38 protein-coding genes (1 of these 38 only partly in view) are annotated in these 46441 nt (G+C 59.7%); 16 read left to right on the top strand and 22 right to left on the bottom strand.

All coding sequences use genetic code 11. From position 1 onward, the window contains the following. Positions 1-507 precede the first annotated feature (507 nt). Both MA884_RS21570 and MA884_RS21565 read right to left on the bottom strand, forming a co-directional pair. Positions 508-1269: a slipin family protein gene (locus MA884_RS21570; protein WP_256232415.1), complete on the bottom strand. Its 762-nt coding sequence runs from the start codon at positions 1267-1269 to the stop codon at positions 508-510. A gap of 1 nt (position 1270) precedes the next feature. Then, a complete protein-coding gene (locus MA884_RS21565; protein WP_256232414.1) occupies positions 1271-1795 on the bottom strand; it encodes an NfeD family protein in 525 nt (174 codons plus the stop codon). Positions 1796-1939: 144 nt separating this feature from the next. Between MA884_RS21565 and MA884_RS21560 the strand changes: the two genes are divergently transcribed. The 6 genes from MA884_RS21560 to MA884_RS21535 all read left to right on the top strand — a co-directional run bounded on the left by MA884_RS21560 (position 1940) and on the right by MA884_RS21535 (position 10886). Further along, positions 1940-2188 (top strand): DUF2789 domain-containing protein, encoded by a 249-nt coding sequence (locus MA884_RS21560; RefSeq protein WP_256232413.1) that lies wholly within the window; start codon positions 1940-1942, stop codon positions 2186-2188. 206 nt (positions 2189-2394) lie between these two features. Beyond that, complete coding sequence (locus MA884_RS21555) at positions 2395-2976, top strand: alpha/beta hydrolase (protein WP_256232412.1); 582 nt, start codon at positions 2395-2397, stop codon at positions 2974-2976. Positions 2977-3022: 46 nt separating this feature from the next. Next, entirely contained in the window at positions 3023-3946 is a 924-nt protein-coding gene (locus MA884_RS21550) for a sigma 54-interacting transcriptional regulator (protein ID WP_256232411.1), read from the top strand. A gap of 258 nt (positions 3947-4204) precedes the next feature. Then, on the top strand, positions 4205-5152 hold the full coding sequence (locus tag MA884_RS21545; RefSeq protein ID WP_256232410.1) for a hypothetical protein: 948 nt from the start codon (positions 4205-4207) through the stop codon (positions 5150-5152). A 37-nt stretch (positions 5153-5189) separates the two neighbouring features. Further along, positions 5190-9920: an RHS repeat-associated core domain-containing protein gene (locus tag MA884_RS21540; protein WP_256232409.1), complete on the top strand. Its 4731-nt coding sequence runs from the start codon at positions 5190-5192 to the stop codon at positions 9918-9920. 183 nt (positions 9921-10103) lie between these two features. Continuing rightward, positions 10104-10886: a MetQ/NlpA family ABC transporter substrate-binding protein gene (locus tag MA884_RS21535; protein WP_047226803.1), complete on the top strand. Its 783-nt coding sequence runs from the start codon at positions 10104-10106 to the stop codon at positions 10884-10886. 328 nt (positions 10887-11214) lie between these two features. Here MA884_RS21535 and MA884_RS21530 read toward each other — a convergent pair whose 3' ends face one another. Further along, the gene (locus MA884_RS21530) at positions 11215-12375 is read right to left on the bottom strand and encodes an AAA family ATPase (RefSeq protein ID WP_256232408.1); all 1161 of its coding nucleotides are present in this window, start codon (positions 12373-12375) and stop codon (positions 11215-11217) included. A gap of 253 nt (positions 12376-12628) precedes the next feature. Between MA884_RS21530 and MA884_RS21525 the strand changes: the two genes are divergently transcribed. The 3 genes from MA884_RS21525 to MA884_RS21515 are packed head-to-tail and all read left to right on the top strand — an operon-like array spanning position 12629 to position 17837. Then, complete coding sequence (locus MA884_RS21525) at positions 12629-13732, top strand: efflux RND transporter periplasmic adaptor subunit (protein ID WP_256232407.1); 1104 nt, start codon at positions 12629-12631, stop codon at positions 13730-13732. Continuing rightward, complete coding sequence (locus tag MA884_RS21520; RefSeq protein ID WP_256232406.1) at positions 13729-14793, top strand: efflux RND transporter periplasmic adaptor subunit; 1065 nt, start codon at positions 13729-13731, stop codon at positions 14791-14793. Before MA884_RS21525 ends, MA884_RS21520 begins: the two co-directional genes overlap by 4 nt. Beyond that, complete coding sequence (locus MA884_RS21515; protein WP_256232405.1) at positions 14790-17837, top strand: efflux RND transporter permease subunit; 3048 nt, start codon at positions 14790-14792, stop codon at positions 17835-17837. The genes MA884_RS21520 and MA884_RS21515 overlap by 4 nt, the downstream gene beginning before the upstream one ends. 205 nt (positions 17838-18042) lie before the next feature. Here the strand turns inward: MA884_RS21515 and MA884_RS21510 are convergent, their stop codons facing one another. Continuing rightward, entirely contained in the window at positions 18043-20262 is a 2220-nt protein-coding gene (locus tag MA884_RS21510; protein WP_256232404.1) for a heavy metal translocating P-type ATPase, read from the bottom strand. 86 nt (positions 20263-20348) lie between these two features. Here MA884_RS21510 and cadR point away from each other — a divergent pair, with 86 nt between their 5' ends. Then, a complete protein-coding gene (cadR, locus tag MA884_RS21505; RefSeq protein WP_256232403.1) occupies positions 20349-20795 on the top strand; it encodes a Cd(II)/Pb(II)-responsive transcriptional regulator in 447 nt (148 codons plus the stop codon). A gap of 243 nt (positions 20796-21038) precedes the next feature. Here the strand turns inward: cadR and MA884_RS21500 are convergent, their stop codons facing one another. The 3 genes from MA884_RS21500 to MA884_RS21490 form a co-directional block, all read right to left on the bottom strand. Further along, the gene (locus MA884_RS21500) at positions 21039-22010 is read right to left on the bottom strand and encodes a thymidylate synthase (protein ID WP_092455981.1); all 972 of its coding nucleotides are present in this window, start codon (positions 22008-22010) and stop codon (positions 21039-21041) included. 48 nt (positions 22011-22058) lie between these two features. Continuing rightward, positions 22059-22868, bottom strand: a complete 810-nt coding sequence (gene lgt, locus MA884_RS21495) for a prolipoprotein diacylglyceryl transferase (RefSeq protein WP_256232402.1) — start codon at positions 22866-22868, stop codon at positions 22059-22061. A gap of 68 nt (positions 22869-22936) precedes the next feature. Further along, the gene (locus tag MA884_RS21490; protein WP_256232401.1) at positions 22937-23719 is read right to left on the bottom strand and encodes a sulfite exporter TauE/SafE family protein; all 783 of its coding nucleotides are present in this window, start codon (positions 23717-23719) and stop codon (positions 22937-22939) included. A 152-nt stretch (positions 23720-23871) separates the two neighbouring features. On the opposite strand from MA884_RS21490, the gene MA884_RS21485 reads away from it, so the two are divergent. Further along, entirely contained in the window at positions 23872-24618 is a 747-nt protein-coding gene (locus MA884_RS21485; protein ID WP_256232400.1) for an NRDE family protein, read from the top strand. Between the two features lie 132 nt (positions 24619-24750). Here MA884_RS21485 and ptsP read toward each other — a convergent pair whose 3' ends face one another. Both ptsP and MA884_RS21475 read right to left on the bottom strand, forming a co-directional pair. Next, positions 24751-27030, bottom strand: a complete 2280-nt coding sequence (ptsP, locus tag MA884_RS21480; RefSeq protein ID WP_047226814.1) for a phosphoenolpyruvate--protein phosphotransferase — start codon at positions 27028-27030, stop codon at positions 24751-24753. 22 nt (positions 27031-27052) lie between these two features. After that, positions 27053-27532, bottom strand: coding sequence for an RNA pyrophosphohydrolase (locus MA884_RS21475; protein WP_003186867.1), 480 nt, complete (start codon positions 27530-27532; stop codon positions 27053-27055). 143 nt (positions 27533-27675) lie between these two features. Here MA884_RS21475 and MA884_RS21470 point away from each other — a divergent pair, with 143 nt between their 5' ends. Beyond that, positions 27676-28332 carry an HAD family phosphatase gene (locus tag MA884_RS21470; protein WP_256232399.1) on the top strand — a complete coding sequence of 219 codons (657 nt, stop codon included), beginning with the start codon at positions 27676-27678 and terminating at the stop codon, positions 28330-28332. Between the two features lie 148 nt (positions 28333-28480). Here the strand turns inward: MA884_RS21470 and MA884_RS21465 are convergent, their stop codons facing one another. Both MA884_RS21465 and ilvA read right to left on the bottom strand, forming a co-directional pair. Next, a complete protein-coding gene (locus tag MA884_RS21465; protein ID WP_256232398.1) occupies positions 28481-28909 on the bottom strand; it encodes a DUF2269 family protein in 429 nt (142 codons plus the stop codon). 42 nt (positions 28910-28951) lie between these two features. After that, positions 28952-30466 (bottom strand): threonine ammonia-lyase, encoded by a 1515-nt coding sequence (gene ilvA / locus MA884_RS21460; RefSeq protein WP_256232397.1) that lies wholly within the window; start codon positions 30464-30466, stop codon positions 28952-28954. A 137-nt stretch (positions 30467-30603) separates the two neighbouring features. On the opposite strand from ilvA, the gene rpiA reads away from it, so the two are divergent. Then, positions 30604-31275: a ribose-5-phosphate isomerase RpiA gene (rpiA, locus tag MA884_RS21455; protein WP_256232396.1), complete on the top strand. Its 672-nt coding sequence runs from the start codon at positions 30604-30606 to the stop codon at positions 31273-31275. A gap of 173 nt (positions 31276-31448) precedes the next feature. Here rpiA and MA884_RS21450 read toward each other — a convergent pair whose 3' ends face one another. The 4 genes from MA884_RS21450 to MA884_RS21435 form a co-directional block, all read right to left on the bottom strand. Next, positions 31449-32366, bottom strand: coding sequence for an SdiA-regulated domain-containing protein (locus MA884_RS21450; protein WP_256232395.1), 918 nt, complete (start codon positions 32364-32366; stop codon positions 31449-31451). A 118-nt stretch (positions 32367-32484) separates the two neighbouring features. After that, positions 32485-33417, bottom strand: coding sequence for an SdiA-regulated domain-containing protein (locus MA884_RS21445; protein WP_256232394.1), 933 nt, complete (start codon positions 33415-33417; stop codon positions 32485-32487). Between the two features lie 161 nt (positions 33418-33578). Further along, on the bottom strand, positions 33579-34244 hold the full coding sequence (locus MA884_RS21440) for a fumarylacetoacetate hydrolase family protein (RefSeq protein WP_256232393.1): 666 nt from the start codon (positions 34242-34244) through the stop codon (positions 33579-33581). A gap of 42 nt (positions 34245-34286) precedes the next feature. Further along, on the bottom strand, positions 34287-35681 hold the full coding sequence (locus MA884_RS21435; protein WP_256232392.1) for an FAD-binding oxidoreductase: 1395 nt from the start codon (positions 35679-35681) through the stop codon (positions 34287-34289). A gap of 205 nt (positions 35682-35886) precedes the next feature. On the opposite strand from MA884_RS21435, the gene serA reads away from it, so the two are divergent. Then, the gene (gene serA, locus MA884_RS21430) at positions 35887-37116 is read left to right on the top strand and encodes a phosphoglycerate dehydrogenase (protein WP_256232391.1); all 1230 of its coding nucleotides are present in this window, start codon (positions 35887-35889) and stop codon (positions 37114-37116) included. 168 nt (positions 37117-37284) lie between these two features. Here the strand turns inward: serA and MA884_RS21425 are convergent, their stop codons facing one another. Continuing rightward, positions 37285-37713: a DUF4399 domain-containing protein gene (locus tag MA884_RS21425; RefSeq protein ID WP_256232418.1), complete on the bottom strand. Its 429-nt coding sequence runs from the start codon at positions 37711-37713 to the stop codon at positions 37285-37287. A 132-nt stretch (positions 37714-37845) separates the two neighbouring features. On the opposite strand from MA884_RS21425, the gene MA884_RS21420 reads away from it, so the two are divergent. Continuing rightward, a complete protein-coding gene (locus tag MA884_RS21420) occupies positions 37846-38412 on the top strand; it encodes a transporter substrate-binding domain-containing protein (RefSeq protein ID WP_256232390.1) in 567 nt (188 codons plus the stop codon). Between the two features lie 153 nt (positions 38413-38565). Here the strand turns inward: MA884_RS21420 and MA884_RS21415 are convergent, their stop codons facing one another. The 6 genes from MA884_RS21415 to MA884_RS21390 form a co-directional block, all read right to left on the bottom strand. Beyond that, positions 38566-39192: a bifunctional 2-polyprenyl-6-hydroxyphenol methylase/3-demethylubiquinol 3-O-methyltransferase UbiG gene (locus MA884_RS21415; protein ID WP_256232389.1), complete on the bottom strand. Its 627-nt coding sequence runs from the start codon at positions 39190-39192 to the stop codon at positions 38566-38568. A 99-nt stretch (positions 39193-39291) separates the two neighbouring features. Continuing rightward, positions 39292-40062, bottom strand: a complete 771-nt coding sequence (locus MA884_RS21410; protein WP_256232388.1) for a hypothetical protein — start codon at positions 40060-40062, stop codon at positions 39292-39294. A 471-nt stretch (positions 40063-40533) separates the two neighbouring features. Further along, positions 40534-41292: an L-cystine ABC transporter ATP-binding protein TcyN gene (tcyN, locus tag MA884_RS21405; protein ID WP_256232387.1), complete on the bottom strand. Its 759-nt coding sequence runs from the start codon at positions 41290-41292 to the stop codon at positions 40534-40536. A gap of 3 nt (positions 41293-41295) precedes the next feature. Further along, positions 41296-41961 (bottom strand): cystine ABC transporter permease, encoded by a 666-nt coding sequence (gene tcyL, locus MA884_RS21400; protein WP_047226833.1) that lies wholly within the window; start codon positions 41959-41961, stop codon positions 41296-41298. Continuing rightward, the gene (tcyJ, locus tag MA884_RS21395) at positions 41961-42755 is read right to left on the bottom strand and encodes a cystine ABC transporter substrate-binding protein (protein ID WP_256232386.1); all 795 of its coding nucleotides are present in this window, start codon (positions 42753-42755) and stop codon (positions 41961-41963) included. Before tcyJ ends, tcyL begins: the two co-directional genes overlap by 1 nt. Before the next feature lie 303 nt (positions 42756-43058). After that, positions 43059-44057, bottom strand: coding sequence for a D-cysteine desulfhydrase (locus MA884_RS21390; protein ID WP_256232385.1), 999 nt, complete (start codon positions 44055-44057; stop codon positions 43059-43061). A gap of 492 nt (positions 44058-44549) precedes the next feature. On the opposite strand from MA884_RS21390, the gene betT reads away from it, so the two are divergent. After that, a protein-coding gene (betT, locus tag MA884_RS21385) for a choline transporter BetT (RefSeq protein WP_256232417.1) crosses the window boundary here: on the top strand, positions 44550-46441 show its 5' portion. The gene runs 70 nt beyond the window's last position; only the first 1892 of its 1962 coding nucleotides appear in the window; its start codon is at positions 44550-44552; the stop codon falls past the right edge of the window.

The following is a 46441-nucleotide window of genomic DNA, read 5'->3' as shown; positions in this document are numbered from 1 at the left end:
GCTTTTTTTCTTCCTGCGCTTGGACGCGGGATTTGTGGCCGCTTTGCGGCGGATTCGGTGTTGCTTTGAACATAATGATTTCCCTGGAGGTGGAGCCGACACCCTTCGATTGCACTTCGAAAAAGGTGGCAGCTGTACGTAGGTGTGCAAGACCGGTCCAGGAACCCGGCAGACCCGAAAGTCTCCCACGCGCAGCCGCCATAACAATCGGCGAGCATAGAAAAATGCTCGGCGAATAGCCATAACGAATGCGTTCCTAGATCGGACTTGCACGTCCGTGTCACCGTTTTTTGCGATGACGGGCTAAGGTTAGCGGCGCTCGAAATCGCTGCCTAGTTCATGAACAACGCTGCGTATTGAAGGAAATGTCCGAGGGTTTGGCGGGGGAAAAGATCAAAAGATCGCAGCCTTCGGCAGCTCCTACACCCACTTCTGTAGGAGCTGCCGAAGGCTGCGATCTTTTGATCTTTTGATCTTTCGCCTGGATTCCTTGCCCTGCGCAACGGATCAAGACTTGTTGGGCGACAACTCCGCCATCCCCTTGAGCAACTCGATCGGCAGCGGAAAAACGATGGTGGAGGTCTTGTCGCCGGCAATGGAGCCTAGCGTCTGCATGTAGCGCAGTTGCATGGCGCCAGGTTGGCGACCGAGCATTTCGGCGGCTTGCATGAGTTTTTCCGAGGCTTGCAACTCGCCTTCGGCGTGGATCACCTTGGCCCGTCGTTCCCGCTCGGCTTCGGCTTGCCGGGCGATGGCGCGGATCATCGATTCATTGAGGTCCACGTGCTTGATTTCCACGTTGGCCACTTTGATACCCCAGGCGTCGGTCTGGGCGTCCAGCACTTGCTGGATGTCGCTGTTCAATTGCTCGCGCTCGGCCAGCAATTGGTCCAGGTCATGTTTGCCGAGAACGGCGCGCAACGTAGTCTGGGCCAGTTGGCTGGTCGCCATGAGGAAGTTTTCGACCTGGATGATCGCCTTCTGTGGATCGAGCACGCGAAAGTACAGCACCGCGTTGACCTTCACCGAGACGTTGTCGCGAGTGATCACGTCCTGCGACGGTACGTCGAGGACAATGGTGCGCAAGTCGACGCGGATCATCTGCTGCACCACGGGAATCAGCAGGATAAGCCCCGGTCCTTTAACCTGCCAGAACCGGCCAAGCTGAAAAACCACCCCGCGTTCGTATTCGCGCAGGATCCGGAACGTTGAAGCCGCCAGTGCTATCAACAGCAACAACAGCATCGTAAAACCGATTTGCATACCCATCTCAGGCTCCTTGTGAATCAGCGGCGGCCACTTCCAGCAGCAAACCCTTGCGTGCGATGACCCGCACGGCCTGGCCAGGCCGCAGCGGCGTCGCGCTTGCTACCTGCCAGCGTTCGCCTTCCAGCTGGATCCAGCCATGATGATTATTGCCGGTCTTTAACGCTGTCACCGCCGTGACACTGCCCAACAGCGCGGCATCGCCGCTGACGGGTTTGCGCGGTCGGGTTTTCAACGCGCGGATCAGCAGGACGATCAGCAAAAAGCCGCTGATCAGGCCCAGGACGATCATCAGGGGGACCGGTACATCGGCGTTGGTCAGGATAACCGCGCCTATGACGCACAGAATGATGCCGCCCAACCCGGCGATTCCGTAGTTAGGCAAGGCGGCCTCGGCGATCAGCAAGGCCACGCCCACTGCAATCAGCCAGAAACCCAAGGGATTGGCCGCCAGTAGCGCGAGTCCATCGGCCGCCAATGCCGGCCCGCTCATAGCCAGCAATGCGACCGTCAAACAGCGAATGTTCACTGGATCCTCCGCAATGTGATTGGGAACTCTATCTAGAGTCTAGTTCACGCGTGGGTTGATCGAATTTTGATCAGTCTGGCGGTCGTCAAGAGGCTAGACTGCGGGGAGTAACCCAGCCATCCGACCTATGCTCAGGAGTCCCGCATGGAATCCCCGATCCACAGCCTGCCCGCGCTGTTCAAACAATTGGGCCTGTCTGACGACCCTGTTGAGATCGACAAATTCATCACCACCCATTCGCCCCTCAAGCCTGAACTGCACTTGGCTGACGCGTTTTTCTGGAGCACAAGCCAGCAGCAGTTACTGCGTGAAGAAATCCTCGAGGATGCGGACTGGGCAGAAGTGATAGACCAGTTGAATGTGTTGCTGCGCAAGGGGCGCGACGACACGTAAGCAGTACCTGTGGGACGGGCTTGCTCGCGAATGTCTCGCATCAGCCAGCATCACCGACAACTGGCCCGGCGCTTTCGCGAGCAAGCCCGCTCCCACAGATAAAAGATGTTTATTCCTTTTGATTGTTAATAAATATCTTTTTATTCCTTAATCAATATAACTCGCCTCCCTATACTCGCCTGCAACAGACACGCGGGAGAGTACCCATGCACAACGAATCGATTCGCTACCTGATTGTGCCGGGCTGGCAAGGATCGCCGCAAAACCACTGGCAAACCCATTGGCAGGACAGCCTGCCCAATAGCGCCCGGGTCGAACAGACCGACTGGTTGACCCCTCGGCGTGAAGACTGGGTCGCGGCGCTGGCCGAAGCCATTGCCGCCGACAGCAGGCCGGTGATCCTCATTGCCCATAGCCTGGGTTGCATCACGGTTGCCCATTGGGCAGCCAGTGCGCCGATGCAGTTTCTGCGGCAGGTTCGCGGAGCGTTACTGGTGGCGCCGGCGGATGTCGAACGGCCGGCCTGCGCGCCTGCGTTGCGCAATTTCGCGCCGATTCCCACTGATCTGCTGCCATTCCCAAGCCAGGTGGTCAGTTCCGACAATGACCCAGCCGTAAGCATTGAGCGCGCGCTTGAGCTGGCGCGCCATTGGGGCGCTGACGCCGGGATTCTGGCCGGGGCCGGGCATATCAATGTGAAGTCTGGCCATCAGCGTTGGGAGCAGGGTTTCGCCTATCTCTATCGTCTGCAAAACCGCATGGAGCATCACGCCTTGCGTCGCGCCTGAATTTTGTTGCCCTCCCGTCTCCCGGCGGTTGGGGCGGGAGTCTGCCATGAGCTTGCATGAAACCTTGGGTCAGCCACTGCTGACGTTTCCCGACGCACAAAAAAGCCCCCTGAGCATCCGCGCCAAGGCGTTGGTGTTCGTCGACCCGCGTTCGCGGCAACTACGCCACGCATTGGAGCAACTGGCGCCGCGCTCGATCGCAGTACTGATTCGCGGCCAAACCGGTACTGGCAAGGAGTTGCTTGCCCGTCACCTTCATCGTGAAAGCGCTCGCGGCGGGCTGTTCGTTTCGGTCAATTGCGCGGCTATCAGCCCGACTTACGCCGACGCCGAACTGTTCGGTTATGCCGTCGGCAGCCACAGCGGCTCGGCCAGTAGCCGCGCCGGCTGGTTCGGCTCGGCCAATGGCGGCACCCTTTATCTGGATGAGATCGGCGATTTACCCCTGCCGATCCAGATCAAATTGCTGGCGGCCCTGGAAAACCACGAAGTCACTCGTGTCGGCGCCCACCAGCCCAGCCCCGTGGATGTGCGCCTGGTCGCGGCCACCAGTATCGATCTGGCGCAAGCGGTGGCCGTTGGAAAGTTTCACGAACGGCTCTATCACTACCTTCGCGAAGGTCAACTCGAGCTGCCGGCGTTGCACGAGCGGGTGGGCGATATTCTGCCCCTGGCTGAATATTTTCTGGGTATCTACAGCCAGCGCCTCGGTCTGAGCGTGCCTCTGATCAGCGAAACGGCGCAGCACGCGCTGGAACGGCACGACTGGCCGGGCAATACCCGCGAGTTGGAGAATGTCATTCATTTCGCTTTGCTGGTGAGTAATGGCAATTACATATTGCCGGAGCATCTCAATTTGCCACATCCCACGGAGCCTGCGGAATTAGTCAAGCACCTGGTGCTTACGTTGGTCAGGCAGGGCAAGCGCCAGCAACTTGAACAATTAAAGCAATGGTTCGCTGGCCTCTGATTCGTACACCAATTTTGCCGGATTACTTGACCCTGATGATCTTTATGTCGTTGGGGTTTTTGTTGTGTGAGTATTAAGCGTGTTCTTGAGGTGTGCGGTTTTTCATAAAATTTGTAAGTTGTTCCTGCAAATAATTTGTGTGGCTTTCGAACTTGATTGCCAACTCGGTAATCGTCATTAATTGAATGGCAAAAGCAAGGTGATCAACCGAACAGGAAGACGGTCACCACTCAATTAATAAATACCGAGGATTGGAAAATGGACGACAAAAATAACAAGCCTGTCATGTTGCGCGAATCGACATGGACGGATTTAAAGCATTTTGGAATTGTTTCCGTAACGGGGGGTAATCAACTATACCGAAACGGCTATCAACAATTGCAGGTCAAAGTATTCATCGAGGTGACGGATTGGTGGGGCTACAGCGTCCCTCTGACCCAGCTTGAATTTGATTCTATTGTGTTGATTGATGGCATCACCGGGGCGGCGTTAACTAAAGACAGGAATCGGGGTGACGTCGGTGTCTGGAAATACACTGAACAGCAAGACAGCCGTTTTCGCCAACTGCCTCCTAATGGTCCTGTCCAAGGCCCGGTGCCGTCGGGGGAGTTTGTCTACACAAAGGATTTTTATGTCACGTCCAGCTCCGACAGGCCGATTGACTTGCAGTTACGTATAGCGCGAGCAGACGGCGTAACGTTTCTGTCCGATAAGCAGAAAGATTTTGGCGCTCTTGCACTGGTTCCACTCGCTCCGGCTACTTATCGACCTGAGCAGTATTCGGTTCGTCGCACCTCGGCCCCCTATAGCAGCCACGGTGATATCGAGAAGGTCGAGATTTTCAATCTGGAGCTGATCATTGATCAGCAGCGAATGGAGTTCGTAACGGATTTCAGTATGGGGACTCATCTTCGGATAGGCAGCGCGGACAGCCGATATACAGGTTACTACGTTGTCGGGTATGGGAATGGACGATCCATACGAACGGGAATGCCGGTGTATTGGGATCTGCCGGATGCGCTGGGAAGGGGCCGGAGCGAAAACCGGCGTGTTGCATGGGTGCTCGCCTATGGGAAGCACGGTGGACGCGTGTGGGTCCGAGACCCTGTGGCGAGAACCTCTTTCGAGTTGCGCGATATGTATGGAAATCTCCATCAGTTGCACCTGGAACTAACCGATAACCCGCTGACGGTTCGGATTTATTGATAAAAACAAAAAAACAAGTTTTTCAAGGAAGAATCCCATGACTCTCTCGTCTTCTGCCGCCGGGCAATTAACTTCGGCTGCCTTCAAGTTTGACAGTTTCGTCCGCTCGGGCGTGGATCCCCGTACCGGCAGCTACAGTTGCAGCGTGGCGTTGGACGCGGCGCCGGATGACGCAACCGGTGGGCCGAAGGTCTCAATGACCCTCTCATACGATTCCTTTAATGATCAGAATCTTGGTCTAGGAGCCGGGTGGTCCCTTCGCACCTGCAGCTACGATCAGCGCCGCCGGAAATTGACGCTGACAAACGGTGAAACTTATCAACTTTTTATGAGTGGCAGTCGGGTTGCTTTCCAGGATAAGAAACTCGATAACTTGAGGGTCACGGTACAAGGTGACGAACTTGTCATTGAGCATATCGATGGCCGGGCCGAGATTCTGTCACGTCCGAGTACGGCTTATAACGAGTGGCTGCTGGCGCGTGAGTATTGCCCCGATGGCAAGGAAACACGTTATGAATATCGTCTTTTATCCGGACGACGACAGCTGGTGGCCGTCTATCATCAGCATCGCCGCGTCATGCATATCGACTACGCCCAGAACAGCCCGACACCGCCCACGATTACCGTGTGGCCGGATATTCCTGCCAAGAGGCTCCAGTACCTGTTTGCCCTGCAGAACGGAGTGCTTGAACGAATCAGGCTGGTCACCGCACAAAATAGTGCATCGGTCTGGTCCTTTGGTTATGCGCGAGGTCATGGTTATCTGGTGCTGAACGAAGTTCGTCAGCCAAACGGTGCTCAGGAAAGACTTACCTACAAAGCTGAGGGCCATAAGCTCCCCACGGGGGCGCCGGCAACCTACTTGCCCGTTGTCGTCCAATCGGTTGTGTCTCCTGGCGGGGGGCAGCCGCCGATTATTAACGTTTACGAGTATTCGGGCAGAAATTTCCTTGGGTATGGTTCAAGGGTTCGTTGGTCCGCTGAGCGTGATGTGCTTTATGACGAGCGCGGCAACTATGAATACTCCTCTACTCAAGTCCAGATGGACTCCGGCACTCGCGGCGTACGTGAGGCCTCTCGAATCATTCGCACCTACAATCGCTTTCATTCGATGATTTCGCAAAGGACCATCCGCGGCGGCACGATGCACCTGCGGGAAATCGAATATTACGATGAGCCCCATCGGGCTTTCCGTGATCAGCCCCCACGGTTCCAGTTGCCGCGCGTCGTGCGTGACAGTTTTTTTGACACCCGCGTGGCTGAGGGGGCGGGCCGCAGCAATACCAGGACCGAGGTTACCCGCACTTCTTATGATGAACATGGGAACCTGCTGGAAAAAACCAGCCCGTCCGGGGCCCGGGAGGTCTATGAGTATTTCCCGGCACAAGAGAGTGCGGATTGTCCTGCCAGCCCCATAGGCGTGCCTTGTTTTCTCAAGCAGAAGTCGATCATCGCCTCCCCTGATTTCGCCGCCGCGCCGACGACGGTGGTTCGGTATACCTATACGCAACTGCCCTCGTTGCGTCCCGGTGGTGGCGGCTGTATCCGGCTCGCCAGCGAAACACTGTACGAAGACGGCGTCAGCGAGCCACGGGCGGATTGTCGGTTACGGTACATCAACAACAGCAGGGATTTCTTTCATGGACGGCTGCAAAGCAAGCTTGAAACCGTAGGCGGAGTGCGCAGTGAACACCGTTATGCATACCAGCGTGAAAACGACAACGTTCGCACCGATCTGACCTTTAGCGCACAGGGCCTGAGCCATCAGCGGCAGGAATGGCATGACGAATGCGGCTGGCTGATCAAAACCTGTGAATCTGGCGGTAGTACCGTCAGCATGGAATACGATTCTCTGGGGCAACTGACTCGTGAAACGGTGATGCCCGATACTGACAACTCTGCGTCCCGTCAATTCACCTATCAGGCAGCCACGTCCAGCGATAGGTTTGTCATCGTTACCGTCAAGGATGCCCGTGGCGGCCTGACAGTTACCCACAGCGACGGACTTGGTCGCACCATAAGGGTCGAGAAACAGGACGTCGATGAACCTGGTGCGCCCATGCGCGTGATCCATGAGGCCCAATACGACGGGCTCGGTCGCCTGCAGTCGGATAAACACACCGATTGGTTCAACGGCAAGCCGAAAACACTGGAGAGCCTGTATGAGTACGATCAGTGGGGACACCAGAGCCGGACCATTCGCCGTGGGCAAGTGACCGTTCATGATGAGATTGATCCTGTAGCTCGCACCCGTACCGAGTGGGTGGAGGGCGGCGGCAAGACTCGTACATTCATTAATGCCTTGGAGAAACCGTCGCGCGTCGAACGTGTGGACCTGTCAGGCGCTGTGCGAGAGGTTACCGCCTACGAATACGATGGTCTGGGACGGTGTATCAGGCAAACGGCTTCCGATGGGGCGGTTACCCGCTACACATACGACTTGGCCGGTCGCGTGCTGAGTACGATTTTACCCGACGGCACCGTGATCGGAAAAAGCTACGCGGCACAGAGCCAGGGTGACTATCCCACGCAAATCAGCGCAAATGACTACGTGGTGGGTAGCCGTACCTACGATGGGCTGATGCGTATTACGCTCAATCGCTCAGGTGGTCGCACTGAACGATTGGACTATGAGGGCTCCAGCAGGAACGCTTCGCAAAGGATCACTGCAGCCGGCAAAGTCCTGCGGTTCACCCTTGATCCGTTGCTTGATGATTGTGTCACCGAGCGCGCAGGCAGCCAGGCGCCGGTTTCGACAAGGCATCGTTTTGATCCGCGCACCGGCCTGCTCCAGGAATCGGCCAACGCGCAGGTGCAGCGACGCATTGAATATTCTGCGTCTGGTCGGCTCAAGCAGGAAAAATGGGTAACCGCGCTCGACCGGTTCGAAAGTTCGCAAACCCACTCGTTGATGGGAAAGCCGATTTGCCATACAGACGTCAACGGCGCGGATCGCACCTGTCTTTATGACGAAACGGGACGGTTGTCGGGCATCACCCAAGGCCGAGTCACCGTCGCCTACTCGTACAACGCTCAAGAGCACCTCAGTTGTATTACCGTCACCGACGCTCAATCGGGCCTGTCGATGGTCACCGACCTGGTGTACGACGAATTTGGCCGGGAGGTTCTTCGACGTTCCTCCTCCCAGGAAAAAGACGTCCTGGAGTTGGCCCAGTCGTTCGGCCCCGGCGATAAGCTCAGCCAACGCACGCTCAAGGTCGGGAACGTCCTCCTGCGCCTGGAATCGTTCACCTATGATCTGCGTGGCCGCTTGAAGCGTTACGCCTGCAAGGGTGAGCAGGCGCCCGTGGATACGCAGGGAAAAGTTATCGTTTCCCAGGATTTCACTTACGACTACCTCGATAACATTCGTCAGGTCACCACCCGTTTCGTAGGTGGCGAGAACATTGCGAACTATCGGTATGACCTGGCTGACAAAACGCAACTGAGTGCCGTCATCCACAGTCATCCCGACTATGTGGCGGGCAATACAACCTTCAGTTATGACGCGGACGGCAATCTGCTCAACGATGGGCAAGGGCGCAGGCTGCTTTATGATGAGTTGGGCCGCTTGGAAAGCGTGACGTCGGCGGACTCCAGATCGACGTTGGCCCGCTATCGGTACGATGCCTCGGATTGGCTTCATGCCTTTGAGCTGACGGGGGAAAAGGCGTATCGGCGTTTCCACCATCAAGAGCAGTTGTGCAGCGAAGTCGCGGGTGACGAGAGGCGCAGCATCGTGCGCGAAGGGCGGCAGTTGCTGGCCCTGTTGCAAGGCCCGGAGACGGCGCTGTTTTGCACCGACGCTCATGGCAACGTCCTGCAGGCAGTTTCCGGTGCAGATGGCACTACGCATGCCTATTCGCCCTATGGGCAACGCCCGGTGTCCGACGGGTTGGGTAGCCTGTTCGGTTTCAATAGCGAGCCGCTTGACCCCGCGACCGGTTGTTACCTGCTCGGCAACGGCTATCGGGCCTACGATCCGGTACTGATGCGATTCCACCGGCCCGACAGTTGGAGCCCTTTCGATGGCGGCGGCCTCAATCCTTATGCCTACTGCCTCGGGGACCCGATCAATCTCAGCGATCCGACCGGCCATGCTTCTGTCTGGGGTTGGGTCAAGATAGGTCTTACTGCTGCTTTCGCCGTGGCTTCCGTCGCATTGACCATCGCGACCCTTGGCGCATCCGCGCCCTTGGTCGGGATGTCGTTTTCGGCCGCGACGGCGTTGACGCTGGAGGTGGTGTCAGGTGCGGTATCCATTGCATCGATGGTGTTGGAGGAAACTGCTCCGGACGCCGTGGCCACTCAGATCCTGAGTTACGCCAGCATTGCCTTGGGGGTGGTGTCCGGCGGAGCTTCCCTGGCGGGCAAAGTGCTAGGTAAAGGCACCTCGGTCGCGCTGCGGAAAACCGTCGATTCGCTCAGTGATGTCGTGACAGTGAGTCGCCAAAATGCCTTGCGCGCGCCACGCGTCGGAGGGCATGCCAGGGCCGCCAGCCCTTTGATTCGTGGCGGCGGGCAGCGCAACCTCATCGCGCTTCAAACAGAGCTGAGAAATGTACTGACAGCCAAGGATGTGGTCGGCTACGTCAAGTATCCGGTTGACGGCGTCAAGTACACGATCGATAGGGATCGGTACATCGAAAAGGCCAAAGGGTTTTTCCAGCCGGAGAACCCATGGTCGAGTCAGGATAGGAGCGGCCAGGCGTTCGACGACATCTATGGCGACGTCAGGGAACGAGGCTCGGACATCCGGTTTGCATGATGACGGGAGGGTGCACCTTTCTCTCCTATATGAGTTATCGGTCTAACTGCCTTAATAAAAGATATTGTTAGGGAATAAAAAATAACGGTATCGTCCACACCACGCGCCAGCGATAGCACTTCGCTGGCACTTTCATTTTTGACCGTGGTCCATGACGACGGTGATCTTCGATAAGGACACTGCATGAAAAAGGTTCTGTTATTCACCGCATTGGCAGCAGCCCTGACCTCGGGTCTGGCCCAGGCGGCAGAGAAACTGGTCGTGGCGGCCACCCCGGTGCCCCACGCTGAAATCCTTGAGCTGATCAAGCCGGCCCTGGCCAAAGAAGGCGTGGACCTGCAAATCAAGGTGTTCACCGACTATGTCCAACCCAACGTACAGGTTGATCAGAAGCGCCTGGATGCCAACTACTTCCAGACCCTGCCGTACCTCAAGAGCTTCAACGAAGGCAAAGGCACCGATCTGGTGACCGTGATCGGCGTACATGTGGAACCGTTCGGTGGCTACTCGAAGAAAGTCAAAAGCCTGGCCGAACTCAAGGACGGTGCGACCATCGCCATTCCCAACGAAGGCAGCAACAGTGGTCGCGCCCTGATCCTGTTGCAGAAGGCTGGTCTGATCGAGCTCAAGGACCCGAAAAACGCCCTGGCGACGCCCAAGGACATCGCCAAGAATCCGAAGAACTTCCAGTTCAAGGAGCTGGAGTCGGCCATGCTGCCGCGTGTGCTGGATCAGGTCGACCTGGACATGATCAACACCAACTACGCCCTGGAAGCAGGTCTTAATCCGGCCAAGGATGCGCTGGTAATCGAAGGTTCGGATTCGCCGTACGTGAACTTCCTGGTGGCCCGCCCGGACAATAAGGACAGCCCGGCCATGCAGAAACTGGCCAAGGCCCTGACCAGTCCGGAAGTGAAGGCATTTATCGAGAAGAAATACAGCGGCGCGGTATTGCCGGCGTTCTGATCGAACAGCAAGGATTTGAAGTTTCAACGCCGACGGCTTTGCCAGCGTCGGCGTTTTTTTGTGCCGACGCTCAGAACCCGTCTTCATCGACGCGGCTATGCAGGCGGTTTTTTCAATGCGCGGCGCAGGGCCACGAGCAGCTTGACGATGTCGCGTGGGTCGAGATGTTGCGGGGCTTTCACGTCAGCCATTGTGATCTTCCTTGTGATGGGGGCCAGGCAGTCTGGCCATAAGCTGTGGTTCCTTGGAGAGGTCCGTCGAGAAATAGACCCGTCCTACAGCCAGGGGAAAAATAGCCTTCTTACATGGCCTCTGCAAATACCGTCGATCAATCCGGCCAACTCCAGGCCGGTGCATCCAGTATTCCCTGGCCGACGATCCCTGTCTGGCCCAGATCTTTCTCCAGCACGATGCAATTGCAGTCGCCGTCCTGCTGCAACGCGGTGATCAAGCGTCGGGCGTGGGAAACCACCCAGACCTGACAGTCCGCTGAAGCGCGGATGATCAACCGCGCCAGGGCCGGCAACAGGTCCGGGTGCAGGCTGGTTTCCGGTTCGTTGAGCACCATTAGCGAGGGTGGTCGCGGAGTGAGCAGTGCGGCTATCAGCAGCAGATAGCGTAGGGTCCCGTCTGAAAGTTCGGCGGCCGACAGCGGGCGCAGCAAGCCATGCTGGTGAAACTCGATGCCGAAACGCCCGCCTTGCAGTTTCTCGATCTGCAGCCGGGCACCGGGGAATGCGTCGCTGATGGACGAATGCAGGGCTTGATCGTCGCCGATCTCAAGAATGGTTTGCAGGGCAGCGGCCAGGTCACGCCCGTCGTGGTGCAGCACCGGCGTGCGGGTGCCCAGTTGCGGCTGGCGCGCCGGGGCGTCGGCGTCGCTGCGAAAGTGATCGTAGAAGCGCCAGCGACGAATGAACTCGCGCATCTGCAGCACCTCCGGTGAGGTGCGCAAGCTGCCGACCTGGTCGAACAAACTGTCGAAGGTGGGTGTGTACTGAGCCAGGACGTCCCAGGTGCGACCGTCACGGGCACGGATCATGGGTCCGTTGCGATCCACCAGCAGGCTGGCGGGGCGAAACACCGGGCCGGCCCAGATGCATTCGCGCTTGATTTCAGGGTCCAGCGAAAACGCGGACAAACTTGGTTCTGGCAGGCCGAGGGCAATCGAATAGCTGAAATCTTCCCCGGCAAAACCCAGGCGCAGACGTTTCGTGCTGAGCCGCACCGTGGCCCCGATGGGTACCTCGCCGTTGCGCATACGCCGGCTGATCACTTCCGGCCCGGCCCAGAAGGTCGAGTCCAGACCGCCTTCACGGGCCAGGGCGTTGACCACGCCGCCCTGGGCCGTCTCCGCCAACAGGCGCAGGGCGCGATACAGATTGGATTTTCCACTGCCGTTGGGGCCGGTGATCAGGTTCAGCCGGCCCAGGGGAATCACCAGTTTGTTGATCGAGCGGTAGTTGGCCACCGCGAGGGTCTTGAGCATGGGCAGACTCCTGCTGCAGGGGATCGTAGGAGCTGTCGAGCGAAGCGAGGCTGCGATCTTTTGACCTTCGGCTTGAAACTCAACCGGCATCAAGGACAGATCGCAGCCTCGCTTCGCTCCTCAGCTCCTACAGGGAAAGCGTTAGTCTGCCTGATTGGCGCATCCATTGTGATCCTGTGCTAGGTGTTGAACCCTGTTCTAAGCTCACAGTCGTAACGTCACTGGTACGTCCGTACAACGCAAAGGAGTCTGCATGGCTGGTCCTCGAAGCAAAGTTTTGGTTGGCCTTGGCTTGTGTGTGTTGTTGGCCGGATGCGGTGATGAAAAGCCCGAGGAAAAAGCCCTGCCGCGGGTTTTCGTGCAGCAAGCCGTGCCCACCGAATATGCCGCCTCGGTGACCCTTACCGGGGATGTCCAGGCCCGGGTGCAGACCGATCTGTCGTTTCGCGTGGGCGGCAAGATCGTCGAGCGCAAGGTGGATGTCGGGGACCGGGTTTCGGCCCGGCAAGTGCTCGCCCGGCTCGACCCCCAGGACTTGCAGACTCGTGTCGACTCCGCCCAGGCTCAGGTGGCCGCCGAACAGGCGCGGGTCAAGCAGAGTGCGGCGGCGTTCGTGCGCCAGCAGAAGCTCTTGCCCAAGGGCTATACCAGTCAGAGTGAATATGACACGGCCCAGGCGCAACTGCGCAGCAGTCAGAGTGCGCTGGCCGCGTCCCAGGCCCAGTTGGCCAACGCCCGCGAACAACTGAGCTATACCGCGCTGATTGCCGAGGTCCCGGGCATTATCACCGCGCGGCAGGCGGAGGTCGGCCAGGTGGTACAGGCCACGGAGCCGATCTTCAGCCTGGCCCAGGACGGGGAGCGCGACGCCGTGTTCAATATCTACGAATCACTGTTGCGCGAACCACCCTCGGACCCCGCAATCGTCATCAGCCTGCTGGACAACCCGGCCATCAAGACCACCGGTACGGTGCGCGAGATCACCCCGGCGGTCTCCGCCGAAACCGGCACCGTGCAGGTCAAGGTGACGCTCAGTGAGTTACCCGAAGGCATGCGCCTGGGTTCGGTGGTCAGTGCCACCGCCAAGTCTGCCGGCAAGACCGCCGTGGAACTGCCCTGGTCGGCGCTGACCAAGAACCTTCACGATCCGGCTGTGTGGCTGGTGGACGGCGAAGGCAAGGCGCAGTTGCACAATGTCACCGTCGGCCGGTATCTGACCGGCAAGGTCATCATCAGTGACGGGCTCAAGGGGGGCGAGAAAGTTGTCACCGCTGGCGGGCAGTTGCTGCATCCCGGCGTGCGCGTCGAGATCGCTGAAAATACCTATGAGAAATCTCCGGCAGGAGCCCAGCCATGAAGCGTTTGTGGATGGTCGCGGCCGCCCTGTTGCTGGCGGCGTGTTCGAAGGAAGAGCCGCCACCTGAACCGGTGCGCCCGGTGTTGTCCATCGAGGTTCGCGCGCTCGACCAGCAGGCCCTTGGGCGCTTCGCGGGCAGCATCCAGGCCCGTTACGAGAGCAATATAGGTTTCCGCGTGCCGGGGCGGATCGCCAGTCGCAACGTCGATGTGGGTGCTGAAGTGAAGAAGGGCGACTTGCTCGCCACCCTCGACCCCACCGATCAACAGAACCAGTTGCGTGCCGCTCAGGGCGATCTGGCGCGCATCGAGGCGCAGTACATCAATGCCCAGGCCAATGCCCGTCGCCAGCAGCAATTGTTCGACCGAGGCGTCGGTGCCCAGGCGCAACTGGACATCGCCCAGACCGACCTGAAAACCACCGCAGCTTCCCTGGAACAGGCCCGTGCATCGGTGGAGCAGGCCCGCGACCAACTCAACTACAGCCAGTTGCACACTGACCACGATGCAGTCGTCACGGCCTGGAACGCCGAGGCCGGGCAGGTGGTCACCGCCGGCCAGCAAGTGGTGACCCTGGCTCGCCCGGACATCAAGGAAGCGGTGATCGACCTGCCGGCCGACCTGGCCGAGCGTCTACCCGAGGACGTCGTGTTCGAAGTCGCCGCGCAACTGGACCCGAGCATCCACACGAGCGCCACCGTGCGCGAAATCGAACCCCAGGCCCAGAGTGCCACCCGCACGCGCCGCGCACGCCTGACCCTGAACGACACACCGCCAGGCTTTCGCCTGGGCACGGCCATCAGCGTGACCCTGAGTTCAACCATCGAGCCACGCATCGAGCTGCCGCTGAGTGCGTTGCAAGAGGTCGACGGCAAGGCGCGGATCTGGCTTGTCGATCCGCAGAGTCAGACCGTTTCCCCCCGTGAGGTGAGGATTCTCAGCCGCTCCACCGACTCGGTGCTGGTGGCCAATGGCATCAAACCCGGCGACCGTGTGGTCAGCGCCGGTGTGAACAGCCTCCAGCCGGGGCAGAAAGTGAAACTCGACGAGGACGCACGATGAAAGGGCCTTTCAACTTATCGGAATGGGCCCTGCGGCATCAGTCGTTTGTCTGGTACTTAATGTTCGTCGCCCTGTTGATGGGGGTGTTTTCGTACATGAACCTGGGGCGCGAAGAAGACCCCTCGTTCACCATCAAGACCATGGTCATCCAGACCCGTTGGCCCGGCGCGACCCAGGAGGAAACCCTCAAGCAGGTCACCGACCGCATCGAGAAAAAACTCGAAGAGCTCGACTCCCTCGACTACGTCAAAAGCTACACCCGGCCGGGCGAGTCGACGGTGTTCGTGTACCTGCGCGATACCACCGGGGCCGAGGAAATCCCCGGGATCTGGTATCAGGTGCGCAAGAAGATCGACGACATTCGGGGTGACTTCCCCCAAGGCCTGCAAGGCCCGGGGTTCAACGATGAATTCGGCGATGTGTACGGGTCGGTCTATGCCTTCACCGGCGACGGGCTTTCGATGCGTCAGTTGCGCGATTATGTGGAGCAAGTGCGTGCCGAGATCCGTGAGGTACCGGGCCTGGGCAAGGTCGAGATGGTGGGCGAGCAGGATGAAGTCCTGTACCTGAATTTTTCGACCCGCAAGCTCGCCGCGCTGGGCATTGATCAGCGCCAGGTGGTGCAGAGCCTGCAATCCCAGAACGCCGTGACCCCCGCCGGGGTGATCGACGCCGGGCCGGAGCGGATTTCCGTGCGCACTTCCGGGCAGTTCCAGTCGGAAAAGGACCTGGCCAGCGTCAATCTGCGGCTCAATGATCGTTTTTATCGACTGGCCGACATCGCTGACATCAGTCGCGGTTATGTCGACCCCGCGACCCCCATGTTTCGCTTCAATGGCACGCCGGCCATCGGCTTGGCCATTGCGATGAAGAAGGGCGGCAACATCCAGGAATTCGGCAAGGCACTGCACGCGCGCATGAACGAACTGACCGCCGATCTGCCAGTAGGCGTCGACGTGCATACCGTGTCGGACCAGGCTGAAGTGGTGGAGGAAGCGGTCGGCGGTTTCACCAGCGCGTTGTTCGAGGCGGTGATTATCGTACTGGTGGTCAGCTTTATCAGCCTAGGCTTTCGGGCCGGGCTGGTGGTCGCCTGCTCGATTCCGCTGGTATTGGCGATGGTCTTTGTGTTCATGGAATACAGCGGCATCACCATGCAGCGGATTTCCCTCGGTGCGCTGATCATCGCCCTCGGTCTGCTGGTAGACGACGCGATGATCACCGTGGAAATGATGGTCACGCGCCTGGAGAAAGGCGAAACCAAGGAACAGGCCGCGACCTTCGCCTATACCTCAACGGCGTTCCCGATGCTCACCGGGACCTTGGTGACCGTGGCCGGCTTCGTGCCCATCGGCCTGAACGCCAGCTCCGCCGGCGAGTACACCTTCACGCTGTTTGCCGTCATTGCCGTGGCGATGCTGGTGTCGTGGATCGTCGCGGTGCTGTTCGCCCCGGTGATCGGCGTGCACATCCTCAGTACCAACGTCAAACCCCACAGCAATGAGCCGGGACGGATCGGCCGGGCGTTCAATGGCGGCTTGCTGTGGTCGATGCGCAATCGCTGGTGGGCCATCGGCATCACCGTGCTGCTGTTTGTGTTGTCGGTGTTTTGCATGCGTTTTGTGCAGAACCAGTTCTTCCCGTCTTCGGACCGCCCGGAAATTCTGGTGGACTTGAACCTGCCGCAGAACGCTTCGATGGACGAGACCCGCAAGGCGGTTGATCGGTTGGAAGCGACGCTCAAGGGCGACCCGGACATCGAGCGCTGGAGCACTTACATCGGTGAGGGTGCGATTCGTTTCTACCTGCCGCTGGATCAGCAGTTGCAGAATCCGTACTACGCGCAGCTGGTGATCGTCAGCAAAGGCCTGGAGTCGCGCACGGCCCTCACCGAACGCCTGCAAAAGCGTTTGCGCGAGGACTTCGTCGGCATTGGCAGCTACGTGCAGGCCCTGGAAATGGGCCCGCCGGTGGGGCGGCCGATCCAGTACCGGGTCAGCGGCAAGGACATCGACCAGGTGCGCAAGCACGCCATCGAACTGGCCAGCGAGTTGGACAAGAACACCCACATCGGCGAAATCATTTACGACTGGAACGAGCCGGGCAAGGTGCTGCGTATCGACATTGCCCAAGACCGGGCGCGGCAACTGGGTTTGTCTTCGGAGGACGTAGCCAGGCTGATGAACAGTATCGTCAGCGGTTCGCCGGTGACCCAGGTCAATGACGATATATACCTGATCAACGTGGTCGGGCGTGCCGAAGACGCCGAGCGCGGTACGCCGGAGACCCTGCAGAATTTGCAGATCGTCACGCCGAGCGGCACCTCCATTCCGCTGCTGGCGTTCGCCACGGTGCGCTATGAGCTGGAACAACCCTTGGTGTGGCGTCGCGACCGCAAGCCCACCATCACCATCAAGGCCGCGGTGCGCGATGAAATCCAGCCCACCGATCTGGTGAAACAGCTGCAGCCGGCCATCGATAAATTCGCTGCCGGCCTGCCGGTGGGCTACAAGGTCGCCACTGGGGGGACGGTGGAAGAAAGCAGCAAAGCCCAAGGGCCGATCGCCAGCGTCGTGCCACTGATGCTGTTTTTGATGGCGACGTTCCTGATGATCCAGCTGCACAGCGTGCAGAAAATGTTCCTGGTGGCCAGCGTCGCGCCCCTCGGTTTGATCGGCGTGGTGCTGGCGCTGGTGCCGACGGGCACGCCCATGGGCTTTGTGGCGATCCTCGGGATCCTCGCGTTGATCGGTATCATCATCCGCAACTCGGTGATCCTGGTGACCCAGATCGACGAGTATGAACGTGACGGGTACGAGCCCTGGGATGCGGTGGTGCAAGCCACCGAGCATCGGCGCCGGCCGATCCTGCTCACGGCGGCGGCCGCGAGCCTGGGGATGATCCCGATTGCCCGGGAAGTGTTCTGGGGGCCGATGGCCTACGCGATGATTGGCGGGATCATCATCGCCACCCTGCTGACGTTGTTGTTCCTGCCGGCGCTGTATGTGGCCTGGTACAAGATTCGCGAGCCCAAGCGCGACTGAATTGGCGTTGAATCACTTGGGCTGCGGTGCAGCCCATCGCGAGCAAGCTTTGCTCCCACAGCAGATCTGCAGTGAATTCAAAATGCTGTATTCACAAAGTTCCCACAGCAGATCTGCAGTGATTTCAAAATGCTGTATTCACAAAGCTCCAACTGTGGGAGCAAAGCTTGCTCGCGATAGGGCCTGTCCAGCCACCCAGGACGTCTTATTTGCGCAACAACCGCAACCCATTGAACACCACCAGCAAGCTCACCCCCATGTCGGCAAACACCGCCATCCACATGGTGGCAAACCCGGCAAAGGTAAACCCGAGAAAGATCGCCTTGATGACCAGCGCCAAAGCGATGTTCTGTTTCAGGATGCTCGAAGTCTGCCGCGACAGGCGGATGAACGCGGGGATCTTGCGCAAATCATCGTCCATCAGGGCAACATCGGCAGTCTCAATGGCGGTGTCGGTGCCGGCCGCCGCCATGGCGAAGCCGATTTCCGAGCGGGCCAGGGCAGGGGCGTCGTTGATGCCGTCGCCCACCATGCCGACCCGGTGACCCGAGGCATACAAGTCTTCGATGGCTTGCAGTTTATCGCCCGGTAACAGATCGCCTCGGGCCTGGTCCATGCCCACCTGCGCCGCAATCGCTTCGGCGGTGTGGACGTTGTCGCCGGTAAGCATCAGGGTCTTGATGCCCAGCTCATGCAGTTGCTCGATGGCTTCGCGGCTGGAGTCCTTGACCGTGTCGGCCACCGCAAACAATGCCAAGGGGCCTGTAGCGTCGAGCAACAGCACCACGGACTTGCCTTGTTTTTCCAGGGCGAAAAGTTTCTCTTCCAGCGCGGGGGAGCACAAGCCCAGGTCTTCTACCAGACGGTGATTGCCCAAGTGATAAGTCTGACCGTTGATATCGCCGCGGACCCCACGTCCCGGCAGCGCCGCGAAGTTATCCACAGCGTGCGGCGCCAACTGGTTATCCACAGCTGCATTGGCGATCGCGTGAGAGACCGGATGGTCGGAACGGGCGGCAAGGCTGGCGGCCAATGCGGGTGCGCTCGCTTCCACCGTTGGGTCGAGCGGTACATAGTCGGTTTGCACCGGCTTGCCATGAGTGATCGTGCCGGTCTTGTCCAGGGCCAGATAATCGAGCTTGTGGCCGCCCTCCAGATACACGCCGCCCTTGATCAGAATGCCTTTGCGCGCCGCTGCCGCGAGGCCGCTGACGATGGTCACCGGGGTGGAAATCACCAGCGCGCACGGGCAGGCCACCACCAGAAGCACCAGCGCCCGGTAAATCCAGTCGAACCAGGTCGCCCCCATGAACAGCGGCGGGATGACCGCCACGGCCAGCGCCAGGACAAACACCGCCGGGGTGTAGATTTTCGAGAATTGATCGACGAAACGCTGGGTCGGGGCGCGGGAGCCTTGGGCCTGCTCCACGGCGTGGATGATCCGCGCCAGGGTGGAGTGGTCGGCCGCGGCGGTCACGGTATATTCCAGTTCGCCGGCCTGGTTGATGGTGCCGGCGAAGACCTTGTCGCCCACGGTCTTTTCCACCGGCAGGCTCTCGCCGGTAATGGGCGCCTGGTCGATGGTGGAGCGACCGGCGACGACGTCCCCGTCCAGGCCAACCCGTTCGCCTGGGCGAACCCGCACCCGTGCGCCGAGGGTGATGGCCTTGACCGCTTGCACCTGCCAGGTGCCATCGGCCTGTTGCACAGTGGCCTGTTCCGGGGCCATCTGCATCAGGCCGCTGATGGCGTTGCGCGCCCGGTCCAGGGACTTGGCTTCGATCAGTTCAGCCACCGTGAACAGGAACATCACCATCGCCGCTTCTGGCCATTGGCCGATCAGCACCGCACCGGTCACCGCGATGCTCATCAGCGCATTGATGTTCAGGTTACGGTTTTTCAGGGCGATCCAACCCTTTTTGTAGGTACCGAGGCCGCCACTGAGGATCGACACCAGCGCCACCAGCGCGACCACCCACTCTGGCGCCGCGCTGGTGAAGTGGATCACCTCGGCGCCCAGCGCGGTGACACCCGACAGCGCCAGCGGCCACCAGGGTTTGGCCGGGGCGGGCAGGTCGCTGGTTTGTTTTTCCTGGCCCGGGGTGAACGGCTCGGCCTGCATGCCCAGGGACTGGATGGCGGCGATGATCGGCGTGTCGTTGGGCAAATCGTGGGTCACGCCCAGCACGCGGTTGATCAGGTTGAATTCCAGTTGCTGCACGCCTTGAAGTTTGCCGAGCTTGTTCTGGATCAGCGTCTGTTCGGTGGGGCAGTCCATGGCCTCGATGCGAAAACTGCTCAGCCGTGCGCCGTCCGTCGGGGCTTTGCCGAGGTTGACCACCGAAGGTGCCGCTTTCGCAGAGCAACAGGAATGCCCGTGGTCATGACCGTGGTCGGGCTTGTGGGTGTGAATGGAATCGCTCATCGGGTTACGTCCGTGAAAAGTGCCTGTTGCACAGTAAAGACCCTGTAGCCACTATAGGGTCAAGCACCTGTTTTGGAGGCAACGCCATGAAGATTGGAGAACTGGCAAAAATCACCGACTGCCAGGTCGAAACCATTCGTTACTACGAGCGCGAAGGCTTGCTGCCGGAGCCAGCCCGCAGCGACGGCAATTATCGCGTCTACACCCAGGCCCATGCCGAGCGGCTGACGTTCATCCGCAACTGCCGCACCCTGGACATGACCCTGGAAGAAATCCGCAGCCTCCTGGCTCTGCGCGACAGCCCGCAGGACCAGTGTGAAAGCGTCAACGCGCTGATCGACGAACACATCCACCACGTCAAAGCCCGCATCGACGGCCTGCTGGCTTTACAGACACAACTGATCGACCTGCGCCATCGCTGCGGCGAAGGGCCGGACCTGGAGCAATGCGGGATCTTGCAGCGCCTGGAAGTGAGTGGAGCGGTGGCGCCGGAGGTGGAGCATTCACATGTGGGGCGTAGTCACGGGCATTGAGCCCTTGCCACTAATCCGAATACACGGAGCCGCCTATGGGCGAGCCCGTGGGAGCAAAGCATGGTGTGAGCCTGTGGGAGCAAGGCCTGGTGCGACCTGTGGGAGCAAGGCTTGGTGCGATCTGTGGGAGCAAAGCTTGCTCGCGACGAACGATAACGCGATCTTCTGACGGATCGAGGCGTTTCCATCGCGAGCAAGCTTTGCTCCCACAGGCCCGCACACAGGGGTGTTGGTGAGATCCTTTTAGACCGCCATCGGCGCCGTCATCGGTGCATGGTGCTGGTAGCCTTCGAGGGAAAAGTCACTCGGTTCGACCAGCTCCAGCCACTCAGGCTGGTACACGCCGGTCTTGGCGAACTCCGGCACGCGCTCGGAAATCACCAGTTTGGGCATCGGGAACGGCTCGCGTGTGAGCTGTTCGTTGAGCATGTCCAGGTGATTTTCATAGACGTGGGCGTCGCCGATGAAATAGGTGAACCAGCGTGGCGTATAGCCGGTCAGGCGGCCGATCAGGCTCAGCAGCGCGGCGCCTTCGGTGAGGTTGAATGGCGTGCCCAGGCCCAGGTCGTTGGAACGGATGTAGAGGGTCAGGGAGATTTCCTTGGTCTCGACATTCGGGTGGAACTGGTAGAGCAAATGGCAGGGCGGCAGGGCCATTTCATCGAGCTGGGCGCAGTTCCAGCCGTGGAACAGGATCCGGCGGCTGCCCGGGTCCTTGATGATGGTGTCGACGCACTGGCGAACCTGATCGATGGCTTTGTACAGCACCACGTAGGCCTGACCGTTTTCTTCGCCCTCGGCGATTTGCCGATAGCCCTGGGCCAGGGTTTGCTCGATGGCTGCCGGGTTGCTCACAGGAATCTGCTTGTAAGCCGGCCACTTGCGCCATTGCACGCCGTAGATCTCGCCTAGGTCGTCTTCGCCCTGGCGAAACGGATTGGCCAGCCATTGGGCGTTTTCGTTGGCGTTCTGATCCCAGACCTTGCAGCCCAGGGCACGGAATTGGGCGGCATTGTTGACCCCACGGAGAAAACCGCACATCTCGCCGATGGCCGACTTGAAGGCCATTTTGCGGGTGGTGATGGCCGGGAATCCATCCTTCAGGTCATAGCGCAACATGGCGCCGGGAAAGCTGATGGTGTTCACACCCGTGCGGTTGGCTTGCTTGGTGCCGTTCTTGATGACGTGCGCCACCAGATCGAGATATTGCTTCATGGGTTACCTGTGTCCTTGAACCCGGGGCCAGCGCCCCGGGGTTCGAATTTAAATCTTGGCCGCCGCAGCCGGCGCACGATGATAAGCCAGCCAGATCAGTGCCAGGCCACCGACGATCATCGGCAGGCACAAGACCTGACCCATGGTCAGCCAGTTCCACGCCAGATAGCCGAGTTGGGCGTCTGGTACGCGGACGAATTCAACGATGAAACGGAAGATCCCGTAGAACAGCGCGAACATGCCCGACACCGCCATGGTCGGCCGTGGCTTGCGCGAGAACAGCCACAGGATGGCAAACAGGGCCACGCCTTCGAGCGCGAACTGGTACAGCTGCGAAGGATGACGGGGTAGCTGCGCCGGGTCGCTGAACGGCGGGAAGACCATCGCCCATGGCACGTCAGTGGCCTTGCCCCACAATTCGGCGTTGATGAAGTTGCCGATGCGTCCGGCCCCCAGGCCAATTGGCACCATTGGCGCGACGAAGTCCATCAGCTCGAAAAACGATTTGTTGTTGCGTTTGCCGAACCACAACGCTGCCAGCATCACGCCGATGAACCCGCCGTGGAACGACATGCCGCCCTTCCAGACTTCGAAAATCAGCGTCGGGTTCGCCAGGTACGCGCTCAGGTCGTAGAACAAGACGTAACCGAGGCGTCCGCCGACGATCACGCCCATGGATAGCCAGAACACCAGGTCCGAGAGCTTTTCCTTGTTCCAGGTCGGATCGAAACGGTTGAGCCGGCGCGAAGCCAGCAGCCAGGCGCCGCCGATGCCGATCAGGTACATCAGGCCGTACCAGTGGATTTTCAGCGGGCCGATGGCCAGGGCCACCGGATCGATCTGCGGGTAAGGCAGCATTGATATTCCTCGTAAACGTCAAAAATATCCGGGCGACGCTGCCACCTCGGGATTAAGCCAGGATTGCGTCAGAGCAGAAAACTCAAGCCCGCGCTGAACAGCAAAGCGGCGAACAGCCGTTTGAGCAAGCGCGGCGACAGGCGATGGGCCAGCCGCGCGCCGAAGCGGGCGAAGACCATGCTCGTCAGGGCGATGCCCAGCAAGGCCGGCAAATAAACAAAACCGAGACTATGGGCCGGCAACAGCGGATCTTGCCAGCCCAGAATCATGAAACTTAATGCACTGACCAGGGCAATCGGTAAACCGCAGGCCGATGAAGTTGCCACCGCCTGTTGCATCGGCACGCTGCGCCAGGTCAGGAACGGCACGGTCAGCGAACCACCGCCGATGCCGAAAATCGCCGAGGCCCAGCCGATCACCGTACCTGCCATGGTCAGCCCGGCCTTACCCGGCACCATGCGGCTGGCCTTGGGCTTGAAGTCCAGGGCCAGTTGTACGGCGACGACCAAGGCGAACACGCCGATGATTTTTTGCAGGTTCGGGCCGGAAATCGCTTCGGCAGTGACGGCACCGAAACCGGCACCGATCAGGATGCCTACGGTCATCCAGGCAAAAATCGGCCAGCGCACCGCGCCTTTACGCTGGTGCTCGCGCACGGCATTGACCGACGTGAAGATGATCGATGCCAGGGACGTGCCGACCGCCAGGTGTGTCAACACCAGTGGGTCGAAGCCCTGCAAGGTAAAACTGAACACCAGCACCGGGACGATGATGATCCCGCCGCCCACGCCGAACAGTCCGGCCAGCACGCCGGCACAGGCGCCGAGCAGCAGATAGAGCACAAATTCCACCAGCGTCCCTCGCCCATCCTAGAAACAAGAGCGGCATGGTAACGGATCCATGGCCCTGGGCTCCACTCAAGGCGATGGATGCCGGGGCGATGTCTGGGTAGAGTGAAACCCACAACAGCTGTGCTCGGCTTTATTTTTAATGGGACTATCTGATGTGCCTGATCGTATTTGCCTGGCGACCCGGCCACGCCCGGCCGCTGATCGTGGCGGCCAACCGCGACGAGTTCTACGCGCGTCCGACCTTGCCCCTGGCGCAATGGCCTGACGCCCCTGATGTCCATGCCGGTCGCGATCTGGAGGCCGGTGGCACCTGGCTTGGCGTCGGTGCCGATGGCCGTTTTGCTGCCCTGACCAACATTCGCGACCCGGGACAATCGCCCGGCTTCAGGTCCCGGGGCGAGTTGGTGGCGCGATTTCTGAGCGGAAAGAGTTCAATTGCCGATTATCTGAGCGAAGTGGTGCCCCTTGCCGGTGAGTACGGCGGGTTCAACTTGCTGTTGGGCGACGGCACCGAACTGTGGCACCACAACGCCCGCGATGCCCGCCCGCAGCGGCTGGCCGAAGGTGTCTACGGCTTGTCGAACGCCGGGCTGAACACGCCATGGCCCAAGCTGCTCAAGGCCCGGGCGGCGCTGGGGGAGGTACTGGACGATCCGCAGCCCCAGGCCCTGTTGGCGCTGCTGAACGACCCGCAGCCTGCCCCGGTCGCCGAACTGCCGGACACCGGCGTGGGACTGGCGACCGAGACACTGTTGTCGAGTGTGTTCATCGCCAGCCCCGCTTACGGGACGCGAGCGAGTACAGCGCTGATTGTCCATGCCGACGGGACGCGGCATTTGGTCGAGCGCAGTTATGGGCCGCTTGGGGGGCATTTGGGGGAGGTGGAGTTCAAGGTGTAATTTTGCGCTGTCATTTCTGGCGCCATCGCGAGCAGGCTCGCTCCCACAGTAGATATCCGGTGGCCACAAACGTTGTGAACAACCGAGATCCCCTGTGGGAGCGAGCCTGCTCGCGATGGGGTCGCTACAGATTCAGAGTGTTTTGTTCGAAGCCGGATTGATCATCCGCGCCAACCCAAGGTTCTTCAGCGCCAGTTGCAGGGAGCTGTGGATCACCTGCGGATTGTCGATCGTCATCACTTCGGCCAACAGCTCCTGGGCCTTGCTGAGGTTGATCTGACGCAGCATCCACTTCACTTTCGGCAGGTTGGTGGCGTTCATCGACAAGCTATCAAAACCCATCGCCATCAGCAGCACCGCCGCAGCCGGGTCACCCGCCATTTCGCCGCAGATGCTCACCGGCTTGCCTTCGGCATGGGCATCGCGAACCACGTTCTGCAGGGCTTGCAGCACCGCCGGGTGCAGATAGTCGTACAGGTCGGCGACCCGCGGGTTGTTGCGGTCCACGGCCAGCAGGTATTGGGTCAGGTCGTTGGAGCCGACCGACAGGAAGTCCACTTGCCGCGCCAGTTCCTTGGTCTGGTACACGGCTGCCGGAATCTCGATCATCACGCCGACCGGCGGCATTGGCACGTCGGTGCCTTCGTCGCGTACTTCGCCCCAGGCCCGGTGGATCAGGTGCAAGGCTTCTTCCAGCTCATGGGTGCCGGAAATCATCGGCAGCAGGATGCGCAGGTTATTCAGGCCTTCGCTGGCCTTGAGCATGGCGCGGGCCTGGACCAGGAAGATTTCCGGGTGGTCCAGCGTCACGCGTATCCCGCGCCAGCCAAGGAAGGGGTTGTCTTCCTTGATGGGGAAGTAGGACAGGGATTTGTCCCCGCCGATGTCCAGGCTGCGCATGGTCACCGGTTGCGGGTGGAATGCGGCCAATTGTTCGCGATAGATCGCCAGCTGTTCCTTTTCGCTGGGGAAGCGCTGGTTGATCATGAAGGGCACTTCGGTGCGGTACAGGCCCACGCCCTCGGCGCCGCGCTTCTGCGCCCGGGCCACGTCAGCCAGCAGGCCGGTGTTGACCCACAGCGGCATGCGGTGGCCGTCGAGGGTCACGCACGGCAAGTCCCGCAACGCATCCAGGCCCAGGGACAGTTGCTTTTCTTCTTCCACCACATCGGCAAACTGCTTGCGCAGCAATTCGGTGGGGTTGGTGTAGACCTCGCCGTGGTAGCCGTCGACGATCATCTGGATGCCGTCGACCTTTGAATACGGCAGGTCCACTACGCCCATGACCGTCGGAATGCCCATGGCACGAGCCAGGATCGCGACGTGGGAGTTGCCCGAGCCCAATACCGAGACCAGCCCCGCCAGCTTGCCTTCAGGCACCTCGCCGAGCATGGCCGGGGTCAGTTCTTCGCTGATCAGGATGGTGTTATCGGGGTAGACCAGGGTCTGTTGACGTTCCTGCTGCAAGTAGGCCAGCAGCCGGCGGCCGAGGTCCTTGACGTCGGAGGCGCGCTCGCGCAGGTAGGCGTCGTCCATCAGTTCGAAACGGTTGACGTGGTCGGTCACCACCTGGCGCAACGCACCCTGGGCCCACTGACCGGTCTTGATGACCGTGGTCACCTCGCTGCCCAGGGAGGCGTCGTCGAGCATCATCAGGTAAACGTCGAACAGCGCGCGCTCTTCAGGGCGCAGCTGTGTCGCCAGTTTGGCCGACAGGGCACGCATGTCGGCCCGCACGCCCTCGATGGCCGTCTTGAACAGGCCCAATTCGGCGGGGATGTCGACGATGGTCTTGTCCGGCACCACGTCCAGGTCGGCGGGCGGCAACATGACCACCGCCGTACCCACTGCCGCGCCTGGTGAACCTGGCACGCCGACAAACTTGGCTTCCTGGATGCCCTTGCCCTGGCGTCCCAGGCCGCTGATCGAGCCGGTGGCTTCGGCGTGGGCGATAACCCCGGCCAATTGCGCGCTCATGGTCACGAGGAAGGCTTCTTCACCTTCATCGAACTGGCGACGCTCCTTTTGCTGGATGACCAGCACGCCGACGACTCGGCGGTGGTGGATGATCGGCGCCCCGAGGAACGAGGCATAGCGCTCTTCGCCGGTCTCGGCAAAATAGCGATAGCGCGGGTGGTCCGCGGCGTTTTCGAGGTTCAGGGGTTCTTCGCGCGTGCCGACCAGGCCGACCAGCCCTTCATTGGGCGCCATGCTGACCTTGCCGATCGAGCGCTTGTTCAAGCCCTCGGTGGCCATCAGCACAAAACGGTTGGTCTCGGGGTCCAGCAGATAGACCGAGCAGACCTGGCTGCCCATGGCCTCTTTGACGCGCAATACAATAATCCCCAACGCCGCCTTGAGATCCTTGGCGGAGTTAACTTCCTGGACGATCTTGCGCAGCGTATTGAGCATGGCTCGGGGTCGAACTCCGTCGTCAGTCGCGCGTCAGCAGGCGCGGGGCAAGCTCTTTGAGGGCGCGTCGGTACACCTCGCGCTTGAATGTCACCACCTGGCCCAACGGATACCAATAACTGACCCAGCGCCAGCCATCGAACTCCGGTTTACCGGTCAAATCCATCCGCACCCGCTGCTCGTTGGAGATCAGGCGCAGGAGAAACCATTTCTGCTTCTGGCCGATGCACAGCGGTTGGCTGTGCGTCCTGACCAGGCGTTGCGGCAAACGATAGCGCAACCAGCCCCGGGTGCAGGCGAGTATTTCGACATCTTCTCGTTCAAGCCCCACTTCTTCGTTCAACTCGCGGTACAAGGCCTCTTCAGGCGTCTCCTGGGGGTTGATCCCACCCTGGGGAAACTGCCAGGCGTCTTGATTGATACGGCGAGCCCATAGCACCTGCCCTGCATCATTCGTAAGAATGATCCCCACATTGGGTCGGAAACCATCGGGATCGATCACGGCAACAACCTCGCAAACGCATGTCGCCGCATTGTTCCACAAAGGTTGTGAAAGCAGCAACGAGCCCGCCTACCTTATGTGCACTCTTGTGAAAAGTCCGTATTCTGGACGCCTTTCTTCAAATTCTTCAGCGAGTAACTGCAATGCGGCTGGCTTTATTCGACTTGGACAACACCTTGCTGGGCGGCGACAGCGACCACGCCTGGGGTGATTACCTGTGTGAGCGCGGCTTCCTCGACGCCGTTACGTATAAGGCGCGTAATGACGAGTTCTATCAGGATTACCTGGCCGGCAAGCTCGACAACGCCGAGTACCTGAATTTTTGCCTGGAAATTCTTGGCCGCACGGAGATGGAGGTGCTGGCACAGTGGCATCTGGACTATATGCGCGACTGCATCGAGCCGATTGTGTTGCCCCAGGCAATCGAGCTGTTGAGCAAACACCGTGACGCCGGCGACAAGCTGGTGATTATCACCGCTACCAATCGCTTCGTCACCGGACCGATCGCCGAGCGCCTGGGCGTCGAAACCCTGATCGCTACCGAGTGCGAAATGATCGACGGGCGTTATAGCGGGCGCAGTACCGATATCCCGTGTTTTCGCGAGGGCAAGGTGACCAGGCTGAACCGTTGGCTGGAAGAGACCGGGTATTCACTGGATGGCAGTTACTTCTACAGTGACTCGATGAATGACCTGTCGCTGCTGGAAGTGGTGACCCACCCGGTAGCTGTAGACCCGGATCCGAATCTGCGGGCCGAGGCGCAGAAACGTGGGTGGCCGGTGATTTCGTTGCGCAGTTGACTGTGGGAGCAGAGCTTGCTCGCGATAGCTGTGGGAGCAAGGCTTGCCCGCGATGGGCTTTACGCGATGCAAAGGTACGGATGCCAATCGCGAGCAAGCTTTGCTCCCACAGCCATCGCGGGCAAGCCTTGCTCCCACAGACTGTGTATTAAACCGGCTTGGCCCCCATCAACCCCGCAATGGCGATAAAGCAGACAAAACTGAACAGCGCCAAAGCCAAGGTAAATTTCCCATTGCCTGCTGTCGGCGCCTTGCGCAGTTTATTCAACCGCACCAATAACCAGAACCCCGCCAGCGCCGCCGCGGTGTAGAGCACACTGGAGGCCAGCAACCAGGTCTGCCCCAGCGGCCAGCCGATCTGATGCACCATCCACCATCCTGTGAATGGCAAGCTCACCAGCGCCAGGGCCATCACCAGCCAGACAAACACCCCAGGGCGTTGCAGTGTGCGAGCGGCCGCCGTGGCGTCACCATTGCGACGTGTCCGCCAGACCCAGATGGCCAGCCCCAGGGCACCTGCCAAGAGCAATACCGTGGCGACGACATGAGCGATTTTCAGCGCGGTTAACGTTTCCATCGTTGGATTTCCTTGAGTCTTGCGGGCCAGTCTAGCTCTGCTTTAGCCCAGGAACAGCTGATAGGCCGGGTTATCGCTTTCATCCCAGTACGGGTAGCCGATTTCTTCCAGGGCTGCCGGTACCAGATGACGTTCTTCGTGTGGGACTTGCAATCCCGCGACCACACGACCATCCGCCGCACCATGGTTGCGGTAATGGAACATTGAGATATTCCAGCGTCCGCCCAGCTTATTGAGGAAGTTGAACAGCGCCCCCGGACGTTCCGGGAATTCGAAGCGCAGCACGACTTCGTCGATGACGTGGGCCGCATGCCCGCCCACCATGTGGCGAATGTGCAGTTTGGCCAGTTCGTTGTCGGTCAGGTCCACCACCGGGAAGCCTTGCTCGGTCAGGCTGGAGATCAGCGCGCTGCGCGGGTCGTTTTCCGGGTGCGTCTGCACGCCCACGAAAATGTGCGCTTCGCTGCCCGTGTTGTAGCGATAGTTGAATTCGGTGATCTGGCGCTTGCCGACGGCTTCGCAGAAGGCCTTGAAGCTGCCCGGCTTCTCGGGAATGGTCACCGCGATGATCGCCTCGCGGCCTTCACCCAGCTCGGCGCGCTCGGCCACATGGCGCAGGCGGTCGAAATTGACGTTGGCGCCGGAGTCGATGGCCACCAGGGTCTGCCCGCTGATGCCGCGCGACTCGACGTATTTCTTGATCCCGGCCACGCCCAAGGCGCCGGCAGGTTCGGTGATCGAGCGGGTATCGTCGTAGATATCCTTGATGGCCGCGCAGATTTCGTCGGTGCTCACGGTGATGACTTCATCCACGTAGTGCTTGCAGATGTCGAATGTGTGCTGGCCGATCTGCGCCACGGCAACGCCGTCGGCAAACAGTCCCACAGTCGGCAGCACCACCCGCTCTCCGGCAGCCATGGCGGCTTGCAGGCAGTTGGAGTCGTCAGGCTCGACGCCGATCACCTTGATGTCTGGCCGCAGGTATTTCACGTAGGCCGCGATTCCGGCGATCAGCCCGCCGCCGCCAACCGGGACGAAAATCGCGTCCAGACGCCCCGGATGTTGGCGCAGGATCTCCATTGCCACCGTGCCCTGCCCGGCAATGGTGTGGGGATCGTCATACGGGTGAATGTAGACGTAGCCCTTTTCGTCGACCAGTTTCAGCGAATAGGCCAGGGCTTCGGGGAACGAATCGCCATGCAGCACCACTTTGCCGCCACGGGACCGTACGCCTTCGACTTTGATTTCCGGGGTGGTCTTGGGCATCACGATGGTGGCTTTGACGCCCAGCACCTTGGCCGCCAGGGCCAGGCCCTGGGCGTGATTGCCCGCCGAAGCCGTGACCACGCCGCGTGCGCGCTCTTCGTCGCTGAGCTGGGTCAGCTTGTTGTAGGCCCCGCGAATCTTGAACGAGAACACCGGCTGCAAGTCTTCGCGCTTGAGCCAGATGTTGTTGCCCAGCCGCTCGGAGAGCTGGCGGGCAGTCTGCAATGGGGTTTCTACGGCAACGTCGTAAACGCGCGAGGTGAGGATCTTTTTGACGTACTGTTCAAGCATCGGAAAGCATCACTGAGCGGGTTGGGCAGGGCCAAGGAGTCTAACCCGGCTTTTGGCTGGCCGACCACACGAATCCCAAGGTTTTGTTGGGTTATACTCGCGTCCCTCTTTACTCCCCGCCCGCTTTCGGAGCCCGCATGACCCAGGATCAACTCAAACAGGCCGTGGCCCAGGCCGCTGTCGACCTCATCCTCCCGAAACTGGATGACAAGAGCATCGTTGGGGTCGGCACCGGCTCGACGGCCAATTGCTTTATCGATGCGCTGGCACGGCACAAAGGCGCGTTCGACGGCGCGGTTGCCAGCTCCGAAGCCACCGCCGCGCGCCTGAAGGGCCACGGGATCCCGGTCTATGAGCTCAACACCGTGAGCGACCTGGAGTTCTATATCGACGGCGCCGATGAAAGCGACGCGCACCTGAACCTGATCAAGGGTGGCGGCGCGGCCCTGACCCGCGAGAAGATTGTCGCGGCCGTGGCCAAGACCTTCATCTGCATCGCCGACGCCAGCAAACTGGTACCAGTGCTCGGCGCGTTCCCGCTGCCGGTGGAAGTCATTCCGATGGCCCGCAGCCACGTGGCCCGCCAACTGGTGAAGCTGGGCGGCGACCCGGTATATCGCGAAGGCGTGCTGACCGATAACGGCAACATTATCCTGGATGTCCATAACCTGGAGATCACCAACCCGGTGGAACTGGAAAGCCAGATCAACGCCATCGTCGGCGTAGTCACCAATGGTTTGTTCGCGGCTCGCCCGGCGGATGTGCTGCTGCTGGGTACTCCTGAAGGGGTGAAGACCCTTAATGCTTGATCCGAAGGGATGACTGACGCAGTTGTGGCGAGGGGATTTATCCCCGCTGGGCTGCGTAGCAGCCCTGAAACCTGACTTTTCGGTGTCTCAGATAGGATGAGTCTCCTTGCTTGATTGGGGTTGCTTCGCAACCCGGCGGGGATAAATCCCCTCGCCACAGGGTTCATTTTCGATCAATCGGGCTGCCGTTTTTTGAAAACGTAAAACAGGTTCGGCTCACTCACCAGATAGAGGTTGCCATCGTCGTCCATGGCAACGCCTTCGGCCTGGGGGACGGTTTTTTGCAGCCCTTGACGACCCTTGCTCAAAGACAACGTGCTTAGTGGCCGGCCGTCGATATCCAGTTCGATAATCAAGCGCGACTCATCGGACAGAGCCAGTAGATGGCCGCTGCGCTCGTCGTATTGCAGGCTCGAAAGATCGCGCACGAACAGTCCGGCATCGCGCTTGGGGTTGTTGATTACATGGACAGCGTAGGATTTGTCCGGTTTGTGATGGGGAAAACCCCGTACTTCATAAATCAGCATGGGATCGCGCTCCTTGGCTACGAACAACCGTTTACCCACTGAATCGTAGGCCAACCCTTCGAACCCTTTGTTACCGTTCAGGTGCAGGCCAAGCGTCATTTGCTCTGCGTCGGCTGCGTCGAGGAATTGGGTGTCGTCGTCCAAGTGAATCTTGATCAGCCGCTGCTGACGCTCGTCGGTGATGACGTAAATGTCCTCGCTGATGAACTCCACCGCCTCCGGGTCGCCGAAGCCAATCAGGGCGATACGCCTAAGGATTTTGCCGTCCAGTGACAGCTCGATCAGTTCGGCATTCTTGTTGGTAACGGTAAAGAGGCTCTTGCGGATCGGATCGTACGTCAGCGCCGAAACGTCATTGTCCAGGCCTTCGATCACCTGCGCCTCTACCGTCACCCGATAGTGATCCAGGGCAATGGCCTGTTCGCTGGGGGGCTGCCAGAGGGTGTTGAGGTTGAACCAGGCGCGCTCGAACAGGCGCAGGTATTGAGCCGCTGCGATCAAAGCGATTAGCACGATCGTTAACAGCAAGAGAATCAAGGGCCTTGGGCGGGCAAGTCGACGCATGTGGGTGGGCTCGGATGAGAACAGGTGGTTGGAAATACCACGGCTGCCTGAACTGAAGCTTAATGGCCGGATGCCACACCCTACGGCGAAGGATTAATTGCCTTACAGAGTTGCGCTATCAGCGTTGTTTTTCGAAACGATAGAACAGGTTCGGCTCGCTGACCACGTACAGGTTGCCAGCCTCATCGAGGGCGACGCCTTCGGCGCGGGGGATTGTGTTTTTGATGCCGTTGAAGCCGCCCAGCAACGTCATGAAACTGACCTGTTCGCCTTTATCGTCCAGTTCCAGCAACAGATGGGAGTCGGCCGACAGCACCAGCGTGTGTCCCGTGCGAGGATCGATCGCCAGCGCCGACAGGTTGCGCAGGTCCAGTTCATCGCTGGCATGGATCTGTTTGTCGCCCTTGAGCAGTTGGCTGCCGTTGCTTTGCCAGGTAAACAGCGCTGGCGGACGCTCTTCGCCCAGGGCCAGTTGTTGGTTGCGGGGATCCCAGGCAACGCCTTCGAAGCCCTTGTTCTGGTTCTTTGATGGGCCGAGATCGTAGCGGGGAAAGTCTGTGCTGTTCAGTTCGCGAGTATCGGCATCGACCTGGATGATCGACAATGTGTGTTTTCGCTCGTCAGTAATGGCCAGTAGACCATTCTCCATATAGGCCACGCCTTCAGGGTTACTCCAGCCCACCAACGGCATTTTGCGCAGCACGTCACCTTGCAGGGTCAGTTCCACCAGAGACGGGCGCTTGCCCATGACCGCGAACAGGGTTTTGGTCTGCGGGTTATAGGTCAGGTCGGAAGCTTCATCCTCCTCCATACCTGGCAGGACCTTGGCGTCAATCACGGCGTGGTAGTTCGGCAGCCAGATGCTTTCCTGGCGCTGGGCGGGGCTCTCGAGACGTTCCGCTGCCCACAGCAGGCCCCGGTCATCCCAGTGCATTGCATACGCCAGCCAGTAAAAGGCCCCGGCCGCTAACAGCGACCAGGCATACCAGGGCAGAGCGAAGCGAGAACGGCGGACAGGGCTGGAGGAGGGCCGTGCTAGGGGGGTGGCCATCAGGGGATGCGTTCCAGATATTCGGGCTAGGGAAATGAGTGGCTCAGACGCCGTGTTTCCTGGAATTATCCGGATGGCATGTGAAAAAATGGTGAATGGCCGGGCCCGGCCGTTCATGTGGGCACGAGCCGGCTCGCGCCCACAGGGGACAGGTCTTGCGGTTAGCGAACGCTGCTTTCGAAACGGCTCGCGCCTGGCAATTCCAGTACCAGTTCATCGCCGACGTTCAACGGTCCCACGCCCGCCGGAGTGCCGGTGAGGATCACGTCGCCGGCCTGCAATGAGAAGCAGCCGGCCATGTACTGGATCATTGGCACGATGGGGTTGAGCATCAGGCTGCTGTTGCCGTCCTGGCGCACTTCACCGTTGATGGTCAGGCGAACCGGGATGTCGGTCAGGTCGGCAAAGGTGCCGTTGGATACGAAAGGTGCGATCACCGCCGCGCCGTCGAAAGATTTGGCGACTTCCCAAGGCAAGCCCTTGGCCTTGAGCTCGGCCTGTTTGTCCCGCAGGGTCAGGTCCAGGGCCGGGGCGAAGCCGGAGATGGCATCCAGTACTTCCTCGGCACTGGGCCGAGTCGACAGTGGCTTGCCGATCAGCACGGCAATCTCAGCTTCGTAATGCACCGCACCACGGTCGGCGGGAATGCTGAAACCGCCTTCCAGCGGCACCGCGCAGCTGCCGGGCTTGATGAACAGCAGGGGTTCGGTGGGAACCGGGTTGTCCAGCTCCTTGGCGTGTTCGGCGTAGTTACGGCCAATGCACACGATTTTTCCGACCGGGAAATGAATTCGGGTACCGTCGACATACTGGTGCTGATAGCTCATTACCGACTCCTGCTTCTGGGATTCATCAGGTGTTTTTTTGCATTAAACCGCGAAGATCTTGCCCGGGTTCATGATGCCGTTCGGGTCGAATACCGCCTTGACGGCCTTCATGTATTCGATTTCCACCGGCGAGCGACTGTAGGTCAGGTAGTCGCGTTTGGTCATGCCTACGCCGTGTTCGGCGGAGATCGAGCCGTTGTATTTCTCGACGGTTTCAAAGACCCACTTGTTCACGGTCGCGCACTTGGCGAAGAAATCGTCCTTGCTCAGGTTTTCTGGCTTGAGGATGTTCAAGTGCAAGTTGCCGTCGCCGATGTGGCCAAACCAGACGATTTCGAAGTCTGGGTAATGTTGACCGACGATCGTGTCGATATCGCGCAAGAACCCCGGGACTTTCGAGACGGTGACCGAGATGTCGTTCTTGTACGGCGTCCAGTGGGAGATGGTCTCCGAGATGTACTCGCGCAACTTCCACAGGTTTTGCAGTTGGGTTTCGCTTTGGCTCATCACCCCATCCAGCACCCAGCCCTGTTCTACACAGTGTTCAAACGTTTCCAGGGCGTGGTTGGCGACTTCTTCGGTGGTGGCTTCGAACTCCAGCAGGGCGTAGAACGGGCACTCGGTTTCGAATGGCGCCGGTACGTCGCCCCGATCCAGGACCTTGGCCAGGGCCTTGTCGGAGAAGAATTCGAACGCCGTCAGGTCCAGCTTACCCTGGAAGGCATGCAGTACGGGCATGATCGAGTCAAAATCGGCGGTGCCCAGGACCATGGCGGTGAGGTTATTCGGTGCCCGGTCCAGGCGCATGGTGGCTTCAACCACGAACCCGAGGGTGCCCTCGGCGCCGATGAACAACTGCCGCAAGTCGTAGCCCGTGGCGTTCTTGATCAGGTCCTTGTTCAGTTCCAGCAGGTCACCTTTACCGGTGACGACTTTCATGCCGGCTACCCAGTTACGGGTCATGCCATAACGAATGACCTTGATTCCACCGGCATTGGTGCCGATGTTGCCGCCTATCTGGCTGGAACCGGCGGAAGCGAAGTCCACTGGGTAGTACAAGCCGTGCTCTTCAGCCTTGTTCTGCAGTTGTTCAGTGACCACCCCCGGCTGGCAGACGGCCGTGCGATCGGTGAGGTTCACGTCGAGAATCTGGTTCATGTAGTCGAATGACACGACCACTTCGCCGTTGGCCGCCACGGCGGCGGCGGAAAGCCCGGTGCGCCCGCCCGATGGCACCAGCGCGACCTTGTGTGCATTGGCCCAGCGCACAATGGCCTGAACCTGTTCGGTGGTCTTGGGAAAGACGATGGCGCTCGGCGCTGGAGCGAAGTGTTTGGTCCAATCCTTGCCGTAAGCGTTCAGGGAGTCGGCATCGGTCAAGACTTTGCCAGGCTCAACCAGGGTCTTCAGCTCATCTATCACGGCAGGATTGGTCATCGACAGAACTCTCGAACAATTCATGGTCATCCTGAGAACGCTTCACGTCGCAGGAATGAGTGTTTAGCGGGGTGCGTATGCTAGCATACCGACCCCGCAGCGTAGTGCCCATTGGCTGTTCTGCGGCGACGGCTGTCATGCCGGTCGGGCCAGCATGCGCTGTCCGATTCCCTGCCATTTTTCTCCGGGACACAGGTTTACGCAGATGAGCAAGACTTCTCTCGATAAGAGCAAGATCAAGTTCCTTCTTCTCGAAGGCGTCCACCAATCGGCTGTCGACGTCCTCAAGTCGGCGGGCTACACCAGCATCGAGTACATCACCAGTTCTCTGCCGGAAGTCCAGCTCAAGGAAAAGATCGCCGATGCTCACTTCATCGGTATTCGCTCCCGTACCCAATTGACCGAAGAGATCTTCGACCACGCCAAGAAACTGGTCGCGGTCGGCTGCTTCTGCATCGGCACCAACCAGGTGGACCTCAATGCGGCGCGCGAGCGCGGTATCGCGGTGTTCAACGCACCGTACTCCAACACCCGTTCCGTTGCTGAACTGGTGCTGGCCGAAGCAATCCTGCTGCTGCGCGGCATCCCCGAGAAGAACGCTTCCTGCCACCGTGGCGGCTGGATCAAGAGCGCGGCCAACTCCTTCGAGATCCGTGGCAAGAAGCTGGGTATCGTCGGCTACGGCTCCATCGGCACGCAGTTGTCGGTGCTGGCTGAAGGCCTTGGCATGCAGGTGTATTTCTACGACACCGTGACCAAGTTGCCGCTGGGCAATGCCACTCAGGTTAACGACCTGCACGAGCTGCTGGGCATGTCCGACATCGTGACGTTGCATGTTCCGGAAACCGCCGCCACCCAGTGGATGATCGGCGAGAAGGAAATCCGTGCCATCAAGAAAGGTGGGATTCTGATCAACGCCGCTCGTGGCACCGTGGTCAAGCTCGACGCCCTGGCCGAGGCGATCAAGGACAAACACCTGATCGGCGCCGCCATCGACGTGTTCCCGGTGGAACCACGCTCCAACGACGATATTTTCGAGAGCCCGCTGCGTGGCCTGGACAACGTGATCCTGACCCCGCACATCGGTGGCTCCACCGCTGAGGCTCAGGCCAACATCGGTCTGGAAGTGGCGGAAAAGCTGGTCAAGTACAGCGACAACGGTACTTCGGTATCGTCCGTGAACTTCCCGGAAGTGGCCTTGCCGGCTCACCCTGGCAAGCACCGTCTGCTGCACATCCACGAAAACATCCCGGGTGTGATGAGCGAGATCAACAAGGTCTTCGCGGAAAACGGCATCAACATTTCCGGTCAGTTCCTGCAGACCAACGAGAAAGTCGGCTACGTCGTGATCGACGTCGATGCCGAATACTCTGATCTGGCGCAGGAGAAGCTGCAGCACATCAACGGCACCATTCGTAGCCGGGTGTTGTTCTAAGAGCAGTGGTGAGTTGTTGGCTTCAAGCGGCAAGCTGACGTTTGGCTAGCAATAGAAGAACGGGAGCCTCTTAAGGGGGCTCCCGTTTTTTTCTGCCTGGCACAACATGAATCTTGTGGGAGCAAGCTTTGCTCCCACAAGCGTTTGTGTTGTGTCAGCCGGTGCGTGTTATTTCACGGTGACGGTGATCTTCTTGGAAACGATCGTCGGATCGAACGGCATATGGCCGTAGTCGCCCATAATCAGTTGCAAGGTATGTTTGCCTGGGGCGAGCTTGAGGGTCGTCTCGGTTTGCGCCATGCCAAAGTGCATGTGGTTGGCGTCGGTCGGAATTGGCGCACCTGCGGCAGGCAGTTTGTCGACATCGATCAGCAAATGGTGATGACCAGTGTTTGCTGTCATATCACCCGCCTTGGCCAGGGCGATCCCTCCCTCGACGCCGAACTTGACCTTGAATTCCTGGCCAACAGTAGCGCCGTCTTCCGGGGAAACGATGAACACCTCTGCACCCTTGGGAGCAGGGGTTGCGGCGGTTGCCAGCATCGAAGCGCCCAGCAACAGGCCGGCCAAGGCAGCACGTGACATAAAGCTTTTCATTTTTTTCTCCAGTTTTTCCATGAAATCCGCGTGGCCATGACAACTTCATGACCATTCGTTGTCGAAGCCTGCAACAACCATAGCAAAGCGAGCCTAAACGAGCGTCGCTTGTAACAATACAAAGGAGTGACCATGCGTTTTCTGCCTGGGCTGATCTGCCTGCTACCCCTCTTGAGCCCTCTGGCCCATGCCGAACTGATCGACGACGTCAACGACCGTGGCGAATTGCGCATCGCTCTGGAAGCAAACACCCGCCCTTTCAACTTCAAGGAAGACGGCAAACTCACCGGCTTCGAAGTGGAACTGGGCCAGATGCTGGCCGGTGAGCTCGATGTTCGCGCCGACTTTGTGGTCACCGATGCCGGGGACCTGCTGGCCGGCGTGGAAAGTGGTAAGTACGACGTTGCCATCAACCACATAGCAATGACCCCGCAATTGGCCGAACGTTTCGACACAAGCACCGCTTACAGCCAACCGGATGCGCAACTGCTGGCGCGCAAGGATGACTCGCAACGCCCGATGGTCATGGCGCAGTCCTTCCAGCCGGAAGAAAAAAGCGACCCGGCGCCGAGCCTGGTGATCCCGTTCCAGAAGGGCAACCCGGCGTTCAAGGCCAGCCTGGACAACGCTCTGGCGCGTATCAAGGACGACGGGCGATTGGAGCGGTTGTCGCAGAAGTGGTTGGGTCGTAGGAGCTGACGAGTGCAACGAGGCTGCGATCTTTTCAAGGACACTTGAGTCTCAAGCGAAAGATCAAAAGATCGCAGGCTTCGCCAGCTCCTACAGAGCCGAGCGGGAGCACGCTCCCTCGCCACAGGGTTCACCACTCACCCTGTCCAAACAGGCCTGTGCTCAAGACTTACGCCAGACGCTCGCCAGCCAAGGCTGCTGTTCCCGTGGTAGCCCCGCCGGCCGGTAGTAATGCTCCAGTTCCTCAAAGCCTGCCTCGGTGAGCAGCGCGCGCCAGGCCGTGAGATCGTGGTAGGCACCGAAGCGCTGTCCGTTCCAGCCTTCCTGGTTTTCGCCCCGAGGGTTGGAGCTGAACAGCGCGCCGCCCGGCTTGAGGGTGGCGTGCAATTGCTTGAGCACCCGAGGTAATTCCTGGACAGGGATATGAAACAGCACGGCGTTGGCGAAGACGCCATCGAAACGTTCGGCGGGCAGGTCGAGTTTCAAGAAATCCTGTTGCCACACTTCACAGTCGCTGTCCTGGCGCGCCATTCGGGCAAATTCCTCCGAGCCGTCCAGGCCGACTGCGACATGGCCCCTGTCGGTGAATGTCCGCAGGTCCCGCCCGGGGCCGCAGCCGAAATCCAGAACGTGGAAGGGCGGCTGACCCTGGATATGCCGCAACAACGCGTCGATATTCTGGCTGACGTCATGATCGCGGGTGCCTTCGCGAAAGCTCTCGGCGACCGCATTGTAATGGCCCAGGGTTGTGGCGGTGATGGTGTGCAGGTCGTCGGGGGTGTGTTTCATGGTCGTTGGCTTGGGTTGGGGAGCTTGGTCGGACTATACCGCAAGCAGCCTGGCCACTTCGCTGCCAATCATGACCAGGCTCGCCCCGCACTGGATCGATCAAGGATTTTTGCCGCGCGGCTCGGCAGCCATGAGCACCTCTTTCGGCGGGGTTTTCAGATACGGATTGGCGCAACCGATTTTCAACGTTCGCGGCGGCGCCCATTGGGAGTTGTTGCCCACGTGGTCGAGGATGCAGTAGGTCACTTCCAGGCGCAGGTCTTCCCCCGCCTCCAGGATGATCTGCGGCGGTACCCAGATATTGACCGGTAGGCCCACCTCACAAGGTTTGATGCGCGGCAGGTCCATGCGCACATCACCCCAGCGCAAGGTAATCGCATCGTCAGCAGCCATGTTCAGATAGGGCTCTATGGTCAGGGGTACGCCACGTTTGATCTGACTCGGGTTCACGCCCTTGCGGCGGATAGCGTCAGGAATCCGCACCGGCGCCAGGCCCTGGTTTTCATCACCGCTCAGGGCCGACGGCTGACCTCCGGGACAATCCAGCTTGACCTGCACCCGTTGCGTTGCTGACAGCGCCGGGCCGCGCCCCACTTGCATCACGCGATAATGGATGCGCGAAGTCCCATTGACGATGAAACTCTCGGGCACTCGCAACGTAACGCTACTTTGCACATCGGCCTGTGACAACAGGCGGGAGCCGACGTAGCAGTTGTCCCAGAACAGCTCGATCAGATCCCCCGCGTCCATGCCGGGGTAGGGAGCAATCGCCACTTGCAAGTGCGCAGCGCTGGTGATGTTGATGCGGGTACGCAGGGCGTTGGCCAGGGTGGGCGCTGCCAGTTCAGGAATATTCGACGTACATGTCATGGTGTTCTCCTTGATGCTTTAAAACGAAGTCCGTTTCGGGAAGATCAAAGGCGCTTAATCATCGCGACATATTTTTATTGCGCAATATGGACCCTGTCTGCGGTTCATCGCGCAGAACTAAAATAGTTCGCAGCGCCACTGGGTCACTAGATAAGGGTTCGGCAGTTTCAGTGTCAATAGAGGAACTTGCTTAATAATTAATTGTATAAGGCTTCAGAAATGTCCTACGCATTCAAGTCAAGAAAACGCAGCGGTGTGTGCCCTTTTCCTCGGGCTCATCCGTTTGGAGGAACGGGGCGGCAGGAAGCTGGATAAATAGCTTAACCCAAGGAGAATTATAACCGGAGGTATGTATATGCCGCGCATCAACGCGGTGGGTATGTTAAATCCACTGGAAGTTTCAGTGTGTTGCGTTGAGGTGTTAGTTGCTCCACTTCCATCCTTGGAAGTGGGGGCAATATCAAAAAGTTACTAATGGCCGTGTCCGGCCGAGAGGAACTTACTGAGGAACTGTCGAGTGCGTTCCTCCTTGGGGGCTGCAAACAAGGCCTTGGCTTCACCTTGTTCGACGATCACGCCTTTGTCGAAAAATACCACGCGGTTCGCCACGTCTCGGGCGAAGCCCATTTCGTGAGTCACGATGACCATGGTGCGTTTTTCTTCGGCCAGGCCGCGAATCGTCGCCAGCACCTCGCCCACCAGCTCCGGGTCCAGGGCTGAGGTCGGCTCGTCGAACAGAATCACTTCAGGCTCCATCGCCAGCGCCCTGGCAATCGCCACGCGCTGTTGCTGACCACCGGAAAGACGCCGCGGATAGGCGTCCTCCTTGCCCTCCAGCCCGACCTTGGCCAGCAGCTTACGGCCCAAGGCTTCAGCGTCGGCACGTGGCGTCTTTTTCACCACCAGCGGGCCTTCGATGACGTTCTCCAGTGCAGTGCGATGGGGGAACAGATTGAAGTTCTGGAACACAAAACCCACTTGCTGGCGCAAACGACGCACCAGGGTCTGCTGCTGGTTCAGCGGCCGACTGCCATCGATTTCGATGTCGCCAACCTTGATCCGGCCACTGCTGGGTTCTTCGAGGAAGTTCAGGCAGCGCAGGAAGGTGGTCTTGCCCGAACCGCTGGGGCCGATGATCGCCACCACTTCGCCTTCTTTGATCTCCAGGTCGATGCCGTTGAGCACCACCTGACCCTTGAATTGCTTTGTCAGCTTTTCCACGACAATCATGGGTCAGGACTCCTGGTCATGCCGATTGACCCGGGCTTCCAGGACGTTCTGCAGGTGCGCCAGCACGCTGGCCAGAATCCAGTAGATCAGCGCGGCGGCAAGGTACATGGTGAAGATTTCGAAAGTACGGGCGGTGATCAACTGCGCCTGACGGAACAGCTCCGGCACCTGGATAGTCGCCGCCAGCGCAGTGTCCTTGACCAGGGAAATGAAGCTGTTGCCCAAAGGTGGCAAGGCCGTGCGCGCCGCTTGCGGCAGGATGGCCCGGCGCAGGGTCTGGGCGCGGGTCATGCCGATACTGGCCGCGGCTTCCCATTGGCCGCGTTCGATGGAGCTGATGGCGGCCCGCAGGATTTCACACGCATAGGCAGCCATGTTCAGCGAGAAGCCGATCAGCGCCGCGGGCAATGGATCCAGCTCGATGCCCAGTTGGGGCAACCCGTAATAGATCACGAACAACTGCACCAGCAGCGGCGTGCCGCGAAAAAACGACACGTAGATGCGAGCGATCCAGCTCACCAGTTTGAAGCGCGACAGGCGCATCAACGCCAGGCCGAAGCCCAACAGCAAGCCGAAGAACATGCCCCCCAGGCTGAGGATGACCGTGTAATACGCGCCCTTGAGCAAGAAGGGCGCGGAGTCCAGCGCGAGTTGAAAAGCCTCTTCCATTATTGGGTGACGTCAGCGTTGAAGTACTTCTGCGAGATTTTGGCCAGGGTGCCGTCGGCCCGCAGTTTGTCGATGGCCTTGTTGATTGCGTCCAGCAGTTCAGGCTCGCCTTTGCGCAGGGCGATACCGGCTTCCTGACGGGAGAACGGTTCGCCGGCCACGGCGGTGTCCTTGGCCTTGGCGGTCAGTTCCAACGCGGCCAGGCGGTCCACCAGAATGGCGTCGATACGGCCTACACGCAGGTCCTGGTATTTGGTCGGATCATCGTCATAAGTGCGGATGATGGCTTTGGGCTGATTTTCCTTGAGCCATTGCTCATAGTTGGTGCCCAGGCCAACGCCGACTTTCTTGCCGGCCAGGTCATCGGCGGTCTTGATGGCGTCTTTGTTCTTGGTCAGAACCAGGGCCTGGATACCGGAAACGGTGTAAGGCTGGGAGAAGTCGTACTTCTTCTTGCGCTCCTCGGAGATGGTGACCTGGTTGATCACCGCGTCCAGGCGCTTGGATTCAAGCGCTGCGAGAATGCCGTCCCATTTGGTCGGTTGCAGCTTGACCTTCACGCCCAGCTCCTTGGCCAGCGCTTCGGAAAACTCCACTTCAAAACCGGCCAGCTCGCCGTCGGCGTCAACGAAACTGAACGGTGGATAAGTGCCTTCCAGGCCGACGTTGATCACGCCCGCGTCCTTGATCTTTTGCAGTTGCTCACCGGCAACTGCCTGCCCCAGCAGACCGGCGCTCAATGCCAGGCCCAGCGAACCCACCAACAGGTTGCGACGTAATGCGGAAAAATTCATGACAAGCCCCTGTGTTTTTTTATGGAGACATTATTTCGGATGAGAGAAGGCGTAGCCGCGATTAAAAAAGATTGCCACATCCTGCCTCAAAGCAGCTTGTGCGTCTCGTGGCAAATACGCCGGTGGCAAGACTATAAGACGGCTTTTATAGATTGGAAAATAATATTAAATCTTACAAGTATTCGAATTTTGAATGTTCCCCTGTGGGAGCGAGCCTGCTCGCGATAGCGGCGTGTCAGTCCAATCAATGCTGGCGGATCCAGCGCAATCGCGAGCAGGCTCGCTCCCACATTTAGAGCTTCACTAAGCCTGGAACGCCGCGTTATACGCAAACAACGCCGGTGCGCCGCCGGTATGCAGGAAGATGATCGGGCCCTCGTCGAAGCGGTCGCGACCCATACCATCGAGCAGGCCGGCCATCGCCTTGCCGGTGTAGACCGGATCCAGCAGCAGGCCCTCCAGGCTGGCCAGCAGTTTGACTGCCGCCAGCGTACCGGCATTGGGCTCGCCGTAACGGGGGGCGAAATATTCGTCCCACAGGTTCACCTTGAAGGCTTCTGGAAGGGGTACATCAAGCAGTTGGGCGGTCCGTTCGGCCAAGCCCTGGACCTTGGGGCGCTGGTCTTCTTCGCTGCGTGACACCGTTATGCCAATCACCGGAAGTTGCGGCAGCGTTTCACTGAGCGCCAGCGTCAGGCCACTGTGAGTCCCGGCGCTGCCCGAGGCTAGCACCACGGCGGCGAAATTCAGGCCGGTGTCCTTGATTTGCTCAGCCAGTTCCAGACCAGCACGTACATACCCCAGCGCGCCCAGAGCATTCGACCCGCCAATCGGTACCAGATACGGCTTCTTCCCATTGCTGCGCAGACGCTCGGCGAGGGATTGCAATTGTTCGTCGGCGTTGTCCAGGTTTTCTACCAATTCGACCTTGGCGTCGAACAACTCCAGCAGCAGCCGGTTGCCGTTGCTCATGTAGTTGCTGTCGGCGGTGCCGATAGGGTTTTCCAGCAGGGCCACACAACCCAGGCCCAGCTTGGCCGCCAGTGCGGCAGTCTGGCGCACATGATTGGACTGGATGGCACCGGCGGTGATGAGGGTGTCTGCGCCCTGGGCCAGGGCGTCGGCAGCCAGGTATTCGAGCTTGCGCAGCTTGTTGCCGCCCAGGGCCAGCGGGGTCAGGTCGTCGCGCTTGATATAGATGTCGCGACCGAGCCAGGTGGAGAGACGGTCGAGTTTTTCCAGGGGGGTTGGATGGCCGAGCAGGTCGAGACGGTTAAAGCGCGCCAGCTGTTGTTTGATCATGGGGCCGTACTGGTTGCAGGAAATCCATGGACTATAGGCACGCTGATATTGATGGGCAACCGGCAATCGTTTGCCGGGGGCGAAAACGGCGGACACATGAGAGGTGAGCACCGAAAACCTGTTGGAGCGAGCCTGCTCGCGATGGCGGCGGTTCAGTTGGTACATATATTCGCCGACACACCGCTATCGCGAGCAGGCTCGCTCCCACAGGGTCTGTGTCAGGTCTGTTGAACACTGAACGAATGCTCTCCAGGCAACGTCATACGCTCCCAGGGGCTAGTGTAGGAAGCATGCCATCCAGCCCCGGGATTAGTCCTCAGCTACCTCTTCATGTTTAACTTGAACGTTCATTCAAGTTAAACCGTCGGTTTGCTGCCCGCTCACAACAGGAGGCTTGCCTTTGCCGAGTCCGTTTTCGATTTTCACGATTTCGCTTTTCCGGGGCCATCGCTCATGAGTGCCACGTCCCTTCCACCCAGCGGCCTGGTTCGTATGAATCCGCCGGTTTTTTACTTTGCAGCGACCTTCATTCTGCTGTTCGGCCTGGTGGTCATCGCCGTGCCGGAGCGGGCCGGTGCCTGGCTGCTGGCGGCGCAGAACTGGGCGGCCAATACGGTCGGCTGGTATTACATGTTGGCGATGACCCTGTATCTGCTCTTCGTGGTGGTCACCGCTTTGTCTGGCTACGGCAAGATCAAGCTGGGTGCCGACCATGACGAGCCCGAATTCAGCTACCTGTCCTGGGCCGGCATGCTGTTCGCTGCGGGTATCAGCATCACGCTGTTTTTTTTCTGTGTCTCCGAACCGCTGACCCATCTGGTGCAGCCACCGCAAGGCGAGGCCGGTACCGCGGATGCAGCGCGCCAGGCCATGCAGATCCTGTTTCTGCACTGGGGCCTGCACGGCTGGGGGGTGTTTGCTTTCGTCGGCATGGCCCTGGCGTACTTTGCCTACCGGCACAATTTGCCGTTGGCCCTGCGTTCAGCGCTGTACCCATTGATCGGCAAACGTATCAATGGCCCCATCGGCTACGCGGTGGACGGCTTTGGCATCATCGCGACCGTGTTCGGCCTCGGCGCGGACATGGGGTTTGGGGTGCTGCACCTCAATTCCGGGCTTGATTACCTGTTCGGCCTCGCCCACACCCAATGGATTCAGGTGGGCCTGATCGTGCTGATGATGGGCGCGGCGATCATCGTGGCGGTGGCCGGCGTCGACAAAGGCGTGCGGGTCATGTCCGACATCAACATGCTGCTGGCCTGTGCGTTGTTGCTGTTCGTGCTGTTTGCCGGACCTACCCAGCATTTGCTCAACACGTTGATCCAGAACATCGGCGATTATCTCGGCGCGCTGCCGATGAAGAGTTTCGACGTGTATGCCTACAACGAACCCAGCGACTGGCTGGGCGGCTGGACGATCTTCTACTGGGCCTGGTGGATCGCGTGGTCGCCGTTCGTGGGGTTGTTCATTGCGCGCATTTCCCGTGGCCGCACCATCCGCGAGTTCGTGTTTGGCGTGCTGCTGATTCCCCTGGGTTTCACCCTGGCGTGGATGTCGATCTTCGGTAACAGCGCCATCGACCAGGTACTGAACCACGGCATGAGTGCCCTGGGTATGTCGGCCTTGGAAAACCCGTCGATGAGCCTTTATTTGCTGCTGGAAACCTATCCATGGAGCAAGACTGTCATCGCGGTGACTGTGTTTATCAGTTTCGTGTTTTTCGTCACGTCAGCCGACTCCGGCACGGTGGTACTTTCGACGTTGTCGGCCAAGGGTGGCAACCCCGATGAAGACGGGCCGAAATGGCTGCGGGTGTTCTGGGGGGCGATGACGGCCCTGGTGACCAGTGCATTGCTGTTCTCCGGCAGCATCGATGCCTTGAAGTCAGCAGTGGTGCTGACTTCCTTGCCGTTCTCGCTGATTTTGCTGCTGATGATGTGGGGCCTGCACAAGGCGTTTTACCTCGAGTCCCAGAAGCAGATCGCGCAGTTGCATTCGCTGGCGCCGGTGTCGGCTTCTCGACGGGGTACGGGCGGCTGGCGACAGCGCTTGAGTCAGGCGGTGCATTTCCCGTCCCGCGATGAGGTCTACCGTTTTCTCGACACCACGGTACGCCCGGCCATCGAAGAGGTGAAAGCGGTGTTCGCCGAGAAAGGCCTGACAGTGGTGACCCAGCCAGACCCGGCCAACGACAGTGTCAGCCTGGAGATCGGCCACGGCGAGCAGCATCCGTTCATCTACCAGGTGCAGATGCGCGGCTACTTCACACCGTCCTTCGCCCGCGGCGGCATGGGCTCCAAGGAGCTCAACAACCGCCGTTACTACCGCGCCGAAGTGCACTTGAGCGAAGGTAGCCAGGATTACGATCTGGTGGGCTACACCAA

Origin of the sequence: Pseudomonas sp. Q11 (assembly GCF_024494355.1) — a bacterium.
Taxonomy (GTDB): Bacteria; Pseudomonadota; Gammaproteobacteria; order Pseudomonadales; family Pseudomonadaceae; genus Aquipseudomonas; species Aquipseudomonas hefeiensis.
This window is presented reverse-complemented; position numbering and strand designations above follow the sequence as displayed.

Bases quoted from the DNA above. Each gene is read 5' to 3' on its own strand.
- MA884_RS21570 (WP_256232415.1), bottom strand. From the start codon at position 1,269: ATGGGTATGCAAATCGGTTTTACGATGCTGTTGTTGCTGTTGATAGCA.
- MA884_RS21560 (WP_256232413.1), top strand. From the start codon at position 1,940: ATGGAATCCCCGATCCACAGCCTGCCCGCGCTGTTCAAACAATTGGGC.
- MA884_RS21555 (WP_256232412.1), top strand. From the start codon at position 2,395: ATGCACAACGAATCGATTCGCTACCTGATTGTGCCGGGCTGGCAAGGA.
- MA884_RS21550 (WP_256232411.1), top strand. From the start codon at position 3,023: ATGAGCTTGCATGAAACCTTGGGTCAGCCACTGCTGACGTTTCCCGAC.
- MA884_RS21545 (WP_256232410.1), top strand. From the start codon at position 4,205: ATGGACGACAAAAATAACAAGCCTGTCATGTTGCGCGAATCGACATGG.
- MA884_RS21540 (WP_256232409.1), top strand. From the start codon at position 5,190: ATGACTCTCTCGTCTTCTGCCGCCGGGCAATTAACTTCGGCTGCCTTC.
- MA884_RS21535 (WP_047226803.1), top strand. From the start codon at position 10,104: ATGAAAAAGGTTCTGTTATTCACCGCATTGGCAGCAGCCCTGACCTCG.
- MA884_RS21530 (WP_256232408.1), bottom strand. From the start codon at position 12,375: ATGCTCAAGACCCTCGCGGTGGCCAACTACCGCTCGATCAACAAACTG.
- MA884_RS21525 (WP_256232407.1), top strand. From the start codon at position 12,629: ATGGCTGGTCCTCGAAGCAAAGTTTTGGTTGGCCTTGGCTTGTGTGTG.
- MA884_RS21520 (WP_256232406.1), top strand. From the start codon at position 13,729: ATGAAGCGTTTGTGGATGGTCGCGGCCGCCCTGTTGCTGGCGGCGTGT.
- MA884_RS21515 (WP_256232405.1), top strand. From the start codon at position 14,790: ATGAAAGGGCCTTTCAACTTATCGGAATGGGCCCTGCGGCATCAGTCG.
- MA884_RS21510 (WP_256232404.1), bottom strand. From the start codon at position 20,262: ATGAGCGATTCCATTCACACCCACAAGCCCGACCACGGTCATGACCAC.
- cadR (WP_256232403.1), top strand. From the start codon at position 20,349: ATGAAGATTGGAGAACTGGCAAAAATCACCGACTGCCAGGTCGAAACC.
- MA884_RS21500 (WP_092455981.1), bottom strand. From the start codon at position 22,010: ATGAAGCAATATCTCGATCTGGTGGCGCACGTCATCAAGAACGGCACC.
- lgt (WP_256232402.1), bottom strand. From the start codon at position 22,868: ATGCTGCCTTACCCGCAGATCGATCCGGTGGCCCTGGCCATCGGCCCG.
- MA884_RS21485 (WP_256232400.1), top strand. From the start codon at position 23,872: ATGTGCCTGATCGTATTTGCCTGGCGACCCGGCCACGCCCGGCCGCTG.
- ptsP (WP_047226814.1), bottom strand. From the start codon at position 27,030: ATGCTCAATACGCTGCGCAAGATCGTCCAGGAAGTTAACTCCGCCAAG.
- MA884_RS21470 (WP_256232399.1), top strand. From the start codon at position 27,676: ATGCGGCTGGCTTTATTCGACTTGGACAACACCTTGCTGGGCGGCGAC.
- MA884_RS21465 (WP_256232398.1), bottom strand. From the start codon at position 28,909: ATGGAAACGTTAACCGCGCTGAAAATCGCTCATGTCGTCGCCACGGTA.
- ilvA (WP_256232397.1), bottom strand. From the start codon at position 30,466: ATGCTTGAACAGTACGTCAAAAAGATCCTCACCTCGCGCGTTTACGAC.
- rpiA (WP_256232396.1), top strand. From the start codon at position 30,604: ATGACCCAGGATCAACTCAAACAGGCCGTGGCCCAGGCCGCTGTCGAC.
- MA884_RS21450 (WP_256232395.1), bottom strand. From the start codon at position 32,366: ATGCGTCGACTTGCCCGCCCAAGGCCCTTGATTCTCTTGCTGTTAACG.
- MA884_RS21445 (WP_256232394.1), bottom strand. From the start codon at position 33,417: ATGGCCACCCCCCTAGCACGGCCCTCCTCCAGCCCTGTCCGCCGTTCT.
- MA884_RS21440 (WP_256232393.1), bottom strand. From the start codon at position 34,244: ATGAGCTATCAGCACCAGTATGTCGACGGTACCCGAATTCATTTCCCG.
- MA884_RS21435 (WP_256232392.1), bottom strand. From the start codon at position 35,681: ATGACCAATCCTGCCGTGATAGATGAGCTGAAGACCCTGGTTGAGCCT.
- serA (WP_256232391.1), top strand. From the start codon at position 35,887: ATGAGCAAGACTTCTCTCGATAAGAGCAAGATCAAGTTCCTTCTTCTC.
- MA884_RS21425 (WP_256232418.1), bottom strand. From the start codon at position 37,713: ATGAAAAGCTTTATGTCACGTGCTGCCTTGGCCGGCCTGTTGCTGGGC.
- MA884_RS21420 (WP_256232390.1), top strand. From the start codon at position 37,846: ATGCGTTTTCTGCCTGGGCTGATCTGCCTGCTACCCCTCTTGAGCCCT.
- MA884_RS21415 (WP_256232389.1), bottom strand. From the start codon at position 39,192: ATGAAACACACCCCCGACGACCTGCACACCATCACCGCCACAACCCTG.
- MA884_RS21410 (WP_256232388.1), bottom strand. From the start codon at position 40,062: ATGACATGTACGTCGAATATTCCTGAACTGGCAGCGCCCACCCTGGCC.
- tcyN (WP_256232387.1), bottom strand. From the start codon at position 41,292: ATGATTGTCGTGGAAAAGCTGACAAAGCAATTCAAGGGTCAGGTGGTG.
- tcyL (WP_047226833.1), bottom strand. From the start codon at position 41,961: ATGGAAGAGGCTTTTCAACTCGCGCTGGACTCCGCGCCCTTCTTGCTC.
- tcyJ (WP_256232386.1), bottom strand. From the start codon at position 42,755: ATGAATTTTTCCGCATTACGTCGCAACCTGTTGGTGGGTTCGCTGGGC.
- MA884_RS21390 (WP_256232385.1), bottom strand. From the start codon at position 44,057: ATGATCAAACAACAGCTGGCGCGCTTTAACCGTCTCGACCTGCTCGGC.